Origin of the sequence: Kitasatospora sp. NBC_01266, from assembly GCF_036242395.1 — a bacterium.
GTDB lineage: Bacteria > Actinomycetota > Actinomycetes > Streptomycetales > Streptomycetaceae > Kitasatospora.
Window position 1 is genome coordinate 2511939 of the sequence record NZ_CP108458.1, and the last position, 55228, is coordinate 2567166.

The window sequence follows — 55228 nt, forward strand, 5'->3', positions numbered from 1 at the left end:
CCCGCCCCTACCACGAGCCGCCCAGGCCGCCGCGGACACCGCGCCGCCAGCGCAACCCGCGCTCCCGGCGCGGGCTGATCTGGGGCTCGGTGCTGGCCGTGGTCGCGCTGCTGGTCGCCGGGATCAGCTACCTGCTCTCCGGCGCCGTCTACGCGACGGTGCCCAGCGTGCTCGGCCAGAGCCAGGCGCAGGCCGTCAGCATCCTGGACGGCGCGGGCCTGCGCGGCAGCTTCAGCCAGGCGTTCAGCGAGACGGTGCCGCCGGGCCAGGTGATCAGCAGCGATCCCGGAGTGGGCCGGCGGGCCCGCAAGAGCGACCCGGTCAAGGTCACCGTCTCCAAGGGGCCACAGCGGATCGCCGTCCCCGATGTCACCGGCAAGCCGCTCGACCAGGCGCAACAGCAGCTCACCGCCGCCCAGTTGACCCCCGGTACCACCACCCAGCAGTACAGCCCGAGCGTGCCGCAGGGCTCGGTGATCTCCACCGACCCGGCCGCCGGGCAGCAGCTGCCGGTGAACGCGCCGATCGCGCTGGTGGTCAGCAAGGGCGCGGCCCCGGTGGCCGTGCCGGACACCACCGGACTGGCGGTGTCCGACGCGCAGAGCAAGCTGAGCGGGGCCGGCTTCAAGGTGGCGCTGGCCACCGACCAGACCTACTCCGACACGGTGCCGGCCGGCTCGGTGGCCGCGCAGGACGTCACCGGTACCGCCACCCCCGGCAGCACGGTGACCCTGACCCTCTCCAAGGGCCCGCAGCCGGCGCCGGTGCCCTCGGTGACCGGGATGAGCCAGTCGGACGCGACCGACGCGCTGACCGCCGCCGGGTTCAAGGTGAAGAGCAGCGGGCTGAACTTCTTCGGGCTGAGCAGCGTCTCCGGGCAGACCCCGGCGCCGGGCACCATGCTGCCCAAGGGGTCCACGGTGACCATCAACTTCTGACCGGACGGCCGGGCGGCTGAGCAGCAGAGCGGCTGAGGGGCTGAGCGGGGGCTCAGCGCAGCGGGCCGTCGCCCGGCTCCTCCTGGTAGGAGTAGCGCTGCTCGGCCCACGGGTCGGCGCGGTTGTGGTAGCCGCGCTCCTCCCAGAAGCCGCGCCGGTCGGCCCGCATGTACTCCACCGCGCGCACCCACTTGGGGCCCTTCCAGGCGTAGAGCCCGGGAACGATCAGCCGGACCGGGAAGCCGTGCTCGACGGTCAGCGGTTCGCCGTCGTGGTGGGTGGCGAAGACCGTGCGCGGGTCGGCGAACTCGGCCAGCGGCAGGTTGGCGCTGTAGCCGTACTCCGCCCAGACCATCACATGAGTGACGCCGGGGGCCGGGGGTGCCAGGTCGAGGACGGTGGCGGCGGCCACTCCGCTCCACTCACTGTCGAGCATCGAGAACCGGGTCACGCAGTGGAAGTCGGCGCGCACCGTGGCCCGGGGCAGTTGATGGAAGCCCGCGTGGTCCCAGCTGTGCTTCTCGGCCGAAGCGGTTGCTCCGAACACCTGGAAGTCCCAGGTCAGCGGCTTGAAGCGGGGCACCGGGCCGTAGTGCAGGACCGGCCAGCCGCGCTGCAGGCGCTGCCCCGGTGGGAGCCTCGGGTCAGACTGCCGCGGTGGTTCTTGTTCGGACTGACCCATGGCTCCATGGTGACAGACGGCGGGCGGCTCGAGCCGCGCGCCCCTCAGTACGGTCGCACTCCCCCACCAACCAGGACAATCAGCCGGAAAACGGCTAATCCGACACATTGGGGAGTGAGTGTGAACTTACTGGAAATACCTCCCATAGCGGTGCCACGATGCGTCCAGCCGTTTCCCGAGCGAGGCAGGAAGGCACCGCCATGAAAGGCGACCCCGAGGTCATCGAGTTCCTCAACGAGCAGCTCACCGCCGAGCTGACCGCGATCAACCAGTACTTCCTGCACGCGAAGATGCAGGAGAACTTCGGCTGGACGAAGCTCGCCAAGTACACCCGGCACGAGTCGTTCGACGAGATGAAGCACGCCGAGATCCTGACCGACCGGATCCTCTTCCTCGACGGCCTGCCCAACTACCAGCGGCTCTTCCACGTCCGGATCGGCCAGACGGTCAAGGAGATGTTCGAGGCCGACCGGCAGGTCGAGGTCGAGGCGATCGACCGGCTGCGGCGGGGCATCGTGGTGATGCGGGCCAAGAACGACGTCACCTCGGCCAACATCTTCGAGGCCATCCTGGCCGACGAGGAGCACCACATCGACTATCTGGACACCCAGCTCGAACTGGTGGAGAAGCTCGGCGAGGCGCTCTACATCGCCCAGCTGATCGAGCAGCCGGAGAGCTAGCCGGCCGCGCGTGCCACCGCGGGTCCGGGCTCAGCGCGCGTTCAGGCGGTGCGGAGCAGCTCGATCGGCTGGTTGGCCGGCAGTTCGGCCTCGGGGTCGGCCAGCCCCAGCTTGGCGGCCAGCCGGGCCGTCGGGCACGGGCGACCGCCGTGCTCGCCGAGCAGCGCCTGGATCCGCCGCACGCAGGAGCCGCAGTCGGTGCCGGCCTTGCAGCCCTGGGCTATCTGCCGCGGGGAGTTGGCACCGCTGTCGATCGCCCGCTTCACCTGGTCCTCGGTGACCGCATGGCACATGCACACGTACATCGCGGTCTCTCCCGGGTCTCGGTGCCTCTGAGCTAAGCCTTACCTTACCCGGCCTCCCCGGCGCAGAAAAAGGCCCTGCCCCCCGAGGGGAGCAGGGCCTTCGTCACACGGGGACTCAGTGGCCCCGGTACATCTCCGCGACCAGGAACGCCAGGTCCAGCGACTGGCTGCGGTTGAGCCGCGGGTCGCAGGCCGTCTCGTAGCGCTGGTGCAGGTCGTCGACCAGCACCTCGTCGCCGCCGCCGACGCACTCGGTGACGTCGTCGCCGGTCAACTCCACGTGGATGCCGCCCGGGTGGGTGCCCAGCGCGCGGTGCACCTCGAAGAAGCCCTTGACCTCGTCCAGCACGTCGTCGAAGCGGCGGGTCTTGTGCCCGGTCCCGGCCTCGAAGGTGTTGCCGTGCATCGGGTCGCAGATCCAGACCGGCTGGGCGCCGGAGGCCGTGACCTTCTCCACCAGGGCGGGCAGCTGGTCGCGGATCTTGCCCGCGCCCATCCGGGTGATGAAGGTGAGCCGGCCCGGCTCGCGCTCGGGGTCGAGCCGCTCGATCAGGGTGAGTGCCTCGTCCACCGTGGTGGTCGGGCCGAGCTTGACGCCGATCGGGTTGCGGATCTGCGCGGCGAACTCGATGTGCGCGCCGTCCAGCTGCCGGGTCCGCTCGCCGATCCAGACCATGTGGCCGGAGACGTCGTAGAGGTCACCGGTGCGCGAGTCGACCCGGGTGAGCGCGGTCTCGTAGTCGAGCACCAGCGCCTCGTGCGAGGAGTAGAACTCGACGGTCTTGAACTCCTCCGGCGCGACCCCGCAGGCCTGCATGAAGCTCAGCGCGTTGTCGATCTCCTTGGCCAGCCGCTCGTAGCGCTGGCCGGCCGGCGAGTTGCGCACGAAGTCCTGGTTCCAGGCGTGCACCTGGCGCAGGTCCGCGTAACCACCGGTGGTGAAGGCGCGCACCAGGTTGAGCGTGGCGGCGGAGGCGTTGTACATCCGCTTCAGGCGCTCGGGGTCGGGGCGGCGGGACTCGGGGGTGAACTCGAAGCCGTTCACCGAGTCACCGCGGTAGACCGGCAGGGTGACCCCGTCGCGGGTCTCGGTCGGCTTGGAGCGCGGCTTGGAGTACTGCCCGGCGATCCGGCCCACCTTGACCACCGGAACCGAGGCGGCGTACGTGAGCACGGCCGCCATCTGCAGCAGCGTCTTGAGCTTGTTGCGGATCTGCTCCGCCGACACGCCGTCGAAGGCCTCGGCGCAGTCCCCGCCCTGCAGCAGGAAGGCCTCACCACGCGCGACGGCGCCGAGCCGGGCGCGCAGCTGGTCGCACTCGCCGGCGAAGACGAGCGGCGGATACGAGGCGAGGTCCGCCAGAGCGGTGCGCAGCGCCTCACGGTCCGGCCAGTCAGGCTGCTGCGCCGCGGGCAAGGATTGCCAGGAGTGGTGATTTGTCACGGTCACGGTGTCCAGGCTACGGGGTGTGACAACCGATTTGTGACGGCCTTCCGATGGGTGAGACACCGGGCGGACATTTCCCCGCCGCGCGTTCACTCCGGTGGGCGATCGGCTACTGTCGCTTCCATGCACGCGCCGCGCACCTTTTCCTGGTGGTGGGCCAACCCTCGGGTCGGCCCCCCGCTCGCGCGTCCCTGACGACTCGACGGCCGCCCCATCCGGGCGGCCGTCGTCGTATCCAGCAGACGGCCTTCCCGGCAGAGCGGCCCCACTCGCACCCCGCCTCCCGGAAGGACACCGACGATGACCGGTCCCAGCGCCGCCGACCTGCTCGCCCGCCTGACCGCCCCCGGCGCCCCCGCCTTCGCCCTGCTGCACCGCCGCACCCCGCGACTGGCCCCGGACACCGTGGAGGTGCTGCTCGGCGAGGTCGGCCACTACGAGACGCTGGCCGAGCTGCCGCTGCCCACCGGCGCCCCCGCCGACGGCCGCCCCCGGCACGACCTGCTCGCGCTGGTCCCGTACCGGCAGATCCGCGAGCGCGGGTTCACGGCGCACGACGACGGCACCCCGCTGCAGGCCCTGCGGGTGACCGAGCAGTACGCACTGCCGCTGGCGCAGGTGCTGGCCGCGCTGCCCCAGCTGCCGGTGACGCTCACCGACGGCGCCTTCGACCTCGACGACGAGCAGTACGCCGCGATCGTCCGGCGGGTGATCGAGGACGAGATCGGGCGCGGTGAGGGTGCCAACTTCGTGATCCGCCGGGACTTCCACGGCACGCTGGCCGACTTCTCCCCCGCGCTCGCGCTCAGCCTCTTCCGCCGCCTGCTGGCCCAGGAGCGCGGCGCGTACTGGACCTTCCTGGTGCACACCGGGGAACGCCTGCTGGTGGGCGCCTCCCCCGAGGTGCACGTGCGGCAGAGCGGCGGGACGGTCGTGATGAACCCGATCTCCGGCACCTACCGCTATCCGGCCGGCGGCCCGACCCTGGAGTCGCTGCTCGCCTTCCTGCACGACCCCAAGGAGCTGGAGGAGCTCACCATGGTGGTCGACGAGGAACTGAAGATGATGTGCACGGTCGGCGACCTGGGCGGGCAGGTGCTCGGCCCGCGGCTGAAGGAGATGGCCCACCTCGCGCACACCGAGTACGAGCTGCGCGGCCGCACCTCGCTGGACGTCCGCGAGGTGCTCAAGGAGACCATGTTCGCCGCCACCGTCACCGGCAGCCCGGTGCAGAACGCGACCCGGGTGATCCACCGCTACGAGAGCAGCGGGCGCGGCTACTACTCGGGCGCGCTCGCGCTGATCGGCCGCTCGGCCGGTGGCGGGCAGCAGCTGGACTCGCCGATCTGCATCCGCACCGCCGACCTCGACCCGGCCACCGGCCGCCTGGTGGTCCGGGTCGGCGCCACCCTGGTCCGGCACTCCGACCCGGCCGGCGAGGTGGCCGAGACGCACGCCAAGGCGGCCGGCGTGCTGGCCGCGATCGGCGCGCGGCCGGTCCCGACCGGACGCCGCTCGCACGGCGGCGGGCCCCGGCTGGCCGAGGACCACCGGGTGCAGGCGGCGCTGGACGGGCGCCGCGCCGACCTGGCCCCGTTCTGGCTGCGGATGCAGCAGCAGGTCCTGCCCGACCAGCCGCTGGAGACGCTGGTGGTGGACGGCGAGGACACCTTCACCGCGATGCTGGCCCACCTGCTGCGCTCGCTCGGCCACCGGGTCTCGGTGCTTCGGCACGACACCCCCGGACTGCGCGAACGGGTCGCCGCGCACCGCGGTCCGCTGGTGCTGGGCCCGGGTCCGGGTGACCCGGCGGACGGCGCCGACCCGAAGATGGCGCTGCTGCGCCCGATCGTCGCCGAGGCGCTGGCCGCCGCCCGCACCGGCACCCGCACCGCACCGCTGCTCGCGGTCTGCCTGAGCCATCAGCTGCTCAGCGCCGAACTGGGCCTCGGGCTGCGCCGCAAGGCCGAGGTCTACCAGGGCGCCCAGGAGACCATCGACCTCTTCGGCACCCCGCACACCGTCGGGTTCTACAACACCTTCACCGCGTACTGCTCGCAGGACCAGGCCGACCGGCTGGCCGCCGACGGCGTCGAGGTGGCCCGCGACCCGCTCACCGGCGACGTGCACGGACTGCGCGGAGCAGGCTTCGCGAGCCTGCAGTTCCACCCCGAGTCGGTGCTGACCCGGGACGGGGTGACGGTGGTGGCCGAGCTGCTGCACGGCGCGGTGGCGGCGGCGCGCTGAGTCCGGAAACGGACGCGAACACGGCGGGTCCGCAGGGGTGTTGCGGACCTGCCACAGTGCCCGGCGTCACCTACCACCGTGCACCCGGCCACCTGCGGCGGCCGCCGCGCTACCGTACGGTCCGCGGCAGGATGATCACCATGCGTATTGGGATACTCGGCAGCGGGTCGGTAGGACAGACCCTGGCCAACAAGTTACTGACCCTCGGACACGAGATCACCCTCGGCTCCCGGAGCGGGTCCAACCAGACCGGCAGCGCCTGGGCCCAGGCGGCCGGCCCGCACGGGCAGAACGGCACCTTCGCCGACGCCGCCGAGTTCGGCGAGCTGGTGATCAACGCCACCCTCGGCACCGGTGCGCTCGCCGCCCTGGAGGCGGCCGGCGCCAAGGCACTGGCGGGCAAGGTGCTGGTGGACGTCTGCAACCCGCTGGTCTTCGCCGAGGACGGCACGCTCAGCCTCGACCCGGTGAACACCGACAGCGTGGGCGAGCAGATCCAACGCGCCTTCCCCGACACCCGGGTGGTCAAGGCGCTGAACACCCTGTCCGCCCCGGTGATGGTCGACCCCACCCGGGTCCCCGGCCGGCACCAGCTCTTCATCGCGGGCGAGGACGCGGGGGCCAAGCAGGAGGTCGTCGCGCTGCTGGAGTCCTTCGGCTGGCCGGGCGCCGACATCGTGGACCTGGGCGGGATCCAGGCCGCGCGCAGTCTGGAGATGCTGATGCCGTTCTGGGTGAACCTGTGGCGGCACTACGGGCACACCGACTTCAACTACAGCTTCCAGATCGGCGGCTGACACCTGCTCGAAGCCGTTCACGCCAGGTCGTCATCGATCCCCCACTCGATGGCGTACCGCACCAGTTCGACCCGGTTGTGCAAGTGGAGCTTCCCGAGGGTGTTCTGCACGTGGTTCTGCACCGTGCGGTGCGAGATGACCAGCTTGGCGGCGATCTGACGGTAAGAGAGCCCCTTCGCCACCATCCGCAGCACCTCGGTCTCCCGCGCCGTCAGCCGCGGCACCGGCACCCCGGCCGGACCCGGGCGCCCCTGGTCGACGGGCTCGGCGGCCAGCCGCCGGAACTCGCCGAGCACCAGGCCGGCCAGCCCCGGAGTGAAGACCGCCTCCCCCGCCGCCGTCCGGCGCACCGCCTCCAGCAGTTCCTCGCGCCCCGCCGACTTCACCAGGTACCCGCTCGCCCCGGACTTCACCGCCGCCAGCACGTCGGCCTGCTCCCCGCTCGCGGAGAGCACCAGGACCCGCAGACTCGGATCCCGGGCCAGCACCTGGCGGCAGACCTCGGCCCCGGGCAGCAGCGGCAGGTGCAGGTCGAGCAGCAGCACCTGCGGCCGGCTCGCCGCCGCCCGGCGCACCGCCTGCGCGCCGTCCCCCGCCGTGGCCACCACCTCGAAGCCCGCCTCGGCCAGGTCCCGGGCCACCGCCTCCCGCCACATCGGATGGTCGTCCACCACCATCACCCGCAGCCGCCCACCGAACACCTGCCCGCCCGCCATCAGCCCTCGCCCTCCCTGGGCACCCGCAACTCGATCTCGACGCCCTCGCCCGGCGCCGAGCTGAACTCCGCCGTGCCGCCGAGGTCGCGCAGCCGGCCCTCGATCGACTGGGCCACCCCCAGCCGCCCGTCCTGCCGCGCCCGGGCCAGTCGGCCGACCGCGAACCCAGGTCCGTCGTCGCGGATCGAGACGGTCACCGCGGCCGGTTCGTCCTCCAGCAGGATCCACGCCCGGGCGCACGGCCCGGCGTGCTGCCGCACGTTGTCCACGGCGGCGCCCACCGCCGCCGCGAGTTCCGCGGCCACCTGGCCCGGCAGCAGCACCGGGGTGGCGGGCGCCGCGACGGTGATCCGCTCGTCCGCGTGGCCGGTGAGCAGCTCGCGCAGGTCGCACCCCTCGCCGCGGGTCCCGGCCGGGAGCTGACCGCTGGTCATCAGCGCCCGCAGTGCCCGCTCCTGCTCCCCGGCGAGCTGTCCGAGCCGCTCGTCCACCGCGCCGGCCCGCCGCCGCACCAGCGCCAGCACCTGGAGCACCCCGTCGTGGATGTCGCGGGAGAGCCGCTCCCGCTCGCGGGTCGCCGCGTCCACCCGCAGCGCCTCGCTCAGCGCGGCCTCGCTCGCCCGGGCCAGCTCCATCACCCGGCCGATCGCGCAGCCGACCACCAGCAGCAGCACGCAGTTGTGCACGTTGTCCAGGGTCAGGCCGCCGTGGCCGAGGATGTTCGCGGCGGCGATCGCCAGGCCCGCCGAAGCGGCGAGCCGCCAGCCGCCCTTGGCCCCGAAGCCGAGCACCGTGCAGGCGGCCCAGATGGTCGGCAGGGTCAGCACGCCGGCCGCGGTCTGCCTCGGGGTGTCGACATAGCCACTCAGCACGATCCCGCCGACCGCCATCGCCAGGTCGACGCCCAGCAGCGGCCAGGAGCAGCGGGCCGGGTTGCCGAAGGCGCGCACGGTGGCCAGCGTCCAGAGCACCAGGGCGCCCAGGTAGAGCCAGCCGGCCACCGGGTGCCGCACGTGCGGGTAGAGCAGGAAGAACCGGAGCAGCGCGTAGGCCAGCGCGAGCACCCGCGACCAGCTGATCGCCCGCCAGAGCGGCAGCTCCACCGACATCCCGCCGGCCGTCACCGCCGCGCCCGGGCCGCCGTCCGGCAGCGCCATCGCGCGCTCTCCCCCCCGGTTCCCCCGCGCCGCCGAGCGGCCGCTACGCGTCGCCCGACTCCTGCTTGCCCTGCTCCTGCTCCTGCTTCTCGAGCTCCTGACGCTCCTTCTCGGCCGCCTTCTCCGCCGCCCGCTCCGCGCGCTGCTCGGCCCGGCGCTCGGCGTCCGCGCGCTTCTTGTCCTCGGCGATCTGCCGCTTGGCGGCGGTCGCGTAGATGTCCACGTACTCCTGGCCGGAGAGCCGCATGATCTCGTACATCACCTCGTCGGTGACCGAGCGCAGGATGAAGCGGTCGTTCTCCATGCCCTGGTAGCGGGAGAAGTCCAGCGGGCGGCCGATCCGGATGCCGGGGCGGATCCCGAAGTTGGGGACCACCTGGCCGGGCGGCTGCACCTTCTCGGTGTCGATCATCGCCACCGGGATCACCGGCGCGCCGGTCTGCAGCGCCACCCGGGCCAGGCCGCCGACCTTGCCCCGGTAGAGCTTGCCGTCGGGCGAGCGGGTGCCCTCGGGGTAGACGCCGAACAGCTCGCCGCTGTCGATCACCGCGATCGCGCTGCGGATCGCCGCCTCGCCGGCCCCGCGCACACCGGAGCGGTCCACCGGGAGCTGGCCGACGCCCTTGAAGAAGGCGGCCGTCAGCTTGCCCTTGAGTCCGGGCGTGTTGAAGTACTCCGCCTTGGCGATGAAGGTCACCCGACGCTTCATCAAGGCGGGCAGGAAGAAGGAGTCCGAGAACGAGAGGTGGTTGCTGGCGATGATCGCCGGGCCCTCGTCGGGGATGTTCTCCGCACCTTCCATCCACGGCCGGAAGAAGATCCGCAGCATCGGTGCGACGATCATCTTCATCAGTCGGTAGAACAACCCGGACCTCCTGTATTGCAGACCGGTCGATCCTAATGCCCCGACGGCCCCCTCGATGCACCGGTGCGGCGGCGCCGTGCGACCGCGAGGGTCTGTACGCCCCGCCGACCCCGTGCAACGATGGCCGCGGCCCTCGCCTTCTCCGCAGGAATCACCGAAGGAGCCCCCGGATGCCGCTGCTGCCCGGTGCCGAGCCCTACCACCATCGTGGTGGCCCGGTCGGCGTGCTGCTCTGCCACGGCTTCACCGGCTCCCCGCAGTCGTTGCGCCCGTGGGCCGAGTACCTGGCCGAAGCCGGTCTGACCGTGGCACTGCCGCTGCTGCCCGGCCACGGCACCCGCTGGCAGGACCTCCAGGTGACCCGCTGGCAGGACTGGTACGCCGAGGTGGCCCGCGAACTGCTGCTGCTCGCCGACGAGTGCGAGCAGGTCTTCGTCTTCGGCCTCTCGATGGGCGGCTCGCTGGCCCTGCGGCTGGCGGCCGAGCACCCGGAGCTGGTGTCCGGGGTGGTACTGGTCAACCCCTCGGTGCGCGCCGACAACCCGGCCACCGCGCTGCTCCCGGTGATCCGCCACCTGCTGCCCAGCCTGCCGGGCATCACCGGCGACATCGCCCGGCCCGGCGCCGCCGAACTCGGCTACGACCGCATTCCGCTGCACGCCGCCTGGTCGCTGGCCCAGCTCTGGCGCACCGTGCAGCAGGCGCTGCCGCAGGTCGGCCAGCCGGTGCTGCTGCTGCGCAGCCCAGGGGACCACGTGGTCTCACCGGCGAACTCCGCCTTGGTCCGCGCCCGGATATCCTCGGTCGATGTGACGGAGCGGCTCTGCGAGCGCAGCTACCACGTCGCGACCCTGGACCACGACGCCGAACTGATCTTCGAGGAGTCCCTCGGGTTCGTCCGGCGGCTGACCGGGGTCACGCAGGGCACCGAGGCCACCGACCAGCGGGGCTGAGGGCCACCAGGACCGAAGGGCCGGCAGTGCACGAGCACGAGAACAACACGGCGGGCGACGACGAGGACCGCCCCCAGGAGAGCGAGCAGCGCCCCACGCCCGCGCCCGGCAGCCAGGCCGAGCAGGATGCGATCTTCGCTGCGCTGGTCGCGCAGTTCGACGACCCGGTGGACCTCAACCGCCCGGACTGGCCCGAGATCGAGAACCTGCGCGCGAAGAACCCGCCGGCTCCCGCGCCGGTCACCGCCACCGTCCAGCCTCCCGGGCCACGCGACTGGTCCGCCGCCGACGACCCTGACGAGGGCCATTTCGTCCCGCCCGAGCCGCCGCCGCTGCCGGCCGCCGACACCACCACCAAGTTCGCCTGGATCGCCGTCCTCGGCGGCCCCGCGCTGCTCCTCTTCGACGCCCTGGTCTGGCGCCAGGTCTCCGGCTGGCCGGCCTGGGTCGGGCTGACCGCCTTCCTGGGCGGCTTCACCACCCTGGTCGTCCGAATGAAGGACCGCGACCCCGACGAGCCCCAGGACCCGCACGGCGGCGCGGTGGTGTGAGGCGGCACCAGCGGCACCGGCCGCACCAGCAGAACTGACGGACCGTCAGGCAGTGGCTCCGGCCGGCACCCGCAGCACCGCCACCACCGGCAGGTGGTCGGTGGCCGCCAGCAGCTCGGCCACCGGCAGCGGCGGCACCCCGCAGGCGAGCACCTCGATGCCGGGCGAGGCGAAGACCGCGTCCAGCCGCTGCAGCGGGTCCCCCGGACGCGAGGTGTACTCGCCGCCCCACGGCTTGACGGCCCAGCCGTCCTGGTAGCGCTCGGCCAGCGCGGTCCAGCCCGGGTCCTCCGGATGCTCGTTGAAGTCCCCGGCGATCACCGAGAGTTCGCGGATCGCCGCCTGCGCGTGCAGCAGCTCGAACTGCTGCGCCCGCTCGGGCCCGATGAAGCTCAGGTGACAGCTGGTCAGCGCGAACGGCCGGGCACGGCCGAGCCGCACCACCGAGCTGGCGAAGCCGCGCGCGTGCCAGCCGCGGTGCTTGGGGAGCAGCAGGTCGTGCCGGCTGAGCACCGTCACCCCGAGCCGCCCGAGCAGCAGCGGGCCGGCCGCCGTGCGCCCGCCACCGGAGAGGATCACGGTGCCGGTGTTCCGGGCCAGCCAGGCGGCCTGGCCCTCCGGCCGCCAGTAGCGCGGCGACTCCTGCACGCAGACCAGGTCCGGCTCGCAGGCCCGGATCACCCGGGCCAGCGCCCGGCGGTCGTCGCGCTGCGAGCGGATGTTGTAGCTCAGCACGCGGACCAGTTCGGCACCGTCGGGCTGGGGACCGGAGGGCGGCAGGTCGAGACTCACCCCGGACACGCTACCGGCTCCGCCGAGGCGGAGCCGGTGGTATCGCGAGGTACCGCCTCGATGTCCGACGCGGCGTCAGGAACTGGCGTGACGTCAGAAGCCCTGCCCGGATCCGGGGATCAGCGGGTGCGCGCCAGGTCGCCCGCGCCCACGATGCCCGCCGAGGACCCCATCGAGGCCAGCACCACCTCGGCGCGCGGCCGGTGCGCCCCGCCGGTCAGGTACTTCTCGTAGTCCTTGGCCACCGGGTCGAGCAGCAGCCGCCCGGAGTCCGAGACGCCGCCGCCGAGCACGAAGACGCCCGGGTCGAAGAGCGCGGCCAGGTCGGCCATCCCCCGGCCCAGCCAGTCGGCCAGCTCCGCGTAGCACTCCAGCGCCAGCGGGTCGCCCTCCTCGGCGGCCTGGGTGATGTGGATGCCTCGCAGCGTCTCGGCCACCCCCTCGTTGAGCGCCAGCATCCGCCCGCCGCGCTCGGGGTCGGCCGCCGCCTTCTCCCGGCCGTAGCGGCGCAGCGCCCGCCCGGAACCGTACTGCTCCCAGCAGCCCTTGCCGCCGCAGCCGCAGAGCAGGCCGTCCGGGACCATGTTGAGGTGGCCGATCTCGCCGGCCACGCCGAACCGGCCGCGGTGCAGCCGCCCGTCGAGCACGATGCCGCCGCCGATCCCGGTGCCGACGGTGATCAGCACCATGTCGGTGTGCTCGGCCGCCGCCCCGAACCGGAACTCGGCCCAGGCCGCGCAGTTGGCGTCGTTCTCCACCACCGTGTCGAGGCCGGTCAGTTCCTCGATCCGGCCGCGCAGCGGCTCGTTCTCCCAGGCGATGTTGGGCGCGAAGATCACCGTGGAGCGGTCGCGGTCCACGAAGCCGGGCGCACCCACGCCCACCGCCTCGACCTCGGCGAACTGCTCCTTGAGTTCGCGCACGGCCTGGGCGATGGCATCGACCGCCCACTGCGGGTCGGCCGGGGTGGGAACCCGGGTCCGGGCCAGGATCTCGCCGTTCTCGTCGACCACGCCGGCCGCGATCTTGGTGCCGCCGACGTCGACGCCGATGGTCAGAGCCATGTGTCCCTCAGTCATTCGCTCGTGCCCGATGGGCGGAACGGTACCCGCCCGGCCGTGCTCCCGTACACACCTGGCCATACATTATCCGAAGACAAGGCGCCGGAAGCCTCGCCGGAAGGCTTCAAAAGTCGTACGATTCGGGGCAGACGGTAGTACCAGCACACCACTGGGTGACGAGGCCGGACGGCCTCAGTCGTCCAGGTCGATCCGTTCGGAATCCGCCGGGTCGGGGGCCGACCAGCGGCGCTCATGACCGGCCACGGCGGCCCGGTAGGCGGCCAGCAGCTCACCGCCGGCGGCGGCCAGGTGAGCGAAGACCTCGGGGTTCTCCGCCTTCACCCGGGCGAACGCCCGCTCGGCCCGCTCGCCCACCGCCGAGGCCAGTTTGCGCGCCTCATCGACCAAAGGGTTGTCGACAGGATCTGAACTGTTCATGACGCGCGCCTCCTGGTGCCACCGCGGCGGTCGGCGCCTGTGCGGCGCACCCGCCCGTACCCCGCAGACGCTACCGGGTCACCCCGTCGCACCGGGGCGGTCAGCGCGCGCTGGGCCAGAGGTCCGGGTCAGGAGCGAAGCGCAACGTCAACTCCCCGTCACGCAAGGCCGCTCCGGCCACCGTGCAGCGCCGCAGCGCGCCGGGCAGCGGCAGGATCCGGCGGTACGGACCCAGGCCCACCACCAGTTCGTCGCCCCGCCGCATCAGCTCCAGGTCGGCCCGTTCGGCACCGGGCGCGGCCAGCCGCCAGAGCAGCACGCCGTCCTCGGCCAGCCGGTCCTCGGCGGTCCACGGCCAACGCGCGGGTGGCTGCGGGCCGTCGCCGTCGCGGTCGCCGTACAGCTGCGCGGCCAGCGCCGGCAGGTCCGCCGCCGTGCGATCCGCCGTCAGCAGCGGCACCGCGAGGTCGATCGCGGCCAGCCGCTCGCGCTCGGCGGCGGCCTGCCCGGCCAGCCAGCCGTCGGCCGAGTCCAGCGCCGCCGCGGGCAGCGCGCGGTGCGCGACCACGGCGTCCAGCCGGTGGCCGAAGAGCGCGAGTCCGGCGGCGGCCCGGCGCACGCCGGGCACCGAGCAGGAGCCGGCGTCCACGACCAGGCGCACCGAGGTACGGGCCGACTCGATCACCGCGCGGGTGGCGGCCAACTCGCCGGCCACCCAGGAGCGGGCGGCGTAGAGCCAGTCGGCGGGCATCGGCACTCCGGCCACGGCGGCCAGCAGCGGGCGCAGCGCCCGCGCCGCCTGGCGCTGCTCGGGCAGCAGCCGGGCCAGGTAGCGGTCCAACTGCTCGGGCAGCGCCAGCGCGGCGGTCAGCTCGGCGGGCGGCGGGGCGGCGGCCACCACCAGGTCGTACTGCTCGGCCGGGACCTGCAGCGCGCGCAGCAGGGCGAGTTGACGGGTGCCGGGCAGCGCGGTCAGCTCGTCCGGCTCCAGCGGTTCGACGCCGAGCAGGTCGAAGCCGGTGCGCAGCTTGCCGTCCAGGCCGGCCAGCGCGCTGCGGAACGCCTGCTGCTCATCGATCCGGGCGGCGGTCAGCCGCTGCGCCACGGGCTGCGCGGCGGGCCCGAGCCGCACCGCCAGCGCCTCGTCGACCAGCCGGTGCGGGTCGTCGGCCGCCAGCAGCAGGGTGCGCAGGCCGCGTCCGGCGGCGTGCAGCGCGGTGGCGGCGGCCACCTCGGGCACCGCGTTGGCGTCGCCGGTGACCAGCACCGTCCGGGTCACGACGAGGCCCTAGCTCGCCGCGCTGCTGGGCTTGCTCTCCACCCGCTTCTTCAGACCGGCCAGCGCCCGGTCGATGATCACCTTCTCGGCCTTGCGCTTGATCATGCCGAGCATCGGGATCTTGACGTCCACCGCGAGCTGGTAGCTGACCTCGGTCCCGCCGACCGCCGGGGCCAGCGCGTAGGAGCCGTCCAGCGAGCGCAGCATCTGGCTCTTCACCAGGGTCCAGGAGACCTCGCGGTCGGCGTCCCAGGTGTAGGCGAGCACGTGCTCGTCCCGGATCGCCCCGGCGTCCAGCAGCAGCCGGACCTGGGTGGCGCGGCCGTCCTCGCCGCGGCCGAGCACCTCGATCTCCTTGACCTCACCCGTCCACAGCGGGTACGCCTCGAAGTCGGCGATCACCGCCATCACCTCGGCCGCCGTCGCCTCGATGACGATGCTCGACCTGGTGTGTTCCGCCATGGGTGGGCCTCCGCGTTGTCCCGTGCCACTCGTCAGGTGCGCTCGACAGCTGCGCTCGAAGTCGTTCCGGTGCTCTCGACGTCGTCAAGTGCCCTCGAAGGCTATCGCGGCTGCCGGTGGCCTCGGCCCCATGGGGCGCTGCCCAGCGGGCTACCCGCGGGTCACTCGGCCGCTGTCGTAAGGTGCGTCTCGAAACGATCAGTGGCTCACCCAGGGGTGTGACACTTCGAACAGAGCGGCTGACCCCCCTACCCGAATCTCGCTACCGGGCAGTAACGTCCTGCCGTCCCGCAGCGTCGCAGACGAGGAGCAGCAGTGCTCGACTTCAGCCTTCCGGCCCGTTACCAGGTGCCGAGTGGTGGCAACCTCTCGGACCTGGTCCACCAGAACGCCATCGAGCACCCCCGGGTCGCCGTGGTCAGCCGGAAGCTGGAGGGCCGCTGGCAGGAGGTCACCGCCGCCGCGTTCCTCACCGAGGTGCACCGCGCCGCCAAGGGCCTGATCGCGGTCGGCGTCCAGCCGGGCGACCGGGTCGCCGTGATGTCGCGCACCCGCTACGAGTGGACGCTGCTGGACTTCGCGATCTGGTGCGCGGGCGCGATCACCGTGCCGGTGTACGAGACCTCCTCCGCCGAGCAGGTGCAGTGGATCCTCAGCGACTCCGGGGCGGTCGCGGTGGTCACCGAGACCGACAGCCACGCCGCCGTGGTCGAGTCGGTCCGCGACCAGTTGCCCGAGCTGAAGCACACCTGGCAGATCGAGCACGGCGCGCTGGCCGAGCTGGCCGCCGCCGGCAGCGCCGTGCCGGACGCGACGGTGACCGAGCGCCGTTCCATCCCGACCGCCGACTCGATCGCCACCATCGTCTACACCTCGGGCACCACCGGGCGCCCGAAGGGCTGTCAGCTCACCCACGGCAACTTCCTGGCCGAGTGCGGCAACGTGGTCCACCGGATGCCGGAGCTGTTCCGCACCGGCGACAGCTCGGTGCTGCTCTTCCTGCCGCTGGCCCACGTACTGGGCCGGATCGTCGAGATCGCCGCCGCGCTGGCGCCGATCAAGCTGGGCCACGTCTCGGACGTCCGGGACGTCACCGCCGAGCTGGCCGCCTTCCGCCCGACCCTGATCCTGGGCGTGCCGCGGGTCTTCGAGAAGGTCTACAACACCGCCCGGGCCAAGGCCCAGGCCGACGGCAAGGGCAAGATCTTCGACCAGGCCGCCGCGACCGCGATCGCCTACAGCCGCGCGCTGGAGCAGGGCGGCCCCGGGCTGCTGCTGAAGCTCAAGCACACGGTCTTCGACAAGCTGGTCTACAGCAAGCTGCGGGCCGCGCTCGGCGGCCGGGCCACCCACGCGATCTCCGGCGGCGCACCGCTGGGCGAGCGGCTGGGCCACTTCTACCGGGGCATCGGCTTCACCGTCCTGGAGGGCTACGGCCTCACCGAGACCAGCGGGGCCACCGCCTTCAACCCGCACGACCGGCAGAAGATCGGCACCGTCGGCCAGCCGCTGCCCGGCTCCGCGGCCCGGATCGGCGAGGACGGCGAGGTGCTGCTGAAGGGCCCGCAGGTCTTCACCGGCTACTGGAACAACCCGAGTGCCACCGCCGAGGCGCTGGACGACGGCTGGTTCGCCACCGGCGACCTGGGCAGCCTGGACGAGGACGGCTACCTGACCATCACCGGCCGCAAGAAGGAGATCATCGTCACGGCCGGCGGCAAGAACGTCGCCCCCGCGGTGATCGAGGACCGGATCCGGGCCCACGCGCTGATCGGCGAGGTGATGGTGGTCGGCGACCGCAGGCCGTTCATCGGCTGCCTGGTCACCATCGACGAGGAGTTCCTGCCCAAGTGGCTGGAGCTGAACCACCGTCAGCCCGCCACCCTGGCCGAGCTGAAGGACGACCCGCAGCTGCTGGCCGCCGTTCAGGAGGCGGTGGACGAGGGCAACAAGGCGGTCTCGCACGCCGAGGCGGTGAAGAAGTTCCGGATCCTGGACATCGACTTCTCCGAGGCCAACGGCTACCTGACGCCCTCGCTCAAGCTGAAGCGCAACGTGGTGCTGAAGGACTTCGCCGCCGAGATCGAGGCGCTCTACCAGAAGTAGCGGGCGCCTTCGTCACTCGCCGGCGAGCAGGTCGGTGAGGCGCTGGGCCAGCAGGTCCCAGCGCCAGGCGTCCTCCACCCAGCGCCGCCCGGCCTCGCCGAGCTTGCGGCGCAGCGCCGCGTCGCCGAGCAGCCGCACGATCCGCTCGGCGGCCGCGCCGGGCGAGCCACCGGACACCACGTAGCCGGTCTCGCCCTCCAGCACCGCGTCCGGCGCGCCCCCGGAGTCACCCGCCACCACCGGCAGCCCGGTGGCCGAGGCCTCCAGGTAGACGATGCCGAGCCCCTCCACGTCCAGCCCGCCGCGCCTGGTCCGGCAGGGCATCGCGAAGACGTCCCCGGCGCCGTAGTGGGCCGGCAGCTCGGCCCACGGCACCTCGCCGGTGAACCGCACCGAGCCGGCCACCCCCTTGGCGTCGGCGAGCTTGCGCAGGTCCGCCAGGTAGGGCCCGCCGCCGACGATCAGCAGCACCGTGTCCGGCTCGGCGGCCAGGATCTGCGGCAGCGCGGCGATCAGGGTGTCCTGCCCCTTGCGCGGCACCAGCCGGGAGACGCAGACCACCACCGGCCGGTCGGTCAGGCCGAGCCTGGCCCGCACCTCGGCGCCGCCCGAGTCCGGGTGGAAGGTCCGCTCGTCCACCCCGGGCGGCAGCTGCGCCATCCGCGCGGCCGGGCCCGGGCCCACCGCCCGGGCGATCCGCGAGCGGGTGTACTCGCCGAGGTAGGTGAGGGTGTCGGTGCCCTCGCCGATCCGCCGCAGCAACTGGCGGGCGACCGGCAGCTGGGCCCAGGCGGCCTCGTGCCCGTGCGTCATGCCGAGCAGCCGACGCGCACCGGCCCGGCGCAGCGCGGGCGCCATCAGGCCCAGCGGCGCGGCGGCGCCGAACCAGACGGTGTCGCACCCCTCGGCCCGCAGCAGCTCGGCGGCCCGCCGGGTGACCCGGGGCGTGGGCAGCAGCATCGTGCTCCGGTCCCGGATCACCGGGAACGGCTGCTCGGCGTCGAACCGGGCGACCTCGCTGCCGTCGCGCCAGGATGAGGCATACACCACAATCTCGCCCAACGGCTGGCGAATCGCCATGTTGTGGACGAAGGCCTGGATTCCGCCTGGGCGCGGGGGAAAGTCGTTGGTCACCACAAGGGTCTTCGGCATACTGTCCACGGCTCGCTCGGTCGGGGGGTGCTCGGTTCACCGCTCGCTGATCCGTACCATAGGTCACCATGCCGATTCGGCGGGAACGGATGAAGGGTCCGGAACCGTTTCCCCCGTGGCTCTGTCCTAGTCGACACGGGTTCAGACGGGTGCGCGCAGCTAACGAGGGAGCACAGTGGAGTTGGCCAACGACGGCCCGGCCGACCAGCACGGCAGCAGCGGCGGTGGGGGCCTGGCCCTGGCCGCGCCCCCGAACCCGGGTGCCACCGCGGTGACACCCCCCGCGCCCCCGCGCGGCGCGGCCTGGCGGGTCGGCGGCGGCTGGCTGCTGACCCGGGTCCTGCTGGTCCTGATGGTCACCGGCGTACTCAAGATAGCGCCGCTGGACGTGACCACCGATGTCTCGGTGATCTACCACAGCTGGTTCAAGGTGCTGCAGACCGGCACCTTCCCGATGGACGACGTCACCTGGCAGTACCCGCCCGGCGCCGCGCTGGTGATCCTGGCCCCCGGGCTGCTGCCGTGGTCCTACCTGACCTCCTTCTTCGTGCTCTGCGGCGTCTTCGACACGCTCGCGATCACCATGCTGCTGCGCACCGGGCTGCGGCGCGGGCGCAGCTTCGCCGGGGCCTGGGTCTGGGTGCTCGGGGTGCCGCTGCTCGGTCCGACCGTCTACTGCCGCTACGACATCCTGGTCACCGCGATCGCCATGACCGGGCTGCTGGTGATCCTGCGCCGACCGGTGCTGGGCGGCTTCCTGCTGGGCATCGGCGGCCTGATGAAGCTCTGGCCGCTGCTCGGCCTGGCCGGCACCCCGCGCGGCCGGCGGACCCGGCGGTCCTGGACGGCGGCGGTGGGCTCGGTGGCCAGCCTCGCCTTCCTGCTGGCGGCGGGGATGAACGGGGCCTTCCAGTTCCTCACCTTCCAGGCCGATCGCGGCATCGAGGTGGAGTCGCTGGGCGCGCTGCCGCTGCACTTCGCCAAGCTGTTCGGCTTCTGGCACGGCGCGGTGACGATGAACTACGGCTCGGTGGAGTTCCTCGGCCCGTGGGTGCCGGTGATCTCCAAGGTCGCGATGGGCGCCACCGTGGCCGGCTTCGGCTGGCTGCTCTACTGGCGGCTGCGGGCCCGCCGCTGGCAGCCCTCCACCACCTATGACGCGGCCCTGGCGGCGCTGCTGATCTTCACCGTGACCAGCCGGGTGATCAGCCCGCAGTACCTGGTCTGGCTGGTCGGCCTGGCGGCCGTCTGCCTGACCGTGCGCGGCACCAGCCAGCGTCCGGTGGCGGTCATGGTCCTGGTCGCGACGGTGCTGACCACGCTGGAGTTCCCGATGAACTTCGGCCAGGTGGTCAACAGCACCGGCTGGGGCGTCACCATCCTGACCGCCCGCAACCTGACCATGCTGGCCGCCACCATCGTGTCCTGCCAGCGGCTCTGGCGCTCCACCCAGGGCCCGGCCCCGGCCGTCGCCGAGGAGAGCGAGGCGCCGACCGAGCCGGAGCCGAAGTACCCGGTGCGCCCGGGGATCGCCTACGAGCAGAGCCTGCTGGACGACATCCAGCACGGCTGACGGATCGCCAGGCGCGTGCCAGGCCGGGTTCGGGTTCGGCTGGTTCGGCCGGGCGCTCAGGAGCTGCCCGGCCCGACCTGGCGGACCACGTCGGCGATCCAGCGCCTGGTGAACTCCGCCAGCCCGTACCCCAGCCGCCGGCCGAGGATCAGGTCCAACTGCTGGTCCCGGCCGGCGCCGGGGCCGGCCGCGCCGACCGCCCGGTAGACGTCGACCAGGGCCTGCTGCCCGTGCTCGGCGGCGATCAGCGAGCAGGCCAGCCAGGAGAGTTCGTAGGCCTGGGCGATCGCGGTGGAGCCGGCCTTGAAGTCGGCATCGGTGGGCAGCGCGGTGGGCAGTTTGCCGGCGGCCACGTCCTGGGTCAGCTCCGGGGCGATCTGCCGGGCGGTGTGCCCGGTGTTCAGGTAGCCCGTGTAGTCGGCCACGCCCTCGGAGAGCCAGAGCGGGGTCCACGGGTGGGTGTCGGCCCGGGTGGCGACATGGGTGGACTCGTGGGTGATCACCACGTGCTTGCCGAACGCGCTGAGCCGGCGGTACGCGTCGGGGTTGACCAGCACCCGGTCGGCGGGGGTGCGCACCGGCGCGGCGGGGGCCGCGACGGTGACCGCGGCGATGTCCGAGTAGCTGCTCGGATCGGCCCCCAGCAGCTGGGTGAACTGCGCCGCGGTGGTGGGCAGCTGGAGCACCAGCCGACCCGGCCACCCGCCGCCCCAGACCGCGCTGACGGCGGGCACCGCCTGGTCCCCCAGCCCGGCCAGCTCGGTCAGCAGACCGGGCGTGGCCGGCCCGAGCACCACGCAGTGCGCCCCGCGCACCGGCGTGGGGTCGCCCAGGTCCCAGGGCGCGGCCGGGCTGCCCGGGGCGGCGCTCTCACCGCTCACCGCGCCGCCGGCCAGGGTGAGCCGGCGGCGCAGCACCACCGGGTAGTCGTCGAAGCCGTCCAGCCGGTAGGAGAGCTCGGCGCTCACCGTGCGGGCGTCCCACGAGGTCGGGCGGTAGTCCAGCTGGGCCAGCCGCAGCGCGGCCAGCTCACCGGTGCGCAGCGCCTGGGCGTGCGCGGCCAGCAGCGCCGTCGGCTGCCCGGCACCCGGCGTACCGAGCGGGGCCGCGCCGGTGGGCACGGCGGCCCGGGCGGGCACCGCGCGGGGCAGCGAGAGCTGGGCCAGCCCGCCGGCCGCCAGCAGCAGCGCGGTGCGCCGGGAGAGCCCGCCGCCACCGGCGGGCTCTCCCGGCGCGCTGGGCGATCGGGCGCTCAGACCCGCACCACCGCCGCCACCGGCATCGCCGCGACGTTCTCGTAGCGCACCCGGGCCCCGGGGTACGGGGCATGGATCACCGTGCCACCGCCGACGTACATGCCGACATGGTGCATGTCGTGAAAGAAGATCACCAAGTCTCCCGGTCGCGCCTCGGCCAGGCTGATCCGCTGCCCCCCGAACGCCTGCGCCTGCGAGGTGCGGGGCAGGCTCACTCCCGCCTGCCGCCAGCTCCAGTACATCAGACCCGAGCAGTCGAAGCTGCCGGGCCCGGTGGATCCGTAGACGTACGGGGAGCCGAGCTTGCTCAGCGCCGCGGCCACCGCGACCGCCGCCCGGTCCGAGGCGGGCGGCTGGTTGCCCAGATCCACCCGCTCCGCCCCGCGCGCGGCCCGCTCGTTCGCCTCCCGGGCGTCCTGCGCGAGCAGCTGGTCCCGCTCGGCGGCGGAGAGGCTGTCGAGCAGCGCCTGGGCGCTCTTCAGCCGCTGCTGCACCTGCTGCTTGCTCTTCGCCAGGGTGCTGCGCACGGTCTCCAGTTCGGCCAGCTTGGCGCCGGCCTCGCTGCGCCGCTGGTCGAGCCGGTGCTGCTGCTCCAGCACCTCATGGAGCGTGGCGACCTGCTGGCGGCCCGCCTCGGCCAGACTGCGCGCCTTGAGCAGGTAGCCCGCCGGATCGGAGGAGAGCATCAGTTGAACGCTCGGGTCCATCCCGCCCGAGCGGTACTCGGCCGCGGCCACCGTGGCCAGGTCCGACCGCATCCGGTTGAGCGTGTCCTGCCCCTGTGCCACCTGCGCCTGCAGCGCGCTGCTCTCGGCCTGCAGCCGCTTGACGTCCTCCTCTGCCGCGTTGGACTTCTCCGAGGCCTGCTCGGCCTCCGTGTAGAGCTGGTCGACCTGCGACTTGACGTCGTTCTTGTCCGGCTTGGCCGGTGCGCCCTGGGCGCTGGCCGTCATCGCCAGCGCGGTGGTCGCGGCAGCGGTGACCGCCAGCACCCGGGCGAACCGGCGCGCGGTGCCCGACGGGGGTGTAATCGCCATCGCCTGACGACTCCAATCGCCGTGAGGGCTCGGGGAGAGCCCTCGGAGGAGCTGAGGTCCGAGCGCAGACGTTAGCGAGTCAGGACGGATGAGTCCAAACCCTCACCGATACGAATATTTGATCCACAATCGGACAGCAGAACGGCGAAGGCCCGGCCTCCACGCGGGAGGCCGGGCCGAAGTGACGCTTCACCAGGAACGTCAGGACATCAGGGGCGGACGATCGCATCGATCGTCATCACGGTGGCCGACTCGTACTTGACGTTCTCACCGGCGCGCGGCGCGTGGATCATCACGCCGTTGCCGATGTACATGCCGACGTGGCCGTAGTTGTTGAAGATGAGCAGGTCGCCCGGCTGCGCGTTGGCGATGTTGGTGCCCTCGTTGGTGCCGATCGCGGCCTGCTCCTGGGAGGTGCGCGGCAGCGCGACACCGGCCTGCGCGTAGGCCCACTGCATCAGGCCCGAGCAGTCGAACTCGGAGGGACCCGTCGAACCGTAGTGGTACGGCGAGCCGAGCTTGCTCACGGCGGCGGCGATCGCCGCGGCGGCGGCCGAGTTGCCGGTGGTCGGCGCGGCCGGGGGCGTCGCGGTGCTGCCGAGGGGGGTGCGGGCCGAGCCGCGCGAGGCGGCGCTCTGCGACTGCGCCGCGGCGGCGGCCTGCGCCTGGGCCTGCTGGGCGGCGGCCTTCGCCTGCGCGTCGGCCTGCGCCTGCTGGGCGGCCATCTGCTGGCGCTGCTGCTCGGTGAGCGAGTTGAGCAGGTTCTGGGCCTGCTGAAGCTTGGCCTGGATGGTGTCCTTGGCGGACTTCAGCTGCTGGGTGGTGGCATCCAGCGCGGCGAGCTTGCTCTGCGTCTCGGTCTTGCTCTGATCGAGCACCTTCTCATCGCTCTGCAGCTCCTTCAGCGTCTCCGCCTGGGTGCTGTTCAGCTGGTTGAGCGCGCTGGCCTGGCCGAGGAAGGTGTCCGGGTGAGCCGAGAGCATCATCTGCACGGTCGGCGATATGCCGTTGTTGGCGTACTCGTCGGCGGCCACCGAGGCCAGCCCCGACTGCAGGTTGGTCACCTGGTCCTGCTGCCGCGCCACCTGGTCCTGCAGGTCGCCGACCTGCTTCTGCAGCGTCTGCTGCTGGGCCTGGGCGCCGTCGTACTGCTGGGTGGCCTGCTCCGCCTGGTTGTTCAAGTCGTCGACCTGGGACTTGACCTGGTCGAGCGAGGGCGCCGGATCGGCGTGCGCCGCGCCCTGCGAGGAGAGGGCCACGGCGGTGGCGGCAGCGGCGGTCAGAATCGACGCGCGGGCACGGCCAACGGGCTTGGGACGACGATGGGACGCCACGAATCCTTCTTCCCTGGGACCGCCTACCGGGTGAGCTGACGGGTTCGGGCTGGAAGACATGCCCTACGACGCCTCACCGGCCTGTGGCCGACCTGGCGCCGATTCACCCCGGAGGAACGTGGTTCCCCGGCTCCGGTCCGCAGCTCCCCAGAAGGGGTTCCCCGTCGGACAGTCAACTGTCCGTGCTGCTTTCCAGACTCGGCGGTAACCCGCGCTGCCACCCCGGTCGGGTGATCTCCATCGCGTGGGTCTGGCTGCCGACCCTAGTAACAAATCTGTGATCCGTTCAAATCCTTGTCGGAAAAACCCGGAAACTTTGACTCTGGGTGCTAGGGAGATCACCAACAGGTGATCAAGTAGTGTGCAGACAAGTGTCCCCCGTCACACCTGGCGGGTGACGGGGGATCAGGAGCGCGGCTCGCGCGGCGGGGCGACGCCGGGTCAGACCCGGCGGATGATGTAGGACTCGCCCATCGTGCTGACCTGAGCGATCCGGACCACGTCACCGGTGTGCGGCGCGTGCACCATCTCGCCGTTGCCGATGTACATGCCCACGTGGTGCCGGTCGCTGCCGAAGATCACCAGGTCGCCCGGCTGGGCGTCGGCCAGGTCCGGCACCGCGGTACCCACCGTGGCCTGCTCCTGGGAGGTGCGCGGCAGCGAGACGCCGGCCTGTGCGTAGGACCACTGCATCAGACCCGAGCAGTCGAAGGTGCTGGGGCCGGTGGCACCCCAGACGTAGGAGTCGCCGAGGCGGCTGAGCGCCTCCTGTACGGCCTGGCCCGCGTAGCCGGCGGCCGGCGGCAGGTTGAGCGTGCTGAGCTGGGCCCGGGCGCTGCCGCGCGAGGCGGGCGCCTCCTGGGCCGCCAACTGGGCACGCTGCGAGGCGCTCAGCGAGTTGAGCAGCTTCTGCGCGGCGGCCAGCTTGGTCTGCACGTCCGACTTGGCCTGGTTCAACTGCGCGGTGGCGGTGTCCAATTCGGCCAGCGTGTCGGCGGCTTCCTTCTTCTCCTGGTCGAGGTTGCGCTCCTCGCCCTGCAGCGACTTCAGCGCGTCGGCCTCGGTGCTGGTCGCCACCTGCATGCTGGAGGCCTGGTCCAGGTAGGTCTGCGGGTTGGAGTTGAGCATCAGCTGGACCGAGGGGTCGATCCCGTCGTTGCGGTACTCGTCCCCGGCCACGGTGTCGAGGCCGCTCTGCAGCTGGGTCACCTGGTCCTGGGTGCGGGCCACCTCGTCCTGCAGCTGCGAGGCCTGCTGGCGCAGCTGGTCGCCGCGCTCTTTGGCGCCGTCGTACTGCTCGGCCGCGGCCTCCTGCTGGTTGTTCAGCGCGTCGATCTGGGCCTTGACCTGATCGACCGAGGGTGCCGGATCAGCCCAGGCCCCGCTCTGCGAGGAGATCGCGACCGCGGTCGCCGCAGCGGCGGTGAGTACGGAGATCCGCACGCGGCTCGACTGCTTGGGACGGCGGTGGGACGGCAAGGGACTGCTCCTTCTTCTACCGGGCTCACCCGATCGGGTGAGTGGCCGGAAAAATAGGTTTGACGCCAGACCCTAGTGAACATCAGATCCTCGCGCCACTCCCCGACTACGACCAACCAGCCTTCACGGCCAGGTGTTCACCGGCTCTTCACCAGTTGAGCGCTGGTCAGCTGCGGGCCAGGCGGTTCAGCAGCAGCACCGAGGCGACCGGGCGCGCCCCCGCCTTGCGCACGCCGTCGGCCACCTCGCGGTCGGCCGAGACCACCACCACCGGGCGGCCCTGCGGCTCGGCCCGCACCAGCTGGCGGATCAGCTCGTCGGCGGTCTGGCCGGTCCGGCTGAACCGCACCCGGACCCCGCGCGGCGGCGCCATGATCACCGGCACGTCCAGGTCCTGCCCGTCGAAGACGCAGGTCACCTCGGCCTGGGTGCGCTGCGCGAGCATCGCCAGGCCGCCCAGCAGCCGCAGCCGCTGCTGCTCCAGCGGCAGCGTGGGATAGCCGGTCTTGGTCACGTTGTAGCCGTCCACCACCAGGTGCACCTGCGGGATCGCCAGCAGCTGGTCGAGCAGCGCCGGGTCGTCCTCGGCCAGTCCGCGCCGGGCCACATCGTGCGGCGAGGCCGAGCCGGGGACCACCGCGTCCACCAGGTCGGCCGGGTGCAGCTGGGTGACCGGCAGCGCCAGTTCACGCTGCAGCCCCTGGGCCGACTGCAGCACGGTGTCGAGCAGCAGCCGCAGCCGCATGTCCTCCACGCTGCGGCCCTCACGCGCCGAGCGGCGCCCGGCCTCCAGGGCGGTCTCCAGCTCGGCCACCCGATGCTTCAGCCGCCGGTTCTCGCTCTCCGCGGCGCCGCGCTCGACGGTCGCGGCAGCGGCGGCGGCGGTCAGTTCGGCCTGCAGCTTGCGGGTCTCGGCCTGGGCGCGGCGGGTGTCGCTCTCCAGTCCGCGCAGCTTCTTGCGCAGCGTCTCCAGCTCCTTGCGGGTGCCCTCGGCCTCCGCGCGCTGGCGCTCCAGGTCGGCCCGGGCCGCGAGGCGGGTGGCGGCCAGCTCCTCCTGGAGCTTCTCCACCAGCCGGGCCGCCTCGGCGGCGGCGTCCTCGGCACCGGCCCGCTCGGCCTGCTCGCCGGCCTCGGCGACCAGCCGGGTCCAGCCGCGGGTGCGCAGCAGGTAGGCGGCGGCGGCCACGTCCAGCGGCTCGGCCGCGCCCGGCACCTGGCCCGCCTCCAGCGCCTTCACCAGGTCGGGCTGGCCCAGCCGCAGCCGGTCCGCTATCCGCAGCCGGAAGACCGGCTCGGCCTCCAGCGCGGCGGCCAGCGCGGTGCCCGCGTACTTGGCCCGGCGGGCCGGGGTGAACTTGGCGTACGGGCGCAGTGAGGCCGGCAGATCGGTGAGCGGCAGGCCGCCGAGCGCGTCGGCGGCCAGGCCCACCACGCGCCGGCGCACGCCCTCGGGCAGCGGGCGGTCCAGCTGCTCGGCGGGCGGTTCCTGCTCCTCGCCCTGGTCCTCGCCCTGGTCCCCGGCCTCAAGCGCTTCGTCAGCCTTGCCGACCTCAACGGCCTCGCCGGACGGCTCCACGGCGCTGTCGGCGGACGTCGCGGACGCGGCCGGTTCGCCGGCAGCGGGCAGCGGCCCCTGCGGCTCAGCGGCCTGGCTGGCTGCGTCCATCGCGTCCTCGGCTCCGATCATGGTCTGCGCGGCTGCCCCGGCCCAGGCCCGGGGCGCCCCGACTCACCGCCCGGTGACTCTCACCGCTCGGTGCAATTGTCGCGTGCGCGGCGGCTGTTTTTCAGCAGCGCCTGCTCAGCCCGTCTGCTCGGCCCCGTGCTCGGCAGACTCCGCAGCGGGCTCGGCACCGGGCTCCTCGGCATCCGGGCGGGCCACCAGCTCGACCTGGTCGACCGCGTTGCACCAGCGGCAGCGGATCGACTCCAGCGTCTCGCTGAGCACCTCGGCCTCCTCGACCTTGGGGTCACCGGCCAGGTCCAGGTGCAGGTACTCGACCACGCGGGAGGACCGGGTCACGTCGAACCGGGTCAGGTTGCCACAGAGCGTGCAGCGCCAGCGGGTCTCGGCGGTGGGCACGGGGACGGGCATGAGCGTGGTCCTCTCGGCTGGTACCTGGTCCGGTCCGTGTGCCGGCCAGGTCTCAAGCCTAGGGCCTGACGCTGGGACGGCGGGCACCGGATACCGGTTCCCATCAGCCCTCCGGCCTGCTCGAACGCCTGCACGCACAACCCGTACGCGTGCCCGCACGCGCACTCGCCCGCCCGCTCACCCACTCGCCGTACACGACGGTGTCACGACCGCACCGGCGCGGAATGGATGCGCCCATGGCAGACCAGCGCCACGACGGACCGACCCCGCTCGTCAGCTACCTCCTGATCGCGCTCAACTGCCTGGTGTTCCTGGCCGGCCCGAGCGGGATCAACCCCGCCTACGGCTCGAGTGCGCCCGCGCGCGCCTGCGCCGCGCAGCACTACCAGCAGCGTTGGGGCGCGATCCCGGCCGAGCTGCTGAGCAACCGTCCGCTGACCGCCGCTCAGCTGGCCGGCCTCACTCCCCCGCTGCCCGGCTGCCCGCTGCTCGCCACCCCGCACAAGGTGCCCGCGCTCTCCGCGCTCAGCTCGCTCTTCGTGCACGGCGGCTGGCTGCACCTGCTGGGCAACATGCTCTTCCTCTATGTCTTCGGCGCGGGCGTCGAGGAGCGGCTGGGCCGGCTGCGCTTCCTCCTCTTCTATCTGGCCGTCGGCGTGCTGGCCAACTACGGCTACGCGGCCCTCGGCGGGCACGGCCCCGAGTCGCTGCGCCCGCTGGTCGGCGCCTCCGGGGCGATCTCCGGGGTGCTCGGCGGCTACCTGCGCCTCTATCCGCGGGCCCGGGTGACCACGCTGGTCCCGGCCCTGCTCTTCCTGCCACTGCGGCTGCCGGCCTGGCTGGTGCTCGGCCTCTGGTTCGCCGTCCAGTGGTGGTCGCTGCGCCAGGCCGGCGGCGGGGTCGCCTACCTGGCCCATGTGATCGGTTTCAGCGCCGGGTTCCTGGCGCTGTGGGTGGCGGCCCGACGTGCCGGATACGCTGGCCCCACCGTTCCCCAGCCTCCGGCCGGGGGGACCCCCATCCCAGGAGCCCAGCCGTGATCACCGCCATCGTGCTCATCAAGACCAGCGTCGACCAGATCCCCGAGATCGCCGAGGCCATCGCCGCGATCGAGGGCGTGAGCGAGGTCTACTCGGTGACCGGCGGGTACGACCTGGTCGCCATGGTGCGGGTGCGCCGCCACGACGACCTGGCCGAGGTGATCCCCGGCCGGCTCAACAAGGTGCCGGGGGTCGCCCACACCGAGACCCAGATCGCCTTCCGCACCTACTCGCAGCACGACCTGGAAGCCGCCTTCGCGCTCGGTCTGGACGGCTGACGAGCCGTCGGCCGGTCAGCGCCGGGTGTCGGCGACGCAGCGCCCGCCCTCGTTGCGGTAGTTCCACCGCGCGCCGTCGCTGACCAGCTCGCGCACCGCGCCCAGGAAGCGGTCGATGTGCTCCTCGGGCGTGCCCGCCCCGAAGCTGACCCGGATCGCGTTCAGGCTGCGCTCCCCCGGCAGCGAGGGCTCCGGCGCCCCGCACTCGGAAGGTCCTGCCTCTTCCCCCCCGAGCAGCGTGCGCACCAGCGGGTGCGCGCAGAACAGCCCGTCGCGCACCCCGATCCCGTACTCGGCCGAGAGCGCCGCCGAGAAGTGCGAGCTGTTCCAGCCCTCCACCACGAAGGAGAGCACGCCGACCCGGGCCGCCTCGGCACCGAACAGGCTGAGCACCTTGACCTGGGGGATCTCGGCCAGGCCCGCCGTCAGCCGGTCGATCAGGTACCGCTCGCGGGCCTCCAGCGCCTCGAAGCCGGCCTCGGTCAGCGCCCGGCAGGCCGCCGCGACGGCGTAGGCGCCGATCACGTTCGGCGAGCCGGCCTCGTGCCGGGCCGGTCCCTGGTGCCACTCGACGGCCACCGAGCCGTCCGCTTCCCGGGCCACGGTGCGCGAGGCACCGCCGCCGGCCAGGTAGGGCGCGGCGGCGTCCAGCCAGTCGCTGCGGCCGGCCAGCACGCCCGCGCCGAACGGGGCGTAGAGCTTGTGACCGGAGAAGGCGACCCAGTCCACGTCCAGCTCGCGCACCGAGACCCGGTGGTGCGGGGCCAGCTGCGCGGCGTCCAGCACCACCCGGGCGCCGTACCGGTGCGCGACCCGGGTCAGCTCGGCCACCGGCCACAGCTCACCGGTGACGTTGGAGGCGCCGGTGACGCAGAGCAGTCGCGGCCCCTCGGGGAACTGCGCGAGCGCCTCGGCCAGCGCGGCCACCGCCTGCTCGGGGGAGCGCGGCGCCCGCAGGTAACTGACCGGCAGCCCGGCCTGCGCCCAGGGCAGCAGCGAGGCGTGGTGCTCGGTCTCGAAGGCGAACACCCGGGTGCCCGCCGGCAGCGCGCCGGCCAGCAGGTTGAGCGAGTCGGTGGTGGCCCGGGTGAAGACCACCTGGTCGCCCTCCCGCAGCTCGAGGAAGTCGGCGACGGTGCGCCGGCTCTGCTCGAACAGGTCGGTGGAGAGCTGCGAGAGGTAGCCGGCACCGCGGTGCACGCTGCCGTAGTACGGCGCGTAGGCGGCCACCTCGTCCCAGACCCGCTGCAGGGCGGGGGCGCTGGCCGCGTAGTCGAGCGCGGCGTAGCCGACCTTCTCGCCGGAGACCAGCGGGACCTGGACGTCGGCACCGAGCACGGCGAGGGGGGCGCAGAGGTCAACGGAGGTGGACATACGGATGCACTCCTTCGGGGTCAGGACCCCGGGAGTGTGAAGACACCGGTGGTCCGCGCTTGCCGTGCGGACCTGTCGCCGCCTGGCCTGGTCTTCACCCAGGGCACCCCGCCACGGACGGAGGGTTGCCGGACAGCAAGCTGGGGCTTGTCGCGCTGTCACTCATGACCTGGCGAAGACTGTAGATCAGCGCCCGAACCGTGGTCAAACACCCTTCCAGCATGCGGACAGCGAAAGACCCGTGGGCGCCAACGGCCCACGGGTCCGGAACAGGTGACGGAGGATCAGCGCCCGGTGGCCTCGGCCCAGCGCTTGAGGGTGTCCTGTGCCTCGCCGGAGTCGATCGCGGCGGCGGTGCGCACCATCGCGGCGGCCAGCTGCTCGACCAGCGGGGCCTCGGTCAGCTCGAGCGCGACCAGCGCCGCCGCCGAGTTCAGCACCACCGCGTCGCGCACCGCGCCGCGCTCCCCGGCCAGCAGCCGCCGGGCCACGTCGGCGTTGTACTCGGCGTCCGCTCCGCGCAGCGCCTCGATGCCGACCAGCTCGATGCCGAGCTCGCGCGGGTCGAGCACGGTCTCGGTGACCGCGCCCTGCCGCACCAGCCAGACCCGCGAGGTGGTGCAGACGGTCAGCTCGTCCAGCCCGTCGTCACCGCGGAAGACCAGCGCGGTGGAGCCGCGCTCGGCCAGCACCCCGGCGATCAGGCCCGCCAGCCGGGTGTCGAAGCAGCCGACCGCGTGCGCGGTGACGTGGGCCGGGTTGGTCAGCGGCCCGAGGATGTTGAAGGCGGTGGCCACCCCGAGGTCGCGGCGGGCCGGGGCGGCGTGCCGCATCGCGGGGTGGAACTTGGCCGCGAAGCAGAAGGTGAGGCCGACCTCCTCGGCCACCTCGGCCACTCGGCGCGCGCTCAGGTCCAGCTTGATCCCGAGCCGCTCCAGCACGTCGGAGGAGCCGCTGGCCGAGGAGGCGGCCCGGTTGCCGTGCTTGACCACCTTGGCGCCGGCCGCCGCCGCGACGATGGCCGACATGGTGGAGATGTTGACGGTCTTGGCCCGGTCGCCGCCGGTGCCGACGATGTCCACCGCCGGCCCGGGGATGTGCAGCGGCTCGGCGTGCGCGTACATCGCCTCGACCAGCCCGGCGACCTCGGCCACCGTCTCGCCCTTGGCCCGCAGCGCCACCATGAATCCGGCCACCTGCACCGGGCTGGCCTCACCGCTCATGATCCGGTCCATCGCCCAGGCGGCGTCCGCCCGGGACAGGTCACCGCCGTCCAGCAGGGTGCTCAGCAGGTCGGGCCAGGTGCGGACCACCTGCGCGGGGTCCGCACCGCCGTTCGCAGGGTTCACATTCACCATGGCCTACTCCAGCTCGCATGCTCGTTACGGAGGGATGCGGCCAGCCTAGCGACCGGCGAAGGGCCGCCACGGCATCCGCGGCGGCCCTTCTCTCCTGCTGAGACGGCCGCCCCGCCCGGGGCGGCCCTCCGTCCAGCCCGGCTGTCAGCGTGCGAGGCTGCGCGCGCCGAGCCGGGCCCGCAGCAGCTTGGCCACCGCCTCGGCGAGCGCGACCGGGTCCACCGGCTGGGAGATCGCCGCGTCCGCCCGGCTCCAGGCGGCCAGCCAGCTGTCCTGCGGCCGGCCGATCAGCACCAGCACCGGCGGGCAGCCGTAGATCTCGTCCTTCACCTGCCGGGCCAGCCCCAGGCCGCCGGCCGGCACCGCCTCGCCGTCGAAGACGCAGAGGTCCACGCCGCCCTTCTCCAGCGCCCGGAGTACGGCCGGCACGGTGGCGCACTCCAGATAGTCGACCTCCGGCAGGTCGGCGGCCGGACGGCGGCCGAGCGCCGAGGTGACCTGCGCCCGGGTGTTGCGGTCATCGCTGTAGACGAGAACGGTGAGCGTCTCGTCACTCGTGTGCGTCGCCATCGACCTGCTCCCATGTGATCCAGACCACGTCCAGCACGGTGGATGCTACTCCCGATCAACCGCCGCGGAGGGCGACTGGCGCGATCTCTTCCGGATCGGCGCGACATCGACGGCGGTATCGACTCCGGGCGAGTCCGGCGTCAGCCCCGGTCCGAAGATCACCCCGGCAGCCACCGGGCCATCACCCGAGCGGGCGAGGACGCGTCACCCTCGGCGGTACAGTCCACTCGGACGGCCCAGAGCGCTACCGCACCCGCACTCCGTCCGCCGTCAGGACGCGCCGCGCGAACGGGTGGTCAGACCGGACGCGCCGTCAGAAAAGTCCGATCGGCGCGACGAAAGCCCTCGTCAGCGGACGCACGCCGGGTACGCACGGCCCGCCGCGCAGCCATCCGGGCATACCGCACGCACCGGACACTCCGAGGGAGACCCCCCGGCGTGAAGACGGAATAAGGGACCGACATAATGTCGGTCGTGGCGACAGCAACAGCAGTAGAAACCGGGCACGCACATGGATCGGTCAACCGACCGAACATGACCAGCGTCGGAACCATCGTCTGGCTGAGTTCCGAGCTGATGTTCTTCGCGGCCCTCTTCGCGATGTACTTCACGGCACGATCCGTGATGGGGCCAGGCTTCTGGGCGTCGAAGGCTCATGCCCTCAACGTTCCTTTTTCCTCCGGGAACACCACGATCCTGGTGCTCTCCTCGCTCACCTGTCAGCTCGGCGTCTTCGCCGCCGAGCGCGGTGACGTCAAGAAGCTCCGCACGTGGTTCTCGATCACCTTCGTGATGGGCGCGATCTTCATCGGCGGCCAGATCTACGAGTACACCAACCTGGTGAAGCACGACGGCATCTCGCTGTCGTCCGACCCTTACGGTTCGGTGTTCTACCTCACCACCGGCTTCCACGGGCTCCACGTGACGGGCGGTCTGATCGCCTTCCTGCTGGTGCTGGGGCGGACCTACGCAGCCAAGCGGTTCACGCATGAGCAGGCCACCGCGGCGATCGTCGTGTCGTACTACTGGCACTTCGTCGACGTGGTCTGGATCGGCCTCTTCGCGACCATCTACCTGATCAAGTAACCGATCAGGTCGCTGGCCGCCGGCCGGACCCGTATGCCCTCACCGGCGCCGGGTCCTTTGCCCGTGCCCACGCCAGGCCGATGCTCCGCGCACCGGGCCTCCACCAGCCGACCAGATCCTGATCCTGACACCGGGGTTATTCCGTGAAAAAGCTCTCCGCACGACGGCGCCACCCGCTGGCGGCGCTGGTCGTCCTACTCTTCGCCCTCGCGGCCACCGGGGGGCTGTATGCCGTGTTCGCGCCCGCCGAGGCGGCCAAGGCCGACAGCTCCGCGCAGTCGCTCCAGATCGATGAGGGCAAGCGCCTCTTCGCTGTTGGCTGCTCCTCATGCCACGGCCTGAACGGTGAGGGCAGCTCCACCGGCCCGAGCCTGGCGGGCGTGGGCTCCGCCGCGGTCGACTTCCAGGTCGGCACCGGCCGGATGCCCGCCCAGCAGCCGGGCGCGCAGGTCCTGAAGAAGCCGAACATCTACAGCCAGGACGACATCGACGCGATGGCCGCCTTCGTCGCTTCGCTGGGCCCCGGCCCGGTGACGCCGACCAAGGACCAGTACACGTCGACCGAGACCGACGCCATCTCCAAGGGTGGCGAGCTGTTCCGTACCAACTGCTCGCAGTGCCACAACTTCGCTGGTGCTGGTGGCGCCCTGACGCAGGGCAAGTTCGCGCCTTCGCTGGAGAACGTCGACGCGAAGCACATCTACGAGGCCATGCAGACCGGCCCGCAGAACATGCCCTCCTTCCCCGACACGACCATGCCGGAGAAGCAGAAGCAGGAGATCGTGGCCTTCGTCCGCTACCAGGCGAACGACGCGCCCAACCCCGGCGGTCTCTCGCTCGGCAGCCTCGGTCCCGTGACCGAGGGTCTGTTCGGCTGGATCTTCGGTCTCGGCGTCCTGATCGCCATCGCGATCTGGGTCGCCGCTCACACCACCAAGGCCAAGAAGTCATGAGCCACGACATGTCAGACGACAAGCTGCCGGCGGACACCGCCGAAGGGCACGGCGAGGTAGCCGCTGCCGACAACCCGTTCGCGGACCCGGGCCTGCCGGCCCACGAGGTGCGCCGGACCGACATCGACGAGCGGGCCGCCAAGCGGGCCGAGCGCCACGTGTCGCTGCTCTTCATCGTGTCGATGCTGGCCACGGTCGGCTTCATCGCCAGCTACGTGAGCATCGACCCGGACAAGATCGTCTACATCTTCCCGCTGGGCCACATCAGCGCGATGAACTTCGCGCTCGGTATGACCCTGGGTGTGGCGCTCTTCTGCATCGGCGCCGGCGCCGTGCACTGGGCGCGCACCCTGATGTCGGACGTCGAGCACCCGGCCGAGCGTCACCCGATCGAGGCTGACGACGAGGTCCGCGCGGACGTCATCGAGCAGTTCAAGACCGGTGCCGGCGAGTCCGGCTTCGGCCGCCGCAAGATGATCCGCAACACCCTGATCGGCTCGATGGCGCTGGTCCCGCTCTCCGGCGTGATGCTGCTGCGCGACCTCGGCCCGCTGCCCGAGAAGTCGCTGGACAGCACCGCCTGGAGCGAGGCCACTCCGGCCATGCCGATCCAGCTGATCAACATGAACACCAACGAGCCGATGAAGGCCGAGGACATCGGGATCGGCTCGCTGACCTTCGCCATGCCGGGCCCCTCGGCCCTGCGCCCGAACGGTCTGCAGGAGTCGGACGAAGACTTCCAGCAGCAGATCGCCAAGGACGCCCTGATGCTGATCCGTATCCAGCCGGAGGACATCAAGGACGCCCAGTCGGCCGCCCTGGGCTTCGAGGGCGTGCTCGCCTACTCCAAGATCTGCACCCACGTCGGTTGCCCGATCTCGCTGTACGAGCAGCAGACCCACCACGCGCTCTGCCCCTGCCACCAGTCGACCTTCGACCTGTCGGACGGCGCTCGCGTCATCTTCGGCCCGGCCGGGCACCCGCTCCCGCAGCTGAAGATCTCCACTGACTCCCTGGGCTACCTGGTCGCCACCGGGGACTTCAGTCACCCCGTCGGCCCGAGCTTCTGGGAGCGCAGCGAATGAGTTCCGCGTCCACCAGCGGGAAGCAGGCCGCGCCGGCCAGCACCCGCGCCAAGCCCGCGAACAAGGCGGAAGCCGCCGCGGACTATCTGGACGGCCGGCTGGGGATCTACTCCCTGGCCAAGGCCAACCTGCGCAAGATCTTCCCGGACCACTGGTCCTTCATGCTCGGTGAGATCTGCCTCTACACCTTCATCATCATCATCCTGACCGGTGTCTACCTCACCCTGTTCTTCAAGCCGAGCATGGGCGAGGTCATCTACAACGGCTCGTACGCGCCGCTGAACGGCATCCGGGTCTCGGAGGCCTACGCCTCGACGCTGGACATCAGCTTCGAGGTCCGCGGTGGTCTGCTGATCCGTCAGATCCACCACTGGGCCGCCATCGTCTTCGTCGCCGCGATGTTCGTGCACATGATGCGCGTCTTCTTCACCGGCGCGTTCCGCAAGCCCCGCGAGATCAACTGGGTCTTCGGCTTCCTGCTGCTCTTCCTGGGCTTCTTCGACGGCTTCCTGGGCTACTCGCTCCCCGATGACCTGCTCTCCGGTACCGGTATCCGGTTCATGGAGGGTGCCATCCTGGCCGTCCCGCTGGTCGGTACCTACATCTCGTTCTTCCTGTTCGGCGGGCAGTTCCCGGGTACCGACATCGTGCCGCGGTTCTTCACGATCCACGTGCTGCTGATCCCGGGCATCATGCTCGGCCTGCTGGTGGCGCACCTGATCCTGGTCTTCTACCACAAGCACACCCAGTGGGCGGGCCCGGGCAAGACCGAGAAGAACGTCGTCGGCATGCCGCTCATGCCGGTCTACATGGCCAAGGCCGGTGGCTTCTTCTTCCTGGTCTTCGGCATCATCGCGGCCATGTCGGCGATCGCCTCGGTCAACCCGGTCTGGGCGTACGGCCCGTACCGGCCCGACCAGGTCTCCACCGACGCCCAGCCCGACTGGTACATGGGCTTCGCCGAGGGTCTGATCCGTGTCATGCCGGGCTGGGAGATCCGGGCCTGGGGCCACACCCTGAACCTGGGTGTCTTCATCCCGCTGATGCTCTTCCCGCTGGTGCTGGCCGCGATCGCCGCCTACCCCTTCATCGAGGGCTGGATCACCGGTGACAAGCGCGAGCACCACATCCTGGACCGGCCGCGCAACGCCCCGGTGCGCACCGGGCTCGGTGCCGCGTGGATCAGCCTCTACCTGGTGCTGCTCACCGGTGGTGGCAACGACCTGCTCGCCACGCACTTCCACCTCTCGCTGAACGACATCACCTACTTCGTCCGGGCGGGTTCGTTCATCGTCCCGGTGGTGGTCTTCTTCATCACCAAGCGCTGGTGCCTCGGCCTGCAGCGTCGTGACAAGGAGAAGGTGCTGCACGGCCGCGAGACCGGCGTCATCAAGCGCCTGCCGCACGGTGAGTTCGTCGAGGTGCACGCCCAGCTCCCGCAGGACAAGCTGCACACGCTCACCGCGCACGAGCAGTACGAGCCGCTGGAGCTGCCGGCCGAGGTCGACGAGAACGGTGTCGCCCGCAAGGTCGGCCTGATCACCAAGACCCGGGCCAAGATCTCCGAGGGCATGTTCGGCGAGGGCAACCAGATCCCCAAGCCGACCGCCGAGGAGCACAAGGAGATCACCAGCGGCCACGGCCACCACTGATCTCCGACTCCTGACATCGCGTCAGCCACCTGAGAGCCCCATCCGGCACCGCCGGACGGGGCTCTTGGCATATGCGGGCACAATAGGTGACACCCTGTCAGCCTGTTGGACGAGGACCGAGGAGAACCACCCCGTGCAGGTGAGCATCGACCACGCCGCCGCCACTCCCCCGTACGAGCAGCTGCGCGCGCAGATCTCCGAGCAGGCCAGGACCGGCGTGCTGCCGGCCGGCCTGAAGCTGCCGACCGTCCGGGCGCTGGCCGAGCAGCTGGGCCTGGCGGCCAACACGGTGGCCCGCGCCTACCGCGAGCTGGAGACGGACGGTGTGGTGGAGACGCACGGCCGGCGGGGCACCCTGGTGGCCGCCACCGGGGACACCGCGCACCGCCTGGCCACCGGCGCGGCGAACGAGTACGCGGCCCGGGCCCGGCGCCTGGGCGTCACCCGAGACGAGGCCCTGGCGGCCGTGAGCGGCGCGCTGGACCTCGTCTACGGGAGTGGGCCCGAGTGATCTCCCCGCGGACCCGCTGACGGCCGTTCGGGCCGTTACGGCCCCGCGGCCTCGGGGGCTGTCAGACCTGCGGCCGCAGGGTGGCCGTGGCCGGCCCGGCCGGGGCCGGGCCCTGGGTGTTCACCGTCTTGCCCAGGGCGCTGCCCTTCAGCCAGTCGTCCCAGCTCACGTTCCAGTCCCCGAAGCCGTTGCCGAACGGCTCCATCTCGTGCCCGTGGCTGTTGACCACCTCGACGATGTCGCCCACCCGGGTGTGCTCGTAGAACCACTCGGCGTTCTCGGTGCTCATCCCGGTGCAGCCGTGGCTGACGTTCTCCACCCCCTGCGAGGCCACCGACCAGGGCGCGGCGTGCACGTACTCGCCGCTCCAGGTGACCCGGGTGGCCCACTCGACCTTGAGGTCGTAGGAGTCCTTGCTGCCCTTGGCGATGCCGATGGTCTCGCTGCTCATCTGCACCACCCGCTCCTGGCCGAGCACCACCTTGATGCCGTTACGAGTGTCGAAACCGGGCTTGCCGGTGGTCACCGGCAGCGTGGTGACCACGTCGTCGTTGCGCTTGAAGGTCATCTCGTCGCTGGCCGCGTCCACGATCGCCTCGACCTTGTCACCGGTCTTGAACGCGACCTCGCTCGCCGCCCCGCCGTAGAGGCCGCCCTCGATCTGCTGGCCCTGCGGGTCGTAGTCGAGCTTCACCGTGGCGTTGGCGGGCCAGTAGTCCTTCGGGCGGAAATGCAGGTCCTTGTCGTCCACCCAGTACCAGGCGCCGATCACCGCGGGCTCGGAGACCACGGTCAGCGCGCTCTCCACCTTCTGCCGGGCGGCCTGGTCCTTGACGTCCGCGGAGAGCTTCACGGTGAGCGGTTCGCCGACGCCGTAGGTGTCCTTGCCCAGGTCGGGACCGAGGGCCGCGGTGAGCAGCTGGTCGGCGGCCTTGGTGGTGAAGTCGTCGGTGTACTCACCGCGCCCGCCGTGGCTGTCGGCGGCGGCGATCCGGGCGGCGTAGTGGGTGCCCGGCAGCAACGGGACGGTGCTGTGCCAGCCGTGGCCGTCGGGGTCCAGCGTGCCGGGCAGCCGCTTGCCGTCCGGGCCGCTGAGCATCACGTCGGTGATGCTGTCCCCGCTCGCGGCGGTCACCGTGAACGGCTTGCCTGGCTCGGCGACCGGCGCCGACGAGGTGCGGACCAGGCGGGCGGCGTCGACCACCCGTGGTGGGCCGTCACCGGTCCCGTGGCCGCCGCCCGAGCAGGCCGCGAGCGGCCCGATCACCAGCGGCGTCAGGGCCAGCCAGGCGGACGCCCGCCGACCGGTCCCGGCCTTCCGTCCCCCTACCGAACATCTGCCGGCCACCGGAGCCTCCTGAGGGTTCGGATGATGCATCAGATGGTAGGAACATCTCCGCACCTGGCGGGCCCCGACGCACCCCGCTGCGCCCGGGCGGGTGAAACACGAACAGGCAGGCCCCCTCCGAGGAGGGGGCCTGCCTGGTGCGGGAGCGCGGAACCTACTGGTTCTGGTTCTCGCCGCGGTAGAACTCGAAGACCCAGCCGAACAGGCCGATCGCGATGACCGGAGCGGCCCAGAACATCAGCCACCAGCCGAAGATGACGCTGCAGAACGCCAGCGCTCCACCAATGGCCAGGGAGAGCGGCTGCCAGCTGTGCGGGGCGAAGAAGCCCATCTCGCCGGCGTCGTCGGAGACCTCGGCCTCGGGGTTGTCGCCCGCGCCCAGGTCCACCCGGCGGGCGGTGAAGCCCAGGTAGAAGGCGATGAAGGCACACAGGCCGAAGGCCAGGAAGAGCGCGGTGGTACCGGCGGCCTCCGTGCCGTGCGAGCTGTGCGTGGTCCAGACGCCGTAGACCACGGCCATGATCAAGATGAAGACGGCGAAGCCCGCGAAGATCTTGCCCTGCTCCTTCATCAGGCGTCGCCCTCCTTCTTGCCCTTGGTCTTGGTCAGCTCGGGCCGGTCGTACTCGGCGGGCACGACGCCCTCCAGGTGCTTGGCCAGGTGGCCGTGCAGCTCCAGGTAGTCCAGCGCCGCGATGTCCGGGTGGTGCAGGTCGAACGCCGGGGATTCGGAGCGGATCCGCGGCAGGGTGAGGAAGTTGTGCCGCGGCGGCGGGCAGGAGGTCGCCCACTCCAGCGAACGGCCGTAACCCCACGGGTCGTCGACCTCGACCTTCTCGCCGTACTTGGCGGTCTTCCAGACGTTGTAGAGGAACGGCAGGATCGACAGGCCGAGCAGGAAGGAGCCGATGGAGGAGACGGTGTTCAGCGTGGTGAAGCCGTCCGAGGGCAGGTACGAGGCGTAGCGGCGGGGCATGCCCTCGGCGCCGAGCCAGTGCTGCACCAGGAAGGTGGTGTGGAACCCGATGAAGAGCGTCCAGAAGGTGATCTTGCCGAGGCGCTCGTCCAGCATCTTGCCGGTCATCTTCGGCCACCAGAAGTGGAAGCCGGCGAACATCGCGAAGACGACGGTGCCGAAGACCACGTAGTGGAAGTGGGCGACGACGAAGTACGAGTCCGAGACGTGGAAGTCGATCGGCGGGGAGGCGAGCAGCACACCGGTCAGACCACCGAAGAGGAAGGTGACCAGGAAGCCGATCGTCCAGAGCATCGGGGTCTCGAAGCTCAGCGAGCCCTTCCACATGGTGCCGACCCAGTTGAAGAACTTCACACCGGTCGGGACCGCGATCAGGAAGGTCATGAAGGAGAAGAACGGCAGCAGCACCTGGCCGGTGACGTACATGTGGTGGGCCCACACGGTCACCGAGAGGCCGGCGATGCCGATCGTGGCCGCGATCAGACCCGAGTAACCGAACATCGGCTTGCGGGAGAAGACCGGGATGATCTCCGAGATGATGCCGAAGAACGGCAGCGCGATGATGTACACCTCGGGGTGGCCGAAGAACCAGAAGAGGTGTTGCCAGAGTAGGGCTCCACCATTACCCGGGTCGAAGATATGGGCCCCGAATTTTCGGTCCACCTCCAGCGCGAAGAGCGCGGCGGCGAGCACCGGGAAGGCCAGCAGGACCAGCACCGAGGTCAGCAGGACGTTCCAGACGAAGATCGACATCCGGAACATCGTCATGCCGGGAGCGCGCATGCAGATGACGGTGGTGATGAAGTTGACCGCACCGAGGATGGTGCCGAAGCCCGAGAAGGCCAGACCCATGATCCACATGTCGGCGCCGACGCTGGGCGACCGGACCGCGTCCGACAGCGGCGAGTAGGCGAACCAGCCGAAGTCAGCCGCACCCTGCGGGGTGAGGAAGCCGCCGACCGCGATGGTCGAGCCGAACAGGTAGAGCCAGTACGCGAACATGTTCAGTCGCGGGAAGGCGACGTCGGGCGCACCGATCTGCAGCGGCATGATCCAGTTGGTGAAACCCGCGAACAGCGGCGTCGCGAACATCAGCAGCATGATCGTGCCGTGCATCGTGAACGCCTGGTTGAACTGCTCGTTCGACAGGATCTTGCCGTCCGGCTGCGCCAGCTGGGCGCGCATGACGAGCGCCAGGATGCCACCGATCAGGAAGAAGGCGAACGAAGTACCCAGGTACAGCGTGCCGATCGTCTTGTGGTCGGTGGTGGTCAGCCACTTGATGATGGTGGCGCCCGGCTTGCGGTCGCGCGGAGCCGCGGCGGGCCTCGCGGTGCCCCCAGGCGCCCCGCCGGCCGCGGCGGGTTCGTTGAGGATCGTCACTTGGTTTCACTTCCCATGCTCGTGATACCCGAAGGCACCGCGCCGGCCTGGCCCTCGGCCCGCAGCTGCTGCAGGTGGTTGATGTAGTCGTCGTGCGAGACGACCTTCACCTTGAAGAGCATCCGGGAGTGGTCCACACCACAGAGTTCAGCGCACTTGCCGTCGTACTCGCCGATCACCGTCGGGGTGACCTGGAACTTGTTGACCACGCCCGGCACGACGTCCATCTTCATCATGAAGTTGACGGGCCAGAAGTCGTGGATCACGTCACGGGAAGTGAGCCGGAACTCGACCGACTCGTTGACCGGCAGCCAGAGCGTGGGGATCTGGTTCGGCGTACCCACGTCGTAGGCGGCCAGCTGGCTGTTGGGGTCCGGAGTCTCGCTGTTCTCGTAGTTGAACGCCCAGCTCCACTGGAAGCCGACCACATTGACGATGTGCTGCGGCTTGGAGATCTGGGTCAGCTTCGCCTCGTCGCGGGCGACGAAGTAGAAGAGAACCGAGACGATGACGATGGGGACCGCGGTGTAGAGCGCCTCGATGGGCACGTTGTACCGGGTCTGCGGAGGGATCTCGATGCCGGTGCGGCTGCGCCGGTGGAAGATCACGCTCCAGATGATCAGACCCCACATCAGTACGCCGACCACCAGCGCCGCGATCCAGGACCCCTGCCACATCTGAAGGACGATATGTCCAGTCGTGGTCACAGGGCTGGGGAGGCCAAGCCTGGGCAGGTCATTGGCCGAGCAGCCGGTAGCGGTCGCGATGACGAGGCCCAGTGCCAGCGCCTGAGGCAGCTTCCGCCGCATCGTGCGCCGCGGCGAGCGGTCGGAGCCGTTGGGACTCACGTAGCGCCTTCCCGAAGTCTCGCCCGCGATCGCGCCGCCCCCGGGAGTACTGTGAGGCTCCCCAGCGACCCGTCCACGGGCACGGTTTGAATGCTTATGCGGGCCAAACCCTACTCCAGCCTTATGCGCACCTGACGAGCAGGTCCCGGTAACGCGCCGCCCCGCTACCCGATCAGCCCCGGCAAGCGTGGATTCCCTGGTCATGAAGGACTTTAGGACCCCGTACACCCGATCGGGGGATGGCCCTGCGACGATCGGGTGACGGCCCGTCGGGAGCGGATGAATCGGACAAAACGGCACGCGGTCGAGTGATCGTCTGACGGGCCGTGAGGGCCGGATAGCGTATCGGTCGTGTCCTCGACTGACAGTCTCTATTTCGATGCGGCCTCCACCGCTCCGCTGCACCCCGTCGCCCGGCAGGCGCTGACCGCCGCGCTGGACGAGGGCTGGGCCGATCCGGCCCGGCTCTACCGCTCCGGGCGGCAGGCCAGGATGCTGCTGGACGCCGCCCGGGAGACGGTGGCCGAGCTGATCGGCGCCCGGCCCGACGAGGTCTCCTTCACCGGCAGCGGTACCCAGGCGGTGCAGCTGGGCCTGCTCGGCGCGCTGCGCGGGCGCCGGCGGACGGGCCGTCACCTGGTGCACTCGGCGGTGGAGCACTCCAGCGTGCTGCACACCGCCGAGCGCTGGGAGACCGAGGGCGGTGAGGTCGCGGTGGTCCCGGTGGACCGGAGCGGTCGGGTGGACGCCGCGCGGTTCGCCGCCGCCGCGCGCCCGGACACCGCGCTGGCGGTGCTTCAGTCGGCCAACCACGAGGTGGGCACCGTGCAACCGGTGGCCGAGACCGCCGCGCTGCTGAGCGGGCTGCCCGGCGGGGTGCCGCTGCTGGTGGACGCGGCGCAGAGCATCGGGCGGCTGCCCGGCCCGGACGGCTGGTCGCTGCTGACGGCCAGTGCGCACAAGTGGGGCGGCCCGGCCGGGGTCGGGGTGCTCGCGGTCCGCAAGGGCGTGCGGTTCAACTCCGCGCTGCCCGCCGACGAGCGCGAGAGCGGCCGGGTGCCCGGGTACGTCAACGTCCCGGCGATCGTGGCGGCGGCGGCCTCGCTGCGCGCCGTACGGGCCGAGGCGCAGGCGGAGAACGCCCGGCTGCACGCGCTGGTGGAGCGGATCAGGGCCCGGGTGCCGCAGCTGGTGCCGGAGGTCGAGGTGGTCGGCGATCCGGTGCACCGGCTGCCGCACCTGGTCACCTTCTCCTGCCTCTACGTGGACGGCGAGGTGCTGCTCGGCGAGCTGGACCGGGCCGGCATCGCGGTCTCCTCCGGCTCCTCCTGCACCTCCAGCACCCTGACCCCCAGTCACGTACTGGCCGCGATGGGCGTGCTCACCGAGGGAAACGTGCGCGTCTCGCTGCCGCCGGGGACGACCGAGGCCCAGGTGGACCGCTTCCTCGCGGTGCTGCCCGAGGTGGTGGCACGGGTCCGGGCGCCGCTGGGGCTGGAGTTGGCGCCGCCGGCCGGCGCACCGGCGGAGCAGCTGGTGCTCGACGCGCTGGGCAAGCGGTGCCCGCTGCCGGTGATCGAGCTGGCGAAGCGGATCGGCGACGTGCCGCCCGGTGGCCTGGTGGTGGTGCTGGCCGACGACGAGGCGGCCCGGCTGGACATCCCCGCCTGGTGCGAGATGCGCGCACAGGCCTACGAAGGCGAAGCCCCGGCCAGCGCCTACGGGGCGGACCGGGGCTTCGCCTACCTGGTCAGGCGGGTCAGCTGATCGCTTGGTCAGCCGGCTTGGTCAGGCCAGCTTGGCGCGGACCTCCGCGGCGGCCTGCTCGCCGTAGGCGGCGGCGAAGCGGTCCAGGAAGTGGCCGGCGCGCAGCTCGTACTCCTGGGTGCCGATGGTCTCGATCACCAGGGTGGCCAGCGCGCAGCCGATCTGGGCGGCCCGCTCCAGGCCGAGCTCCCAGTGCAGGCCGGCCAGGAAACCGGCCCGGAAGCCGTCGCCGACGCCGGTCGGGTCGGCCTTCTTCAGCTCGGGCACGCACGGCACCGTGATGTCCGGCTCGCCCTGGCGCTCGATCCGCACGCCCTTGGGGCCCAGCGTGGTGACCCGGGTGCCGACCCGCGCCAGCACGTCGGCGGCGTCCCAGCCGGTCTTGGACTCGATCAGCCCGGCCTCGTACTCGTTGGTGAACAGGTAGGCGGCGCCGTCCACGATCTCGCGGATGTCGTCGCCGTCCAGCCGGGCCAGCTGCTGCGAGGGGTCGGCGGCGAAGGCGTAACCGCGGGTGCGGCACTCCTGGGTGTGCCGGACCATCGCCTGCGGGTCGTCGGCGCCGATCAGCACCAGGTCCAGGCCGCCGATCCGGTCGGCGACCGGCTTCAGCTCGATGTTGCGGGCCTCCGCCATCGCCCCGGTGTAGAAGGACGCGATCTGGTTGTGGTCCTCGTCCGTGGTGCACATGAAGCGGGCGGTGTGCCGGGTCTCCGAGATGTGCACGGACTGGGTGTCCACGTTGTGCCGCTCCAGCCAGGACCGGTACTCGGCGAAGTCGGCGCCGGCCGCGCCCACCAGCACCGGGCGCAGCCCGAGCAGGCCCATGCCGAAGCTGATGTTCGGCGCGACGCCACCACGGCGGATGTCCAGGGTGTCGACCAGGAAGGAGAGCGACACCGCGTGCAGCCGGTCGGCGACCAGCTGGTCAGTGATCCGACCCGGGAAGGTCATCAGATGATCGGTGGCAATCGAACCGGCGACGGCGATGCGCACGACTGGGCTCCTAGTGGCGAAGGCGGGGTGAACCCCCCTACGGTACCGGGCGTGCACGCGGTCAAGGTCGCGCAGGCACGACTCTCCCGTCCGGATGACTACCTGCGGGTAGGTCTGGCCGGGGCCGCCCGCGCGGCCTAGGGTCGCGATCAGCGGGTCCTTCGGGGCCCCTGTGGCGCGCGGCGACCAGGCCGCGGCCGGCGATCGGAGCCGCCCATGCTGCCCAGTCACGTCCCTGTCGAGTTCCCCGGCACGCCGCTGGGTGAGGCCGATCCGGACACGCTCGACGCCCTGGTGGACTCCTCCCGCAGACTCGGCGAGTTCTGGCCGCTGCTGGCCGACAGCCCCCGGCGGCCGAGCGAGCCGGGTGGCCCGATCACGGTCCCGGACCGCACCCGGGCGCTGGTCGCCGGTATGGCCGAATACGGCCTCTGAACCAGCGGCCGGCCGACCGACGGCCGGCTGCTGACCGGTCCCCGTCAGAGTCTCGTCCAGCCCGGGAACCGGATCCCGTCCTGCCACGTCAGATCCGCGCAGCCACCGCTGCTGTCAGGATCCGCACCCTCTGGAGGACGTCGCACCATGGACGAGAACACCATCGCCGAGCAGCTCCGCCGCCGTCCGTCGGCCCTGCCGGGTCGCCGGCGCCGGAGTCTGGCCGCTGCCGCCCTGCTGCTCTCGGTCGCGGCGACGGTGAGTGCCTGCGGCGGCGGCACGAAGAGCACGGCGGCAGGCGCGAGTTCCTCGCCGTCCGGCAGCCCCGCCGCCTCGTCCAGCCCGAGCCCGTCGGCCGGCTCGTCCGCCACCGCGTCGCCGTCCTCCCCCGGCGGCGCGGTGGGCAGCCCGACCGTCCCGGGCGCGGGCTCGACCCCCGCGCCCACCGGCGCCGGTGCCGCACCCGGCAGCCAGCCGCCCAGCGCGGCCCCCAGCTCCCCGGTCTCCCCGGTGCAGCCGGGCGGCCCCGTGTCGCAGCCGTCGGCGAACCCGCAGGAGCCGGTGAAGCCGACCAGCTACCTGTCCAAGGGCAACCAGCTGACCGTCTTCTTCTTCGGCGTGGTCTGCGACAAGTACGGCCTTCAGGTGGATGAGGGCCGGGCCGGGACGGTCCGGGTGCAGGTGGTGATCACCCAGCACCAGCCGGTCGGCCAGATGTGCCCGGCGCTGGTCAAGCAGCAGTCCGTGGTGGGCAGCCTGGCGCAGCCGCTGCAGAGCCGCGCCGTGGTGGACTCGGCCACCGGGGCGGACATCCCGCTGGAGTCGGTGCCGAACGGCGGCCCGGTCAGCGCCGCCAACTGAGCGCGGCGCGCACGCGGCGCACAGACGACAACGGCGGCCCCGGAGTGTCTCCGGGGCCGCCGCTGCGCGGGTCGGTGCTAGCTGAACGAGTCGCCGCAGGCGCAGGAGCCGGTGGCGTTCGGGTTGTCGATGGTGAAGCCCTGCTTCTCGATGGTGTCCACGAAGTCCACCGTGGCACCGCCGAGGTAGGGGGCGCTCATCCGGTCGGTGACGACCTTGACCCCGTTGAAGTCCTTGACGACGTCGCCGTCCAGCGAGCGCTCGTCGAAGAAGAGCTGGTACCGCAGGCCCGAGCAACCACCGGGCTGGACGGCGACACGCAGCGCGAGGTCGTCGCGGCCTTCCTGCTCCAGCAGGCCCTTCACCTTGGCCGCAGCGGCATCGGTAAGGAGCAGACCACTCTCGACGGTGGTCTCGTCCTGGACGGTCATCTGCTTACTCCCGGTCTATGACGACAAACTGCCGCCAGTGCCAACCAGCGGCCGCCCGGATTGATTCCGGGCAGTGGATCCGAGTTCGCGGACGATGCGCCGCGCCCTGGTCAGTCCATGCTCGCACACCCCGCGTGGAGCGGTCGTCGAGCGGCGGCGCGCTGCCCGATCGGCCGGATCGGGAGAACCGGGGGTCCAGGGGCAGGCCGAGCGGGGAGGATGGATGGATGATCCTGCGTCAGGTCCGTGACACCCGCGCGGATGCCGAAGCCGTCCGACTGATCGCCGCCGAGGCCTTCGGCGCGTCGGCCCCGTGGCCCGCGCGGGAGCCGGGCGAGGCCGAGATCGCCAGGCACCACGCCAGGACCAGACACCTGGCGAGCACCGACCCCGAGGGCTGCTGGCTGGCCGAGGAGGGCGGCCGGGCGATCGGCTTCGCGCTCTCGATGCGCCGCGAGGGCGTGTGGATCCTCGCGCTGTTCTGCGTGCTGCCCGAGTTCCAGGGCAAGGGCGTCGGGCGGGTGCTGCTGGAGCGGGCCGCCGCGCACGGCCGGGCCTGCCTGCGCGGCATGACCACCGTCCACGCCGACCCCGCCGCCGCCCGCCGCTACCGCAGGGCCGACTTCCACCTGCACCCGACCATGCGGCTGACCGGCCGGGTGGACCGGGCCGGTCTGCTGGACCCCGGGAGCATCCCGGTGCACCCGGGCAACGCGACCCATCGCGAGCTGCTGGACTCGATCGACCGCCGGCTGCGCGGCGCCGCGCACGGCCCGGACCACCAGCTGATGCTGGCCCACTACGACGAGCTGCTGGTCGCCGACACCGTGTTCGGCAGCGGCTACTGCTACCGCCTGGGCGGCGAGGTCAAGCTGCTGGCGGCCACCTCCAAGCGGCTGGCGGTGCGGCTGCTGCGCGAGGCGCTGGCCCGGGTGCCCGAGGAGACCGAGGCCAGGGTGGAGTTCCTCACCGCCGAGCAGGAGTGGGCGGTGGACGTCGGTCTGGAACTGGGCCTGGGGCTGCACAACCACGGCTTCCTCGCGCTGCGCGGCATGCGGCCGCCGGCTCCCTACCTGCCCAGCGGCGGGCTGCTGTGAGCCGGTCCGGCTCCAGCGGGCCTAGCGCATGGTGTCCAGGATCTCCTGGACCATCTCCATGGTGGTGCCCGGGTGCAGGAAGGCGAACCGGGCCACCGTCTCGCCGTCCCAGCCGGTCGGGGTGACGAAGCCGATCTGGTCCGCCAGCAGCCGGTGCGACCAGGCGTAGTAGTCCTGCTCGGTCCAGCCGGTGCGGCGGAAGCAGACGGCGGACAACTGCGGGTCGTGCAGCAGTTCCAGGTGCTCGGTGCGCCGGATCAGCTCGGCGGTCTCGCGGGCCAGCGTCAGGCCGGCCTCGATGGCGTCGGTGTAGGCCTGGGTGCCGTGCACGGCGAGCGAGAACCAGAGCGGCAGGCCGCGGGCCCGGCGGGTCAGGTGGTAGGCGTAGTCGGTGGGGTTCCACTCGTCGCCCTCGTGGTGCAGCACGTCCAGGTAGCCGGCGTCCTGGGTGTGCACGGCCTTGGCCAGCCGTGGCTCGCGGTAGAGCAGCGCGGCGCAGTCGAAGGGCGCGAAGAGCCACTTGTGCGGGTCGACGACGAAGGAGTCGGCGTGCTCGATGCCGTTGTAGCGCTCGCGCACCGAGGGGGCGAAGAGGCCCGCGCCGCCGTAGGCGCCGTCCACGTGGAACCACAGGCCGCGCTCGCGGGTGACCTCGGACAGGCCCTGCAGGTCGTCGATGATGCCCTCGTTGGTGGTGCCGGCCGTGCCGACCACCGCGATCACCGTCTCGGGGTTGGGGTCGGCGGCCAGCGCCGCGCGCAGCGCCTCGCCGGTGAAGCGGCGGTCGACGGTGGGGACCTTGAAGGCCTCGACGCCGATGATGTTGAAGGTGTTCTTGACCGAGGAGTGCACCTGGTCCGCCACCGCGACCCGCAGCCGCGTCTCCGGTCCCACGCCCAGCTTGCGCCGCGCCGTGTCGCGGGCCACCACCAGGGCGGAGAGGTTGCCCGCCGAGCCGCCGGAGACGAAGGTGCCGCCGGCCGTCTCGGGCAGCCCCGCGCGGTCGGCTATCAGGCGCAGCACCTGGTTCTCGGCCGCGATCGCGCCGGCCGCCTCCAGCCAGGAGATGCCCTGCAGCGAGGCGCAGGAGACCACCATGTCGAAGAGCAGCGCGGCCTTGGTCGGGGCGCACGGGATGAAGGAGAGGTAGCGCGGGCTGTCCGCGGAGATCACCGCGCGGGACAGCTCGTGGTCGTAGAGCTTGAGCACGTCGGCGGGGGCGTTGCCGTGCTCGTTCAGCAGCCCGGCCAGGTGGGCGCGCAGCTGCTCGCCGTCGCCGGGGTGGTCCAGCGGCACCGGGTCGTACTGCAGGCGCTCGCGCATGTAGCCGAAGACCAGGTCGACGAGCTCGTTGTCGGGCTGGTGCATGCGGTGCGGGACGGCGGCGGTCACGGGGGCTCCTTAGGCTCAGGACTCAAGATCAGCCTAGGCAGCGAGCACGGTCGTACGCGCGTCCGAATGCGCCGGTTCGGGCAGCTTTCGAGCGTCTTCGGGCCGCCCGGCGCAGGAATCCTGCGCCGCTCCCGCAGGGCTCAGCCGATCAGCCGGGAGAGCACCACCGAGCTGCGGCTGCGCTGCACGCCGGGCTCGCGGCGGATCCGCTCGATCACCGCCTCCAGGTGCTTGGTGTCGGAGGCCCGCAGGTGGACCAGCGCGTCCGGGTCGCCGGTCACCGTCCAGGCCGCGACCACCTCGGGGAACTGCCGCAGGCTGGCCAGGATCTCCTCGGGTCCGGTGCGGGCCCGGCAGTAGATCTCCACGAAGGCCTCGGTCTGCCAGCCGAGCAGCTCGGGGTCGAGCACCACGGTGAAGCCGCGCACCACCCCGCGCGAGCGCAGCCGGTCGATCCGGCGGCGCACGGCGGTGGCGGAGAGGTTGGCGAGCAGGCCGATCTCGGCGTACGAGGCCCGCCCGTCCCGGCCCAGGTGGGCCAGCAGCAGGCGGTCGGTCTCATCCAGGGAGACACCGCCCACCTCGGGCGATCGGCTCATGCTCATGGCGGTGCGGTCTCCACGGCTCGGGGTCGGGGGCGGCTCGGGGTCGGGCGGAACGTTCCGCCCGCCGCCCCATTCTCCCGGACCGCGCTGCTCAGTCCACCAGCAGCACGATCTTGCCCCGGGTCCGGCCCTCGGCACTGAGCTGCTGCGCGGAGGCCGCCTGCGCCAGCGGGAAGGTGCACGCGACGGTGACGGCGAGCCGGCCGGCGTCCACCAGATCGGCCAGCGCCGCCAGGTCGGCGGCGTCCGGGCGGACGAAGACGTAGTGGCCGCCGAAGCCGAGCACCGACCCGTCCGCGATCGAGGCGATCCGGCCCTGCTGCTTGACCAGTTGCTGGGAGGCGTGCACCGCCTGGCCGCCGACCAGGTCGAAGGCCGCGTCGACGCCGTCCGGCGCCAGCGCCCGGACCCGCTCCACCAGTCCGTCGCCGTACTGCACCGGCTCGGCGCCCAGCGAGCGCAGGTAGGCGTGGTTGTGCTCGCCCGCCGTGCCGATCACCCGGGCGCCGAGCGCCACCGCGATCTGGGTGGCGAAGCTGCCGACCCCGCCGGCCGCGGCGTGGATCAGCACCGTCTCGCCGGCCTGCACGGCGAGCGCCTTGACCAGGCCCTGGTAGGCCGTCAGGCCCGCCAGCGGCAGCCCGCCGGCCTGTGCCCAGCTGAGCGCGGCGGGCTTGCGGGCCAGGGTGCGCACCGGGGCGGAGACCAGCTCGGCGTAGGTGCCGTGCTGGATGGCGTCCTTGCGGACGTAGCCGATCACCTCGTCGCCGACCGTGAACTCGGTGACGGACGGGCCCACCCGCTCGACCACGCCGGCCAGGTCCCAGCCCATGATCAGCGGGAAGTGGGCGTCCGTCACCGCGTCCAGCCGGCCGTCCCGGATCTTCCAGTCGACCGGGTTCACGCCGGCCGCCCGGACCCGGACGAGTACGGAGTCGGGGCCCACCTTGGGGTCGGGCAGGTCCAGGTATTCGACGACCTCGGGGCCGCCATAGGTATTGATCGCGATGGCCTTCATAGCCCTAGAGAACACGCTCGGCGGTTCGGGCGCAGCCGCCGCGCGCGGACTGCGTCGAGTCCGTCCGCCGAGCCGACGAGGTGTCGAGCCGATCGCGTCACATTGACACGATGTCCATCGTCAGAGTGACGCGAACCGGTTATCATAGATAACGTCAGAAAGACGAGAAGGCTGGGAGCGTCCGGCCGCACAGGAGGGCACCCGCCCGTGACCACCACCGTTGACACCACGTTCGCCGAGCCGACCGCCACACCGCTCGCCCTGCTGCTGCTCGGCCGCCAGGCCGATCCGAACAGCGAGCGCGGCGTGGAGTGCCCCGGCGACCTGCCGCCCGCCTCCGACCCCGACCTGGTCGAGCGCGCCCGCGCCGCCAAGGCGAAGCTCGGCGACCGCGTCTTCATCCTGGGCCACCACTACCAGCGCGACGAGGTCATCGAGTTCGCCGACGTCACCGGTGACTCCTTCAAGCTCGCCCGGGATGCCGCGGCCCGCCCGCAGGCCGAGTACATCGTCTTCTGCGGCGTGCACTTCATGGCCGAGTCGGCCGACATCCTGACCGGCGACACCCAGCAGGTCGTCCTGCCCGACCTGGCGGCCGGCTGCTCGATGGCCGACATGGCCACCGCCGAGCAGGTCGCCGAGTGCTGGGACGTGCTGCGCGAGGCCGGCATCGCCGAGCAGACCGTCCCGGTCTCGTACATGAACTCCTCCGCCGACATCAAGGCCTTCACCGGCAAGCACGGCGGCACCATCTGCACCTCCTCCAACGCCAAGCGGGCCCTGGAGTGGGCCTACGAGCAGGGGCAGAAGGTGCTCTTCCTGCCCGACCAGCACCTGGGCCGCAACACCGCGGTGCGGGACCTGGGCTTCTCGCTGGACGACTGCGTGCTCTACAACCCGCACAAGCCGAACGGCGGGCTGACCATCGAGCAGCTGCGGAACGCCAAGATGATCCTCTGGCGCGGCCACTGCTCGGTGCACGGCAGGTTCACCGTGGAGTCGGTCCGCGAGGTCCGCGAGCGGATCCCGGGCGTGCGGGTGCTGGTGCACCCCGAGTGCCGCCACGAGGTGGTCGCCGCCGCCGACGAGGTCGGCTCGACGGAGTACATCATCAAGGCCCTGGAGGCTGCCGAGCCCGGCTCCAAGTGGGCCATCGGCACCGAGCTCAACCTGGTGCGCCGGTTGGCCAAGGCGCACCCGGACAAGGAGATCGTCTTCCTGGACCGCTCGGTCTGCTTCTGCTCCACGATGAACCGGATCGACCTGCCGCACCTGGTCTGGGCGCTGGAGTCGCTGGTCGAGGGCCGGGTGCCGAACGTGATCACGGTCGACCCGGAGACCGAGAAGTACGCCAAGGCCGCGCTGGACCGGATGCTGGCCCTGCCGTAGCGGGCGACAGCGCAGACGAGAGGGCGGGCACCCGGTGGGTGCCCGCCCTCTCGTCTGCGCTGTCCGTGCGGTGCTACTCGGCGAAGCCGGGGATGATCCCCTCGCCCTCGCCCAGCAGCAGCTCACGGACCTGGTCGATGGTCGCCCCGTCGTCCGGCAGGATCAGGTCGGACGGCTCGAGCGAGTCGTCCGGCAGCGGGGTACCGAGTTCGCGGACCGCCGTGAGCAGGTTGCCCAGCTTGGCCCGGAACACCTTCTCGTCCCCCGAATCCAGTGCGGCGAGCAGCTCGTCGTCGAGCTGGTTCAGCCGGTTCAGGTGCTCGTCCCCCACCCGGAACTGACCCTCACCCATGATCCTCATGATCATGCTGGCGCCTCTCCCTGCTGTCGTTCCGGCGGGCTTACTTGTGGTAGTTGACGGACGGCGGCGGGGTGTCCTGCGGCCCCGAGGTGCCGTTGCCCTGCTCGATCGCGGCCGGACCGCCGGCGGACCCGCCGCCGAGCTCGGCCTTCATCCGGGCCAGCTCCAGCTCGACATCGCTGCCGCCGGCCACCCGCTCCAGCTCGGCCTCGATGTCGTCCTTTCGACCCAGACCCGAGGAGTCGTCGAGCGCCCCCGAGGCGAGCAGCTCGTCGATGGCACCGGCACGCGCCTGCATCTGCGCCGTCTTGTCCTCGGCCCGCTGGATCGCCAGGCCCACATCGCCCATCTCCTCCGAGATACCGGAGAAGGACTCGGCGATCCGGGTCTGCGCCTGGGCGGCGGTGTAGGTGGCCTTGATGGTCTCCTTCTTGGTGCGGAAGGCGTCCACCTTGGCCTGCAGCCGCTGGGAGGCGAGGGTGAGCTTCTCCTCCTCGGCCTGCAGCTGCTGGTACTGCACCTGGAGGTCGTTGATCTGGGACTGCATCGCGGACTTGCGGGTCAGCGCCTCACGGGCCAGATCCTCGCGGCCGAGCGAGAGCGCCTTGCGGCCCTGGTCCTCGTACTTGGAGGACTGCTGCTGGAGCTGGGTCAGCTGGAGCTCCAGGCGCTTGCGCGAAGTGGCGACGTCCGCCACGCCCCTGCGCACCTTCTGCAGCAGTTCAAGCTGCTTCTGGTACGAGTAGTCGAGCGTCTCGCGCGGGTCCTCCGCCCGGTCCAGGGCCTTGTTCGCCTTGGAGCGGAAGATCAGCCCCATACGCTTCATGATTCCGTCGCTCATGGGCCTCGGGTGCCCCCTTCTCCGGGCTGCGGTTTCTATCTCGTACCAAAATCTACTGCGAGTGTATGTGCAGCGGGGCCAGGACCGCAGTACACCTACCTGCAACAAGACTGCTACGGCCAGGGGGGCTGCGGCCTCCTCCCCCAGGTGGATCTCACAGCCGGTCTCCTGGTGGATCAGCTCGGGGTCCCCCTGACCGGGCACGGGCCCCGAGGTCAGGGGATGCTCGGGGGATGGGGGCGATTGTGGGCCCAGCACGTACCCTTGTCATGTGTTCCGACGCCGTTCAGATGAATCCCCCTCCTCCGCCACCGCGCTGGCCGAGCAGGACGACGTGTCCCAGAGCCGCGATCCGCAGGCCAAGAAGGGCCGTCCCACGCCCAAGCGCAGCGATGCCGAGGCCAACCGGCGCACCCGGGTGACCGTCCCCAAGGACCGCAAGGAGGCCGCCAAGCAGTCCCGTGAGCGGCTGCGGTCCGAGCGGGAGAAGCAGCGCATGGCGCTGCTCAACGGCGACGAGCGGGCGCTACCGGCCCGGGACAAGGGCCCGGTGCGGCGCTTCACCCGCGACTACATGGACTCGCGCTGGTCGCTGGCCGAGTTCTTCCTGCCGTTCGCCGTGGTGATCCTGGTCCTCAGCGTCCTGAAGGTGCCGGCGCTGCAACTGCTCTCCACGCTGCTCTTCGCGCTCTTCCTGGTGCTGGTCATCCTCGACTTCCTGCGCCTGGGCCTGGGCCTGCGCAAGGCGCTGGCCAACCGGTTCCCGAACGAGAACCCCCGGGGCGCGGTCGGCTACGGCCTGATGCGCAACCTGCAGATGCGTCGACTGCGGCTGCCCAAGCCGCAGGTGAAGCGGGGCGAGCACCCCTGACCGCCGAGCCGCAGGCGTACGACTGGGTCCCCAGCACGCCGGGACCTGGTCTGTACGCGCTGCCCGGGCAGCACGACGGCGGCCACGACCGCGAGTCGTACCACGGCGGCTACGGCCACCAGGGCAGCGCGCCGTACGGCTACGGCGGGGGCGGCCAGCACCACGGACTGCCCGCCCGCAGCGGGTCCTTCGCCGGCGGCGCCGGGGCCTGGCTGGAGCGGCAGGGCGGCCTGCACAACCTGGTCCGCCAGGAGATGGTGGCCCGCCAGCTGACCGAGCAGTTGGCCACCCACTTCGGCGAGCGCGCCCAGCAGGCGCCGCTGCGGGTGCTGGACGTCGGGTGCGGCCAGGGCACCCAGGCGCTGCGGCTGGCCCGGGCCGGGCACCTGGTCACCGGCCTCGACTCCGACCCGGTCACCCTCGGGGCCGCCCAGGCGATGCTCGGTGCCGAGCCGCCCGAGGTGCGCGAGCGGGTCCGACTGCTGAGCGGCGACGGACACCACTGCGGGCGCTGGTTCGGGCCCGGCAGCTTCGACGTGGTGCTCTGCCACGGCGTGCTGATGTACCTGCCCGACCCGGACCCGCTGATCGCCTCGCTCGCCCGGATGATCGCCCCCGGCGGGCTGCTGTCGCTGCTGGCCCGCAACCGGGAAGCGCTGGCCATGCGGTTCGGACTGACCGGCGACTGGCGGGCCGCCCTGCAGGCCTTCGACACCGACCACTACGCCAACCGCCTGGGCCTGACCGCCCGGGCCGACCGGCTGGCCGACCTGGCCACCACGCTGCGCGAGGTCGCGGTGCCGCTGCGGCACTGGTACGGCGTCCGGGTCTTCACCGACGCCATGCCGGACCACGCCGCACCGGTGGACGGCCGCCAGCTCGGCCAGCTGCTGGAGGCCGAGGACCGGGCCGGCCGGGTGGACCCGTACCGCCAGGTCGCCGCGCTGCTCCACGTGATCGGCGTCAAGTAACCCGCCGGGCAGCCGGTCCGCTGACGGATCAGGCGGTCCGCTGACGGATCAGGACTCGCGCAGGCTCATCGGGTAGATCTCCGCGTCGTCCTCCAGCAGCACCACCCGCTCCACCCCGTCCGCCAGCAGGCCCTTCCACTCCTCGCCGATCCACGACTCGGCGTCGCCCTGGCTGCTGAACTCCTCGACCCCGCCCTGCGGGGTGACGACCGAACCGTCCGCCGCCTCGTACCGCCACGTCCAGACCATGCCCGGCTCCCTTCCTGCTGCTCCTGGGTTCTGCTGCGCGCAGGCTACCGCGCAGGGATCAGGCTGCCCGCCGCACCACCG

The 55228-nt window shown here is 71.8% G+C and carries 55 protein-coding genes and 2 riboswitches (1 of these 57 running past the window's edge); of the genes, 22 read left to right on the top strand and 33 right to left on the bottom strand.

Translation table 11 applies throughout. The features are described 5' to 3' along the window. Positions 1 to 938: the end of a Stk1 family PASTA domain-containing Ser/Thr kinase gene (pknB, locus tag OG403_RS10515; RefSeq protein WP_329563457.1), read on the top strand. It extends 1036 nt beyond the left edge of the window; 938 of the gene's 1974 nt are visible here — the last part of the coding sequence; the start codon falls outside the window, past its left edge; it ends in the stop codon at positions 936 to 938. A gap of 52 nt (positions 939 to 990) precedes the next feature. Here pknB and OG403_RS10520 read toward each other — a convergent pair whose 3' ends face one another. Further along, the gene (locus OG403_RS10520) at positions 991 to 1620 is read right to left on the bottom strand and encodes a sulfite oxidase-like oxidoreductase (RefSeq protein WP_329563459.1); all 630 of its coding nucleotides are present in this window, start codon (positions 1618 to 1620) and stop codon (positions 991 to 993) included. A gap of 200 nt (positions 1621 to 1820) precedes the next feature. On the opposite strand from OG403_RS10520, the gene bfr reads away from it, so the two are divergent. Continuing rightward, positions 1821 to 2300: a bacterioferritin gene (gene bfr, locus OG403_RS10525; protein ID WP_266298834.1), complete on the top strand. Its 480-nt coding sequence runs from the start codon at positions 1821 to 1823 to the stop codon at positions 2298 to 2300. Positions 2301 to 2341: 41 nt separating this feature from the next. On the opposite strand, the gene OG403_RS10530 is transcribed toward bfr, so the two are convergent. Then, positions 2342 to 2605 carry a (2Fe-2S)-binding protein gene (locus OG403_RS10530; RefSeq protein WP_329563463.1) on the bottom strand — a complete coding sequence of 88 codons (264 nt, stop codon included), beginning with the start codon at positions 2603 to 2605 and terminating at the stop codon, positions 2342 to 2344. 115 nt (positions 2606 to 2720) lie between these two features. Next, positions 2721 to 4055, bottom strand: a complete 1335-nt coding sequence (locus OG403_RS10535) for a class II 3-deoxy-7-phosphoheptulonate synthase (RefSeq protein WP_329563464.1) — start codon at positions 4053 to 4055, stop codon at positions 2721 to 2723. A gap of 297 nt (positions 4056 to 4352) precedes the next feature. On the opposite strand from OG403_RS10535, the gene OG403_RS10540 reads away from it, so the two are divergent. Beyond that, positions 4353 to 6299: an anthranilate synthase family protein gene (locus OG403_RS10540; RefSeq protein WP_329563466.1), complete on the top strand. Its 1947-nt coding sequence runs from the start codon at positions 4353 to 4355 to the stop codon at positions 6297 to 6299. A gap of 140 nt (positions 6300 to 6439) precedes the next feature. Continuing rightward, positions 6440 to 7096: an NADPH-dependent F420 reductase gene (locus tag OG403_RS10545; protein ID WP_329563468.1), complete on the top strand. Its 657-nt coding sequence runs from the start codon at positions 6440 to 6442 to the stop codon at positions 7094 to 7096. A 17-nt stretch (positions 7097 to 7113) separates the two neighbouring features. Here OG403_RS10545 and OG403_RS10550 read toward each other — a convergent pair whose 3' ends face one another. The 3 genes from OG403_RS10550 to OG403_RS10560 are packed head-to-tail and all read right to left on the bottom strand — an operon-like array spanning position 7114 to position 9819. Continuing rightward, entirely contained in the window at positions 7114 to 7812 is a 699-nt protein-coding gene (locus OG403_RS10550) for a response regulator transcription factor (protein WP_329563470.1), read from the bottom strand. After that, complete coding sequence (gene macS, locus OG403_RS10555) at positions 7812 to 8969, bottom strand: MacS family sensor histidine kinase (RefSeq protein WP_329563472.1); 1158 nt, start codon at positions 8967 to 8969, stop codon at positions 7812 to 7814. Before macS ends, OG403_RS10550 begins: the two co-directional genes overlap by 1 nt. Before the next feature lie 43 nt (positions 8970 to 9012). Then, on the bottom strand, positions 9013 to 9819 hold the full coding sequence (locus OG403_RS10560) for a lysophospholipid acyltransferase family protein (protein ID WP_329572237.1): 807 nt from the start codon (positions 9817 to 9819) through the stop codon (positions 9013 to 9015). Positions 9820 to 10004: 185 nt separating this feature from the next. Between OG403_RS10560 and OG403_RS10565 the strand changes: the two genes are divergently transcribed. Together OG403_RS10565 and OG403_RS10570 are read left to right on the top strand one after the other, a co-directional pair. Then, positions 10005 to 10787, top strand: coding sequence for an alpha/beta hydrolase (locus OG403_RS10565; protein ID WP_329563473.1), 783 nt, complete (start codon positions 10005 to 10007; stop codon positions 10785 to 10787). 26 nt (positions 10788 to 10813) lie between these two features. After that, complete coding sequence (locus OG403_RS10570) at positions 10814 to 11338, top strand: hypothetical protein (protein ID WP_329563475.1); 525 nt, start codon at positions 10814 to 10816, stop codon at positions 11336 to 11338. Positions 11339 to 11383: 45 nt separating this feature from the next. On the opposite strand, the gene OG403_RS10575 is transcribed toward OG403_RS10570, so the two are convergent. The 5 genes from OG403_RS10575 to OG403_RS10595 form a co-directional block, all read right to left on the bottom strand. Next, the gene (locus OG403_RS10575; RefSeq protein ID WP_442910897.1) at positions 11384 to 12139 is read right to left on the bottom strand and encodes an endonuclease/exonuclease/phosphatase family protein; all 756 of its coding nucleotides are present in this window, start codon (positions 12137 to 12139) and stop codon (positions 11384 to 11386) included. Positions 12140 to 12249: 110 nt separating this feature from the next. Then, positions 12250 to 13194 (bottom strand): ROK family glucokinase, encoded by a 945-nt coding sequence (locus OG403_RS10580; RefSeq protein WP_329563478.1) that lies wholly within the window; start codon positions 13192 to 13194, stop codon positions 12250 to 12252. Positions 13195 to 13383: 189 nt separating this feature from the next. After that, positions 13384 to 13629, bottom strand: coding sequence for a DUF5304 family protein (locus OG403_RS10585; RefSeq protein WP_329563480.1), 246 nt, complete (start codon positions 13627 to 13629; stop codon positions 13384 to 13386). A 100-nt stretch (positions 13630 to 13729) separates the two neighbouring features. Further along, entirely contained in the window at positions 13730 to 14908 is a 1179-nt protein-coding gene (locus OG403_RS10590) for an ArsA family ATPase (RefSeq protein WP_329563482.1), read from the bottom strand. Between the two features lie 9 nt (positions 14909 to 14917). Continuing rightward, on the bottom strand, positions 14918 to 15370 hold the full coding sequence (locus OG403_RS10595; RefSeq protein ID WP_329563485.1) for an SRPBCC family protein: 453 nt from the start codon (positions 15368 to 15370) through the stop codon (positions 14918 to 14920). A 315-nt stretch (positions 15371 to 15685) separates the two neighbouring features. On the opposite strand from OG403_RS10595, the gene OG403_RS10600 reads away from it, so the two are divergent. Then, positions 15686 to 17476: an AMP-dependent synthetase/ligase gene (locus OG403_RS10600; protein WP_329563486.1), complete on the top strand. Its 1791-nt coding sequence runs from the start codon at positions 15686 to 15688 to the stop codon at positions 17474 to 17476. Between the two features lie 12 nt (positions 17477 to 17488). Here the strand turns inward: OG403_RS10600 and OG403_RS10605 are convergent, their stop codons facing one another. Further along, a complete protein-coding gene (locus OG403_RS10605; protein WP_329563488.1) occupies positions 17489 to 18628 on the bottom strand; it encodes a glycosyltransferase family 4 protein in 1140 nt (379 codons plus the stop codon). Positions 18629 to 18803: 175 nt separating this feature from the next. On the opposite strand from OG403_RS10605, the gene OG403_RS10610 reads away from it, so the two are divergent. After that, a complete protein-coding gene (locus OG403_RS10610) occupies positions 18804 to 20201 on the top strand; it encodes a glycosyltransferase family 87 protein (protein ID WP_329563489.1) in 1398 nt (465 codons plus the stop codon). 56 nt (positions 20202 to 20257) lie between these two features. Here the strand turns inward: OG403_RS10610 and OG403_RS10615 are convergent, their stop codons facing one another. From OG403_RS10615 to OG403_RS10640, 6 genes are all read right to left on the bottom strand, one after another. Next, the gene (locus tag OG403_RS10615) at positions 20258 to 21340 is read right to left on the bottom strand and encodes a hypothetical protein (RefSeq protein ID WP_329563491.1); all 1083 of its coding nucleotides are present in this window, start codon (positions 21338 to 21340) and stop codon (positions 20258 to 20260) included. 113 nt (positions 21341 to 21453) lie between these two features. After that, positions 21454 to 22494 carry a C40 family peptidase gene (locus tag OG403_RS10620; protein ID WP_329563493.1) on the bottom strand — a complete coding sequence of 347 codons (1041 nt, stop codon included), beginning with the start codon at positions 22492 to 22494 and terminating at the stop codon, positions 21454 to 21456. 209 nt (positions 22495 to 22703) lie between these two features. Then, positions 22704 to 23828, bottom strand: a complete 1125-nt coding sequence (locus OG403_RS10625; RefSeq protein ID WP_329563494.1) for an NlpC/P60 family protein — start codon at positions 23826 to 23828, stop codon at positions 22704 to 22706. Positions 23829 to 23832: 4 nt separating this feature from the next. Then, positions 23833 to 23983, bottom strand: a riboswitch (cyclic di-AMP (ydaO/yuaA leader). Between the two features lie 286 nt (positions 23984 to 24269). Next, positions 24270 to 25307: a C40 family peptidase gene (locus OG403_RS10630; protein WP_329563496.1), complete on the bottom strand. Its 1038-nt coding sequence runs from the start codon at positions 25305 to 25307 to the stop codon at positions 24270 to 24272. Positions 25308 to 25473: 166 nt separating this feature from the next. Beyond that, positions 25474 to 26973 (bottom strand): NYN domain-containing protein, encoded by a 1500-nt coding sequence (locus OG403_RS10635; protein WP_329563498.1) that lies wholly within the window; start codon positions 26971 to 26973, stop codon positions 25474 to 25476. Positions 26974 to 27108: 135 nt separating this feature from the next. Beyond that, entirely contained in the window at positions 27109 to 27402 is a 294-nt protein-coding gene (locus OG403_RS10640) for a hypothetical protein (RefSeq protein ID WP_329563500.1), read from the bottom strand. A gap of 236 nt (positions 27403 to 27638) precedes the next feature. Here OG403_RS10640 and OG403_RS10645 point away from each other — a divergent pair, with 236 nt between their 5' ends. Further along, positions 27639 to 28442 carry a rhomboid family intramembrane serine protease gene (locus tag OG403_RS10645; RefSeq protein WP_329563502.1) on the top strand — a complete coding sequence of 268 codons (804 nt, stop codon included), beginning with the start codon at positions 27639 to 27641 and terminating at the stop codon, positions 28440 to 28442. Then, positions 28439 to 28720, top strand: a complete 282-nt coding sequence (locus tag OG403_RS10650) for an Lrp/AsnC ligand binding domain-containing protein (protein ID WP_329563504.1) — start codon at positions 28439 to 28441, stop codon at positions 28718 to 28720. Before OG403_RS10645 ends, OG403_RS10650 begins: the two co-directional genes overlap by 4 nt. Before the next feature lie 15 nt (positions 28721 to 28735). On the opposite strand, the gene OG403_RS10655 is transcribed toward OG403_RS10650, so the two are convergent. From OG403_RS10655 to OG403_RS10665, 3 genes are all read right to left on the bottom strand, one after another. Then, on the bottom strand, positions 28736 to 30094 hold the full coding sequence (locus OG403_RS10655; RefSeq protein ID WP_329563506.1) for an aminotransferase class V-fold PLP-dependent enzyme: 1359 nt from the start codon (positions 30092 to 30094) through the stop codon (positions 28736 to 28738). Positions 30095 to 30144: 50 nt separating this feature from the next. Beyond that, a riboswitch (SAM riboswitch) is annotated at positions 30145 to 30264 on the bottom strand. A 114-nt stretch (positions 30265 to 30378) separates the two neighbouring features. Beyond that, positions 30379 to 31452 (bottom strand): anthranilate phosphoribosyltransferase, encoded by a 1074-nt coding sequence (gene trpD, locus OG403_RS10660; RefSeq protein ID WP_329563508.1) that lies wholly within the window; start codon positions 31450 to 31452, stop codon positions 30379 to 30381. Positions 31453 to 31596: 144 nt separating this feature from the next. Next, positions 31597 to 32022 carry a hypothetical protein gene (locus OG403_RS10665; RefSeq protein ID WP_329563510.1) on the bottom strand — a complete coding sequence of 142 codons (426 nt, stop codon included), beginning with the start codon at positions 32020 to 32022 and terminating at the stop codon, positions 31597 to 31599. 465 nt (positions 32023 to 32487) lie between these two features. Here OG403_RS10665 and ctaE point away from each other — a divergent pair, with 465 nt between their 5' ends. From ctaE to OG403_RS10690, 5 genes are all read left to right on the top strand, one after another. Beyond that, on the top strand, positions 32488 to 33108 hold the full coding sequence (ctaE, locus tag OG403_RS10670; protein ID WP_329563512.1) for an aa3-type cytochrome oxidase subunit III: 621 nt from the start codon (positions 32488 to 32490) through the stop codon (positions 33106 to 33108). A gap of 143 nt (positions 33109 to 33251) precedes the next feature. After that, the gene (gene qcrC, locus OG403_RS10675) at positions 33252 to 34061 is read left to right on the top strand and encodes a cytochrome bc1 complex diheme cytochrome c subunit (RefSeq protein WP_329563514.1); all 810 of its coding nucleotides are present in this window, start codon (positions 33252 to 33254) and stop codon (positions 34059 to 34061) included. Further along, entirely contained in the window at positions 34058 to 35146 is a 1089-nt protein-coding gene (gene qcrA, locus OG403_RS10680) for a cytochrome bc1 complex Rieske iron-sulfur subunit (RefSeq protein ID WP_442910898.1), read from the top strand. The genes qcrC and qcrA overlap by 4 nt, the downstream gene beginning before the upstream one ends. Then, positions 35143 to 36798, top strand: a complete 1656-nt coding sequence (gene qcrB, locus OG403_RS10685; RefSeq protein ID WP_329563518.1) for a cytochrome bc1 complex cytochrome b subunit — start codon at positions 35143 to 35145, stop codon at positions 36796 to 36798. Before qcrA ends, qcrB begins: the two co-directional genes overlap by 4 nt. Before the next feature lie 133 nt (positions 36799 to 36931). After that, positions 36932 to 37309 (top strand): GntR family transcriptional regulator, encoded by a 378-nt coding sequence (locus OG403_RS10690; RefSeq protein ID WP_329563520.1) that lies wholly within the window; start codon positions 36932 to 36934, stop codon positions 37307 to 37309. A gap of 61 nt (positions 37310 to 37370) precedes the next feature. Here OG403_RS10690 and OG403_RS10695 read toward each other — a convergent pair whose 3' ends face one another. The 4 genes from OG403_RS10695 to ctaC form a co-directional block, all read right to left on the bottom strand. Continuing rightward, a complete protein-coding gene (locus tag OG403_RS10695; protein ID WP_329563522.1) occupies positions 37371 to 38657 on the bottom strand; it encodes a L,D-transpeptidase in 1287 nt (428 codons plus the stop codon). A gap of 154 nt (positions 38658 to 38811) precedes the next feature. After that, complete coding sequence (locus OG403_RS10700; protein WP_329563525.1) at positions 38812 to 39228, bottom strand: cytochrome c oxidase subunit 4; 417 nt, start codon at positions 39226 to 39228, stop codon at positions 38812 to 38814. Beyond that, on the bottom strand, positions 39228 to 41015 hold the full coding sequence (gene ctaD, locus OG403_RS10705) for an aa3-type cytochrome oxidase subunit I (RefSeq protein ID WP_329563527.1): 1788 nt from the start codon (positions 41013 to 41015) through the stop codon (positions 39228 to 39230). The genes OG403_RS10700 and ctaD overlap by 1 nt, the downstream gene beginning before the upstream one ends. Then, positions 41012 to 41863, bottom strand: coding sequence for an aa3-type cytochrome oxidase subunit II (gene ctaC, locus OG403_RS10710; RefSeq protein WP_329563529.1), 852 nt, complete (start codon positions 41861 to 41863; stop codon positions 41012 to 41014). The genes ctaD and ctaC overlap by 4 nt, the downstream gene beginning before the upstream one ends. Positions 41864 to 42214: 351 nt before the next feature. Here ctaC and OG403_RS10715 point away from each other — a divergent pair, with 351 nt between their 5' ends. After that, positions 42215 to 43630, top strand: a complete 1416-nt coding sequence (locus OG403_RS10715) for a cysteine desulfurase/sulfurtransferase TusA family protein (protein ID WP_329563531.1) — start codon at positions 42215 to 42217, stop codon at positions 43628 to 43630. A 21-nt stretch (positions 43631 to 43651) separates the two neighbouring features. On the opposite strand, the gene OG403_RS10720 is transcribed toward OG403_RS10715, so the two are convergent. Beyond that, positions 43652 to 44626 carry a carbohydrate kinase family protein gene (locus tag OG403_RS10720; RefSeq protein WP_329563533.1) on the bottom strand — a complete coding sequence of 325 codons (975 nt, stop codon included), beginning with the start codon at positions 44624 to 44626 and terminating at the stop codon, positions 43652 to 43654. A gap of 216 nt (positions 44627 to 44842) precedes the next feature. Here OG403_RS10720 and OG403_RS10725 point away from each other — a divergent pair, with 216 nt between their 5' ends. After that, positions 44843 to 45061: a hypothetical protein gene (locus OG403_RS10725; RefSeq protein WP_329563535.1), complete on the top strand. Its 219-nt coding sequence runs from the start codon at positions 44843 to 44845 to the stop codon at positions 45059 to 45061. 147 nt (positions 45062 to 45208) lie between these two features. Further along, on the top strand, positions 45209 to 45922 hold the full coding sequence (locus OG403_RS10730) for a hypothetical protein (RefSeq protein ID WP_329563537.1): 714 nt from the start codon (positions 45209 to 45211) through the stop codon (positions 45920 to 45922). Between the two features lie 77 nt (positions 45923 to 45999). On the opposite strand, the gene erpA is transcribed toward OG403_RS10730, so the two are convergent. Further along, on the bottom strand, positions 46000 to 46353 hold the full coding sequence (gene erpA, locus OG403_RS10735; protein WP_145789006.1) for an iron-sulfur cluster insertion protein ErpA: 354 nt from the start codon (positions 46351 to 46353) through the stop codon (positions 46000 to 46002). 227 nt (positions 46354 to 46580) lie between these two features. Here erpA and OG403_RS10740 point away from each other — a divergent pair, with 227 nt between their 5' ends. Next, positions 46581 to 47450, top strand: coding sequence for a GNAT family N-acetyltransferase (locus OG403_RS10740; protein WP_329563540.1), 870 nt, complete (start codon positions 46581 to 46583; stop codon positions 47448 to 47450). 21 nt (positions 47451 to 47471) lie between these two features. Here the strand turns inward: OG403_RS10740 and OG403_RS10745 are convergent, their stop codons facing one another. The 3 genes from OG403_RS10745 to OG403_RS10755 form a co-directional block, all read right to left on the bottom strand. Then, positions 47472 to 48842, bottom strand: a complete 1371-nt coding sequence (locus OG403_RS10745; RefSeq protein ID WP_329563541.1) for a pyridoxal phosphate-dependent decarboxylase family protein — start codon at positions 48840 to 48842, stop codon at positions 47472 to 47474. A gap of 140 nt (positions 48843 to 48982) precedes the next feature. Continuing rightward, positions 48983 to 49447, bottom strand: a complete 465-nt coding sequence (locus OG403_RS10750; RefSeq protein ID WP_329563543.1) for an Lrp/AsnC family transcriptional regulator — start codon at positions 49445 to 49447, stop codon at positions 48983 to 48985. Between the two features lie 91 nt (positions 49448 to 49538). Then, positions 49539 to 50465 (bottom strand): NADP-dependent oxidoreductase, encoded by a 927-nt coding sequence (locus OG403_RS10755; RefSeq protein ID WP_329563544.1) that lies wholly within the window; start codon positions 50463 to 50465, stop codon positions 49539 to 49541. 207 nt (positions 50466 to 50672) lie between these two features. Between OG403_RS10755 and nadA the strand changes: the two genes are divergently transcribed. Continuing rightward, the gene (gene nadA, locus OG403_RS10760) at positions 50673 to 51854 is read left to right on the top strand and encodes a quinolinate synthase NadA (protein WP_329563546.1); all 1182 of its coding nucleotides are present in this window, start codon (positions 50673 to 50675) and stop codon (positions 51852 to 51854) included. A gap of 73 nt (positions 51855 to 51927) precedes the next feature. Here the strand turns inward: nadA and pspAA are convergent, their stop codons facing one another. Together pspAA and OG403_RS10770 are read right to left on the bottom strand one after the other, a co-directional pair. Further along, positions 51928 to 52221, bottom strand: a complete 294-nt coding sequence (pspAA, locus tag OG403_RS10765; protein ID WP_329563548.1) for a PspA-associated protein PspAA — start codon at positions 52219 to 52221, stop codon at positions 51928 to 51930. A gap of 34 nt (positions 52222 to 52255) precedes the next feature. Continuing rightward, on the bottom strand, positions 52256 to 53056 hold the full coding sequence (locus OG403_RS10770) for a PspA/IM30 family protein (RefSeq protein ID WP_329563549.1): 801 nt from the start codon (positions 53054 to 53056) through the stop codon (positions 52256 to 52258). Positions 53057 to 53327: 271 nt separating this feature from the next. On the opposite strand from OG403_RS10770, the gene OG403_RS10775 reads away from it, so the two are divergent. Both OG403_RS10775 and OG403_RS10780 read left to right on the top strand, forming a co-directional pair. After that, positions 53328 to 53927, top strand: coding sequence for a DUF3043 domain-containing protein (locus tag OG403_RS10775; protein ID WP_329563551.1), 600 nt, complete (start codon positions 53328 to 53330; stop codon positions 53925 to 53927). A 254-nt stretch (positions 53928 to 54181) separates the two neighbouring features. Then, a complete protein-coding gene (locus OG403_RS10780; protein WP_329563553.1) occupies positions 54182 to 54898 on the top strand; it encodes a methyltransferase domain-containing protein in 717 nt (238 codons plus the stop codon). A 48-nt stretch (positions 54899 to 54946) separates the two neighbouring features. Here OG403_RS10780 and OG403_RS10785 read toward each other — a convergent pair whose 3' ends face one another. Then, positions 54947 to 55147, bottom strand: a complete 201-nt coding sequence (locus OG403_RS10785) for a hypothetical protein (protein ID WP_329563555.1) — start codon at positions 55145 to 55147, stop codon at positions 54947 to 54949. Between the last annotated feature and the right edge of the window lie 81 nt (positions 55148 to 55228).

Excerpts from the sequence above, each read along its gene's own strand:
- OG403_RS10655 (WP_329563506.1), bottom strand. The coding sequence starts at position 30,094 with ATGTCCACCTCCGTTGACCTCTGCGCCCCCCTCGCCGTGCTCGGTGCC.
- ctaE (WP_329563512.1), top strand. The coding sequence starts at position 32,488 with ATGTCGGTCGTGGCGACAGCAACAGCAGTAGAAACCGGGCACGCACAT.
- pspAA (WP_329563548.1), bottom strand. The coding sequence starts at position 52,221 with ATGATCATGAGGATCATGGGTGAGGGTCAGTTCCGGGTGGGGGACGAG.
- OG403_RS10605 (WP_329563488.1), bottom strand. The coding sequence starts at position 18,628 with ATGCCGAAGACCCTTGTGGTGACCAACGACTTTCCCCCGCGCCCAGGC.
- OG403_RS10520 (WP_329563459.1), bottom strand. The coding sequence starts at position 1,620 with ATGGGTCAGTCCGAACAAGAACCACCGCGGCAGTCTGACCCGAGGCTC.
- OG403_RS10725 (WP_329563535.1), top strand. The coding sequence starts at position 44,843 with ATGCTGCCCAGTCACGTCCCTGTCGAGTTCCCCGGCACGCCGCTGGGT.
- OG403_RS10700 (WP_329563525.1), bottom strand. The coding sequence starts at position 39,228 with ATGAAGGAGCAGGGCAAGATCTTCGCGGGCTTCGCCGTCTTCATCTTG.
- OG403_RS10550 (WP_329563470.1), bottom strand. The coding sequence starts at position 7,812 with ATGGCGGGCGGGCAGGTGTTCGGTGGGCGGCTGCGGGTGATGGTGGTG.
- OG403_RS10580 (WP_329563478.1), bottom strand. The coding sequence starts at position 13,194 with ATGGCTCTGACCATCGGCGTCGACGTCGGCGGCACCAAGATCGCGGCC.
- OG403_RS10635 (WP_329563498.1), bottom strand. The coding sequence starts at position 26,973 with ATGGACGCAGCCAGCCAGGCCGCTGAGCCGCAGGGGCCGCTGCCCGCT.
- OG403_RS10540 (WP_329563466.1), top strand. The coding sequence starts at position 4,353 with ATGACCGGTCCCAGCGCCGCCGACCTGCTCGCCCGCCTGACCGCCCCC.
- OG403_RS10560 (WP_329572237.1), bottom strand. The coding sequence starts at position 9,819 with ATGAAGATGATCGTCGCACCGATGCTGCGGATCTTCTTCCGGCCGTGG.
- qcrB (WP_329563518.1), top strand. The coding sequence starts at position 35,143 with ATGAGTTCCGCGTCCACCAGCGGGAAGCAGGCCGCGCCGGCCAGCACC.
- OG403_RS10780 (WP_329563553.1), top strand. The coding sequence starts at position 54,182 with ATGGTGGCCCGCCAGCTGACCGAGCAGTTGGCCACCCACTTCGGCGAG.
- OG403_RS10750 (WP_329563543.1), bottom strand. The coding sequence starts at position 49,447 with ATGAGCATGAGCCGATCGCCCGAGGTGGGCGGTGTCTCCCTGGATGAG.
- erpA (WP_145789006.1), bottom strand. The coding sequence starts at position 46,353 with ATGACCGTCCAGGACGAGACCACCGTCGAGAGTGGTCTGCTCCTTACC.
- OG403_RS10595 (WP_329563485.1), bottom strand. The coding sequence starts at position 15,370 with ATGGCGGAACACACCAGGTCGAGCATCGTCATCGAGGCGACGGCGGCC.
- trpD (WP_329563508.1), bottom strand. The coding sequence starts at position 31,452 with ATGGTGAATGTGAACCCTGCGAACGGCGGTGCGGACCCCGCGCAGGTG.
- OG403_RS10730 (WP_329563537.1), top strand. The coding sequence starts at position 45,209 with ATGGACGAGAACACCATCGCCGAGCAGCTCCGCCGCCGTCCGTCGGCC.
- OG403_RS10755 (WP_329563544.1), bottom strand. The coding sequence starts at position 50,465 with ATGAAGGCCATCGCGATCAATACCTATGGCGGCCCCGAGGTCGTCGAA.
- OG403_RS10620 (WP_329563493.1), bottom strand. The coding sequence starts at position 22,494 with ATGGCGATTACACCCCCGTCGGGCACCGCGCGCCGGTTCGCCCGGGTG.
- OG403_RS10740 (WP_329563540.1), top strand. The coding sequence starts at position 46,581 with ATGATCCTGCGTCAGGTCCGTGACACCCGCGCGGATGCCGAAGCCGTC.
- OG403_RS10530 (WP_329563463.1), bottom strand. The coding sequence starts at position 2,605 with ATGTACGTGTGCATGTGCCATGCGGTCACCGAGGACCAGGTGAAGCGG.
- macS (WP_329563472.1), bottom strand. The coding sequence starts at position 8,969 with ATGGCGCTGCCGGACGGCGGCCCGGGCGCGGCGGTGACGGCCGGCGGG.
- OG403_RS10565 (WP_329563473.1), top strand. The coding sequence starts at position 10,005 with ATGCCGCTGCTGCCCGGTGCCGAGCCCTACCACCATCGTGGTGGCCCG.
- OG403_RS10640 (WP_329563500.1), bottom strand. The coding sequence starts at position 27,402 with ATGCCCGTCCCCGTGCCCACCGCCGAGACCCGCTGGCGCTGCACGCTC.
- bfr (WP_266298834.1), top strand. The coding sequence starts at position 1,821 with ATGAAAGGCGACCCCGAGGTCATCGAGTTCCTCAACGAGCAGCTCACC.
- OG403_RS10545 (WP_329563468.1), top strand. The coding sequence starts at position 6,440 with ATGCGTATTGGGATACTCGGCAGCGGGTCGGTAGGACAGACCCTGGCC.
- qcrA (WP_442910898.1), top strand. The coding sequence starts at position 34,058 with ATGAGCCACGACATGTCAGACGACAAGCTGCCGGCGGACACCGCCGAA.
- OG403_RS10770 (WP_329563549.1), bottom strand. The coding sequence starts at position 53,056 with ATGAGCGACGGAATCATGAAGCGTATGGGGCTGATCTTCCGCTCCAAG.
- OG403_RS10645 (WP_329563502.1), top strand. The coding sequence starts at position 27,639 with ATGGCAGACCAGCGCCACGACGGACCGACCCCGCTCGTCAGCTACCTC.
- OG403_RS10665 (WP_329563510.1), bottom strand. The coding sequence starts at position 32,022 with ATGGCGACGCACACGAGTGACGAGACGCTCACCGTTCTCGTCTACAGC.
- OG403_RS10785 (WP_329563555.1), bottom strand. The coding sequence starts at position 55,147 with ATGGTCTGGACGTGGCGGTACGAGGCGGCGGACGGTTCGGTCGTCACC.
- OG403_RS10585 (WP_329563480.1), bottom strand. The coding sequence starts at position 13,629 with ATGAACAGTTCAGATCCTGTCGACAACCCTTTGGTCGATGAGGCGCGC.